Genomic DNA, 43140 nt, shown 5'->3' with positions numbered 1-43140 from the left:
TGACGATGGCTTGGGCGCGGGGCCAGTCGATGAGGCCTTGGTCGAGGAGCTCACCGGTGGGTTCGAACATGCCACCGAACGCGCGGCCGCAGGTGGCCATCTTGACCGCGGCCTGCTTGGTGATCCGCAGCCGCATCGACAGCTCCTGGCCCACGACGCACTCCCCCCGGGTGCGGCCGGGGACGTCACCGGGCCAGGTGGGGTTCACGGAGTCACGCTCGGCGAGGACGGCGGCGGCGCGGGCGGCCTGGGCCGCGGACCACGCTTCCACGCGCTTGTGCGCGGCGACGACCTCGACGAGGGAGAAGTCGTCCACGTCCTCGGGATCGATCGCCGCGAGCAGCGTGGCCAGCCGCTCGTTCGGGGCCAGCGGCTCGAGGTAGTCCCCGAGGGCGCCGGGCTGGGGGAGGAGCTCCGCGAGGAGGCTGCCGGGCCACCCCGCTGGCTCCTCGGCCGCCGCTGCCGGCGGCCGGGACTGCGCCTGACCGGGACCGGGCGTCGGGTCGGAGGGTGTGGGGGCGGCGGTCTGCTCCGGCCGGCTGACGGGCCGGAACACCAGACCGGCGAAGTCAGGGGAGAGGACCTCCGCGAAGGCGGTTTTCGCGATCAGGAGCGAGCGGTCGCCGTCGTCAGCGGCGTCTGTCCCGGCTGTCTTAATTGCCATCGCGGTCACCCCCTTCCTTGCACTATGATATCGAACACACGTTCGAACGACAAGGGATGTGGACGGCGACAACTGCGCCACCGACAGGCGGGCCGGCATGCTCGTTCCTACACTCGCTCCCATGGCCGAGGTGCGAATCGGCGTGTCCGGGTGGAGGTACGCACCCTGGCGCGGAGACTTCTACCCTCCCGGGCTGGCCCAGCGCCGGGAGCTCGAGTACATCGGCCAGACCTTCCCGACCGTCGAGCTCAACGGCTCCTTCTACTCCCTCCAGCGGCCGGAGTCCTACGCGCGCTGGCGCGAGAGCACGCCGCCCGGCTTCACCTTCGCGGTCAAGGGCGGCCGGTTCATCACGCACTTCAAGGCGCTGCGTGACGTCGAGGTGCCGCTGGCCAACTTCTTCGCCTCGGGCGTCCTCGCGCTCGAGGACCGGCTCGGCCCGTTCCTCTGGCAGCTGCCCGCCCGTCAGCAGCTCGACCTCGACAGGGTCGCCGGCTTCCTCGAGGCGCTCCCGAGGAGCACCACCCAGGCCGCTCTCCTCGGCGAGCGGCACGACGCGCGCCTGGACGGGCGCGCCTGGACGACGACGGACACGGACCGGCCCCTGCGCCACGCCCTGGAGGTACGGCACGCGAGCTTCGCGGACCCGGCCTTCCTGCGGCTGCTCGCGGAGCACGACGTCGGCCTCGTCGTCTCCGACGGCGGGGAGACCTGGCCCGTGTTCGAGGACGTCACGGCGAGCCTCGTCTACGTGCGCCTCCACGGCGCGACCGAGCTGTACGTGAGCGGCTACGACGAGCCGGCGCTCCGGTCGTGGGCCGCGAAGGTGAGGGCCTGGCACGAGGCGGGCCACGACGTCGTCGTCTACTTCGACAACGACGCGAAGGTGCGGGCGCCCTTCGACGCGCTCGCACTCACCGACATGCTCGCGGACATCGCTGAGCGCCCCGCCGCCACGGTCGGCACACTGGGTGGATGATCAGCGACCGTCTCGCCCGTGAGCTCGAAGCCGCCGGACTGCGCTGGGACCCCGCGCCCGGCGACCGGTTCCGCATCAAGGCGGAGGAGCTCTCCGAGGACGTCTTCATCCTCTCCCACATGGTCATCGAGGCCCGGACGTACGACACCGGCACCGTGCTCAACTTCAACGGGACCACCGAGTGGGCGCTGGACAACGTCGACCAGGACGACGCCCTCTGGCTGCCCCGCGAGGACCAGCTGCGCGAGTACCTCGGTGGCACGTTCCGCGGCTTGGAGCGGGTGGACGGCGAGTACGTCGTCACGACCGCCGGCCCGGACGGGGCGGCCACCACCCACCGCGCCGCCGACGTCGAGGACGCCTACGCCGCCGCGCTCCTCGAGCTCGTGGAGCGCGCGGTCTCGGCGTAGCGCACGGCCCGGAGCCCTGGCAGGGGGCTCCGGGCCGTGGATCGTGGGGTCAGTCCGTGAGGCTGACCGTGACACCCCCGGAGAACATCGAGTCGTGCAGCTCGATGGCGGCGGGCTGGGCGTCGGCGGGGATGTCGAAGACGACGATGCCCTCGACCGAGTTGCCGGGGTTGATGTCGTTGAGGAACGTCTCCGAGTCGTCGAGGTAGATGGCCGCAGACCCGTTGGCGGAGTGCTCGCGGCCCTGGTCGTCGACGAGCGTCTGGTTCCCACCGCTGAGCATCTGCGCCTGGTCCCCGATGTTGCTCACCGTCATGTGGACGAGCACGAACTGGCCCTGCGCCTGCTCGCTGAGGAACTCGTCGCCCACCTCGCTGACGCCCGTCTCGACCTCGGTGACGGTGAACTCGAACTTGCCGTCACGCACCGGGTCACCGATGCCCGCGGCGTCCTCGGCGGGTTCCGCCGCAGGCTCGTCCGGCTCCTCGGCGGGCGCGTCCTCGGCGGGCGCGGCGTCGTCGGCCGCCGGCTCGTCGGCCGCCGGCTCGTCGGCCGCCGGCTCGGCAGCCTCCTCCGCGGGCGCCTCCGACGCGGTTCCCGACGGCGGCGCCTCCTCCTCGCCGCCACCGAGCGCGGTCCCTGCCACGGCGAGGACGACGAGCACGAGGATCGCGGTGAGGATCTTGTGCCGGGCGAACCAGCTCTTCTGCTTCGGCGGCTCGGGCACCTGCGGCGCGCCGGGGGTGGCGTAGGCGCCGGGGCCGTGCGGGAAGGTCTGGCCGTCGGTGTGGTTCATCGTGTCCTCCTGGGTGGTGGGGCGTGTGACCACCAGCGAACTTGACCGGGCGCCGTCGCCACATCGGCCGACTGCCTACCGTTCCCCAGCCGATCGGCCAGGCCTGCGCAGGGCGACACTGGCCGGTCGGCGGTGCCGGTGCGGCGTGAGCGTTGAATACGGTGTGCCCATGGAGCAACGTGCGCAGGTCCCGGCGCGGCCTGCGCCGTGGTGGCGCACCGTCCTGTGGGGCACGCTGTGCGCGTTCCTGTCGCTGATGAGCTTCGTCTTCTCCGAGACCGGCCAGCGCGCGGAGGACGGCGCGGTTCTTCTCGTGCTGCTCGGGTTCTTCACCTCCCTCGGCCTCCCGCTGGTCCTCCTGTGGCGACGACGTGCGCCCTACGCCGTGACACTGACCGCCGCCGCCACCGCGGTGGTGCTGCCGGTGGGGAGCTGGACGGCGCTCGTCGCCCTCGGGTCGCTCATCTCCCGCAGGCGCGGGCGCGACGTGTGGTGGACGACGGCGGCCGTCGCCGTGGCCACGGCCGTGACCGTGGTCCGGGACGCCGCCGGGCGCACGTCGGCCTCCTCCCTGATCAAGACGTTCCTCGCGCCCGCGGGAGCCGAGCCCGGCACCGCGGTCGCGCTCGGGTGGTGGGTCGCGCCCCTCTTCCTCGCGCTCGGCATGGCCGGAGCGGTCGGCGCGGGGCTCGCCGTCCGCGCGAACCGGCAGGCCGCGGTGTCCGCCGGCCGGGTGAGCGCCGCCGAGCAGCGGACCGACCGTCTGGACGACCAGCTGGCCCGCCAGCGCGAGCGCGAGCGCATCGGCCGGGAGGTCCACGACGTCCTCGGCCACCGGCTCTCCCTGCTCAACCTCCACGCCGGTGCCCTGGAGGCCCACGCACCGCCCGACGGCCAGCTCCGCGAGAGCGCCCGCCTCGTCCGCGAGGGCGCGGCGAAGTCGATGGCCGACCTGCGCTCCCTGCTCGCCATGCTCAACGAGCCGCTGAGTGCCGAGCCCGCGGAGCCGGACCTCTCGCTCGTCGACCTCCCCGCGATGATCGGCGAGACCGTCGACGCCGGGCTCCCGGTGAGCTCCTCGGTGTACATCGACGGCGCCGAGCGGGCGGACCCGGCGCTCGCCCGCGCGGTCTACCGCATCGTCCAGGAGCTGCTCACCAACGCCCGCCGGCACGCGGAGGGCCGGCCCGTGCGCCTCGACGTCACCGGCAGCCCGAGCGCCGGCATGCACATCGACGCCCGCAACCCCTACGAGCCCAGCGGGCACGCCGGGGGCGGGCAGGGCCTGCGCGGCATCGCCGAACGCGTCGAGCTGCTCGGCGGTGACCTCGCCTACGGCCTGGACGACGACGGCCGCACCTTCCGCGTCACCGTCCGCCTGCCGTGGCGCGAGGCGGCCGTCTGACCTGCGCCGCCTACGATGACGGCATGCCCGAGGCCCACCGCATCCTGCTGGTCGACGACGACCCGCTCGTGCGGACGGGGCTCCGGCTCCTCCTGAGCAGCGACCCGGCCCTCGAGGTCGTCGGGGAGGCTGGTGACGGTGACGAGGTCGTCGAGGCCGTCCAGCGGCACGCGCCCGATGTCGTCCTCATGGACCTGCGCATGCCCCGCCTCGACGGGATCGCGGCGACACGCGCGGTGCGGGCGCTGCCGCGGGCACCGCACGTCATCTCCCTCACCACCTGGGACGTCGACGACGCCGTGCTGCGCAGCCTCGAGGCGGGTGCCGAGGGCTTCCTCCTCAAGTCCTCCTCGCCCGCGGAGATCATCGGGGCCGTCAAGGCCGTCGTCGCCGGCGACGCCGTGCTCTCCCCCCGCAGTACCCGCCAGGTCCTGGACCACTACACGCGCGGCGGCGACGGCCACGCCCGCCAGCAGGCACAGGCCGCGATGGCGGCGCTCACCGAGCGGGAGCGGGACGTCGCCGTCGCGGTCGGCCAGGGGCTGAGCAACGCCGAGGTCGCCGCGCAGCTCTTCGTCTCGGCCGCCACGGTCAAGGCGCACCTCGCCACCATCCAGACCAAGCTCGGGGTCCGGAACCGTGTCCAGGTCGCCGTCCACGCCGAGCGTGCCGGTCTCCTCCGAGCCGCCCGCGACCACTGAGGCGTTCGCCACGACGTCGTGACCAAAGCGTGACATTCGGTGACGTGCGGGGTTAGTGTCGCCGGTGTCCCGCGAACCCTCCGCGCGGGACTCTCGGCCGGCTCCCCCCTCCCGCCGCCGTCCGAGGACGACGACCCAGCGGCGGGGTGTGCCGTCGGTCGGGCGCCGACGAGCCAGGGGGGTGAGAAGGGCCAGTCGTGGCCGAGCCGTCGTCCCACCACACCGTGTCGCGAGCCGAGCGTCTCGTGCAGCGCCTGCGACCGCACGAGCGGGTCGCCGCGCCGCTCCAGCGCCGCTACCGGGCGGGCCTGGGAGGCGCGCTCGCCGTCGTCCTCGTCGCAGGGGCCAGTGCCGCCGCCGTCGTGGACGACGATGCCGCCTCCGCCCGCGCCGACCTCGCCGCCCTCGGGCTCGAGACCGGTCACGGCGTCGCCCCCGGCATCTCCGTCCCCGGTTCCGCGGACCTCGAGCTCGCGCCGATGGACGTCGACGTCGAGCTGAGCAAGGACGACATCCAGGACCTCCCCGACGTCGTCGCCGCCATCGAGGCGGAGGAGGAGGCCGCACGCCAGGCCGCCGCCGCCCGCGAGGAGGCCGCCGCGGTCGCGAGCCGGTCCGCCAGTCGCGTCGGGGCACCGGCCGCTGAGTCCGGTGGAGACTCCGGCGAGGAGCCCGACGACGCCCCCGCGGCCGCCGTCTCCGTCGGGCAGGGCGGCGAGCGCGGCGCGATCGGCGCCATGCTCAACGACTTCCGCGCCCAGAACGGTATGCACACCCTCGGCAGCGACGCCACCCTCGACCAGGTCGCCCAGGGCTGGGCCGAGTGGATGGCCAGCAACCAGACCCTCCAGCACAACCCGAGCTACCGCTCGCAGATCGGTGGCGGCTGGTCGGCGTCCGGGGAGAACATCGTCCGGAACACCGGCGGCGCGTCGATGTCCTCCAGCGCCATCACGAGCTGGATGGTCGACTGGTGGAAGAACTCCAGCGTCCACCGCGCCAACATGCTGAACGGCAAGTACACCCACGTGGGTGTCGGCTACGCCATGGGCTCGGGCGGCCCCTACGCCGTCCTGCTCTTCGGCGGCCGCTGAGCCCACGCCGTCTCACCGCGCGCGGCGACGAACCCCCCGCTTCTCACGCGCTGAGATTTCGCCCGACCCCCCGGTTACACGGCGGCGGTCCCCCTCCACGCTGATGGTCAAGCGTTCAACCGAACGCTCGACCGTCGCCCGAGAGGACCGCCTCGATGAGCATCTCCCATCGCCGCACGCTCGCCGCAGCCACCGCTGCCGCTGCGACCCTGGTCCTCGCCGCCTGTAGCGGCAGCCCCGGGGCGACGAGTGAAGCAGCCGCCGACGACGGCGCCCCCCGCCAGGGCGGGACCCTCACCTTCCTCGAGTACCAGTTCCCCACGTGCTTCTACGCGGGCGGCTCCGGCTACTACCCGGTCGCCACCGTCCTGAACCAGATCGCCGACAAGCTCACCTTCCAGGACCCCGAGACCCGGGAGATCCACCCGTGGCTCGCCGAGTCCTGGGACGTCTCGGAGGACGCCACCGAGTACGTCTTCCACCTGCGTGAGGACGTCACCTTCTCCGACGGCACCCCGCTGACCGCCGAGCACGTCGCGGCGAACTTCGACCACCTCGGCCTCGGCGACGAGGAGCTCGGGCTCGCGAGCCAGGAGTTCGTCTCGAACTACGCCGGCTCCGAGGTGCGCGACGACCACACGGTCGCCTTCACCTTCGACGCGCCCGTCCCCGGCTTCCTCCAGGCGACCTCCGTCGTCGGCGCCGCGATCGTCGGCCCCGCGACCTACGAGCTGCCCTACGAGGAGCAGTGCCAGCTCGAGAACGTCGTCGCGACCGGTCCGTTCACCGTCACCGAGGTCGTGCCCGAGCAGGAGTACACGCTCACCGCACGCGAGGACTACGACTGGGCGCCCCCGCACCAGGAGCACCAGGGCCGCGCCTACCTCGACGAGATCCACATCGTCGTCACCCCCGAGGACTCCGTGCGCATCGGCGCCCTCACCTCCGGGCAGGCCGACGCGGTGCGCTCTGTCCAGGCCTACGACGAGCCGACGGTCAAGGCGGCCGGCTACGAGCTGTACGCCCCGCAGACCAACGGCGTCAGCCCCCAGATCGCGCTGCGCCCCGACAACCCCGTCCTCACCGAGCTGCCCGTCCGGCAGGCGCTGCTCAAGGCGACGGACACCGGCGCGATCGTCGACACGCTCTTCACCGAGAACTACCCGGTGGCCACGTCACCGCTCAGCTCCGGGGCCACCGGCTACACCGACCTGTCCGACACGCTGACGGCGGACCCGGACGAGGCCAACCGCCTCCTCGACGAGGCCGGCTGGGAGCGCGGCCCCGACGGCATCCGCACCAAGGACGGGCAGCGCCTGGAGCTCACGACGATCGTCGGAGCCGTTTTCCCCCTCGGCCAGGAGACGGCCGAGCTTGTCGCCCAGCAGTGGGAGGCGATCGGCGCCAAGCTCCACATCGAGCTGCCCGACCCCGCCACCGCCGTCCAGCGCCAGCAGGACCCGGCGGACGTCGGCGTCCTCATCAGCCACGTCGGGCGCGTCGACCCCGACGTCCTCTACAGCGCCTTCCACAGCAGCCAGCGCGACTACCTCGTCTCCACCGACGAGACGCTCGACGGGCTCCTCGAGGAGATCACCTCGCTGCCCGGCACGGAGGAGCGCTACGCCAAGGCCGCCGAGGTCCAGGAGTACCTCCTCGACAACGCCCTCACCATCCCGCTGTACGACATGCCGCAGACCTACGCCGCCGGGCCGCACGTCCACGGCCTGGGCTGGGAGCCGGTCGGGCGCCTGCGCCTGTACGACACGTGGCTGGAGGAGCGGTGACCGCCCGCTACGTCGCGGGACGGGTGGGCCAGGCCCTCGTCGTCCTGTGGGCCGCCTACACGCTGTCCTTCCTCCTCCTCGGCGCGCTGCCCGGGGACGGGATCCTCATCAAGTTCGAGAACCCCGAGCTCGGCCTGTCCGCCGACCAGGTCGCCGCGATCCGCGAGTACTACCGCGTCGACGACCCGCTCCTCCTCCAGTACGTCCACGCCCTGGCGGGGACGCTGCAGGGGGACCTGGGCTACTCCGTCGAGACGGCCACCCCCGTCCTGGACCGCATCTCGGCCGCCCTGCCGGCCACGCTCCAGCTCGCGTCCCTGGCCTTCGTCGTGGCGGCCGCCGTCGCCGTCGTCCTCGCCCTCGCGGCGAGCTACGCCCGCAGCCCGTGGCTGCACAACACGATCACGGCAATCCCGTCGCTGTTCGTGTCCGTCCCGGCGTTCTGGCTCGGCATCGTCCTGCTCCAGGTCTTCTCCTTCCGTCTCGGCTGGGTGCCGGTCATCGGGGCCGAGGGCTGGCAGCAGCTCGTGCTGCCCGTCCTCACCCTCGCCGTCCCGGTGAGCGCGCCGCTCGCCCAGATCGTCCTGCGCACCCTCGACGACGTCGCCACCCGGCCCTTCGTCCACGTCGTCGAGGCGAAGGGCGCCTCGCGGTGGTGGACGCTGAGCCGGCACACCGCCCGCAACTCCCTGCTGCCGGTGCTGACGATCAGCGGGCTCCTCGTCGCCGAGCTCATCGCGGGCTCGGTCGTCACCGAGTCCGTCTTCGGCCGCGACGGGCTGGGCCGGCTCACCAACCTCGCGGTCGCGGCGCAGGACCTGCCGGTGATCCAGGTGATCGTCCTCGTCGCGGCGCTCGCCTTCGTCACCGTCAACCTCGCCGTCGACCTCCTCTACCCCGTCCTCGACCCGCGCCTGCGGAGGGTGAGGACGACGACGGCGCCCTCGTCCGCCGTCGTCGCCTCGCCCGCCGTCGCCAGCCCGCTGGAAGGAGCCCGGCCATGACCGCGACGACCACCCGAGACCCCGCGGCGCCCACGACCCCCGTCTCGCTCACCCCGGAGCTCGCACCCGTCGCGCGCCGCCGGCGCCGCGCGGTCCCGGTCGGCCTCGTGCTCGCCTGGGCCGTCATCGCCACCGTGCTCCTGTGGGCCGTGCTGCCCGGGGTCCTGGCACCCTTCGACGCGTACTCGAGCGTCGGCGCAGGGCTCCAGGCCCCGGGCGGCGAGCACCTCTTCGGCACGGACGCCAACGGCCGCGACCTGTTCTCCCGCGTGGTCCACGGCGCGTCCGAGTCGCTGTCCGGCGCCCTCGTCGCCGTGGCCGTCGGGCTGACCGCCGGCACCCTGCTCGGGGTCGTCGCCGGCACCGTCGGCGGGCTCGTCGAGGAGGTCCTCATGCGGGTCGTCGACGTCCTGCTCGCCATCCCCGGCCTCCTCCTCGCGCTCACCGTCGTCGTCCTCCTCGGCCCGGGCACCGTCAACGCGGCGCTCGCCGTCGGTGTCGGCGCGGTCGCCGGCTTCGCCCGGCTCGTCCGCGCGGAGGTCGTCCAGGTGCGTGCCACCGAGTACGTCGAGGCCGCCTACGGCAGCGGCGGGCGCGTCCTGTCGGTGCTGTGGCGCCACGTCCTGCGCAACTCCCTGCGGCCGGTCGTCGCGCTCGCGGCGATGCAGCTGGGCACCGCGATCCTCGCGCTGTCCACCCTCGGCTTCCTCGGCTACGGCGTCACCCCGCCGGACCCGGAGTGGGGGATGATCATCGCCCAGGGCCGTGACCTCCTCGCCGCCGCCTGGTGGGTCACCACCCTGCCCGGGCTCGTCATCGTCGCCGTCGTCCTCTCGGCGAACCGGGTCAGCCGCTCCCTGGGGAGCGAGCGATGAGCCTCCTCGACGTCCGCGACCTCTCCGTCACCTACCGCACCCGCCGCGGTGAGCAGCACACCGCCGTCGACGGCGTGAGCCTCACCGTCGCGCCGGGGGAGGTCGTGGCGGTGGTGGGGGAGACCGGCTCGGGCAAGACGACGACGGCGCACGCCGTTCTCGGGCTGCTCGCCCCGGGAGCGACGGTCACCTCGGGACAGATCCTCCTGCACGGCACGGACATCCGCGGCTGGTCGGACCGGCGGCTGCAGGACGTGCGGGGGCGGCGCATCGGTCTCGTGCCGCAGGATCCCGGCAGCTCCCTCGACCCGCTGCGGACCGTGGGCTGGCAGGTCGCCGAGACCCTGCGGGTGCACGGGGAGCGGGACGAGGCCGCGGTGCGGGCCCGGGTGGCCGAGCTGCTCGAGCGCGTGGGCCTGCACGGCCCGCGCGTGGCCGGCGCGTACCCGCACGAGCTCTCCGGCGGCATGCGTCAGCGGGTGCTCATCGCCGCGGCGCTCGCGCTCCGACCCCAGCTCCTCATCGCCGACGAGCCGACGAGCGCCCTGGACGTCACCGTCCAGCGGCGCATCCTCGACCTGCTCGACGAGCTGCGCGCGCAGGACGGCACCGGCGTCCTCCTCGTCACCCACGACCTCGCCGCGGCCGCCGAGCGCGCCGACCGGATCGTCGTCATGCAGGGCGGGCGGGTCGTCGACTCCGGGACGGCGAGCGAGGTGGTCGGCGCTCCGCGCAGCGACTACACCCGGCGCCTCGTGCGTGACGCGCCGGCGCTCAACCCGGCGCCGCTGCGCGCCGCCCCGCCGGTGCCCCCGCCCGGTGCCGTCCCCGCGGTCGAGCTGCGCTCCGTCCGCAAGGACTTCACCGGCCGCGGCGGGCAGCACGTGCGAGCCGTCGACGACCTCAGCCTCACCGTGCCGGCCGGGACGACGCACGCCGTCGTCGGGGAGTCCGGCTCGGGCAAGTCGACGACGGCGCGCATCCTGCTGGGCCTCGAGACGGCGACGGCGGGGACGGCGCTCGTCCACGGCACCGACGTCGCCTCGCTGCGCGGGGAGGCGCGCCGCCAGTGGCGCCGCCAGGTCCAGCTCGTCTACCAGAACCCCTTCGGCTCGCTCGACCCGCGGATGACCGTCCTCGACATCGTGGCCGAGCCGCTGCGCAACTTCCGGCTCGGCAACCGGCGCGAGCGGGCGGCGACGGCCGCGGCGCTCCTCGAGCGGGTCGCCCTGGGACCGGAGCTGCACGGACGGCGGCCGCGCGAGCTCAGCGGCGGGCAGCGCCAGCGCGTGGCGATCGCCCGGGCGCTCGTGCTCGACCCGGGCGTCGTCGTCCTCGACGAGCCCGTCTCCGCCCTCGACGTCAGCGTGCAGGCGCAGATCCTCGACCTGCTCGCCGAGCTGCAGCGCGAGCGCGGCCTCACCTACGTGTTCATCTCCCACGACCTCGGCGTCGTCCGCCAGGTCTCTGACACCGTCACCGTCATGCAGCGCGGCCGCGTGGTGGAGAGCGGCACCACCGCCGAGATCTTCCACGCCCCGCGCAGCGAGTACACCCGCGAGCTGCTCGACGCCGTCCCCGCGGCCCACGCCACCAGGAGAGAGTCATGACCCACGTCCTCGACCACACCCGCGCGCCGGAGGTGAGCGCCGACGTCCTGCGCGAGCTCGCCGGGATCCCCGCCGGCAGCGCCGTGGACGCGCTGCGCGACCTGCGGCCCGCCGCGCGGGAGAACGCGCAGCTCGCCTACCGGCTGCTCTTCGCCCCCGACGACGACGGCGGGGTGTCCGTCCTCGACCGGCTCGCCGTCGCCCTCCTCGTGGCGGGCCTGCACCGCGACGAGCGGGCGGTGTCCCACTACCGGCGCGCGCTGCTGGCCGCCGGAGGGTCGGACGCGCTCGCGGCCACGCTCGTGGCCGAGGCCGGGACCGCCGCCGTCACCGGCCCGGCCGGCACCTACCGAGAGCCCGGGCTCGCCGCGGAGTCCGTCCCCGTGGCCGGCTACCGCGTGATGGCGCGCGAGGTGCTGGGGGAGCGGCTGTCGGCCGCCGTCGAGCACGCCCGGCTGCTCGTCCTGCACCCGCGGGACGCCCGTCCGGACGCGCTCGAGCGCCTCGCCGCCGCCGGCTGGACCGCGAGCGGGACCGTCATCCTGTCCCAGCTCGTCGCGTTCCTCACCTACCAGCTGCGCGCCGCCGCCGGCCTGTCCGTCCTCCACGTCACCCCGGGAGCCCCGCGATGATCCACCACCACCCCGACCTCGACCGTCCCGAGGCCTTCACGCGCGAGCCCCTGGGCTGGGTGCCGTGGCTCGAGCCGCTCGCCAAGGAGGAGCTCACCGAGCGCCACTACGCGGGGCTCGTCGAGCCGGCGCGGGCGGACTTCGCCTACTTCCGGCTCCTCGCCCGGGACCCCGAGCTCCTGGGCGCACGCACGCGGCTGGACAACGACATCTTCTTCACCGAGGACGGCGGCCTGCCGCGGGCCGAGCGTGAGCTCGCGGCGGCGGCGGCCTCCCGCGTCAACGGCTGCGTGTTCTGCGCCTCCGTCCACGCCCGCGCCGCGGCCCGGCTCTCCGGACGTCCGAAGGACGTCGACCGGCTCCTCGACGAGGGGACGGGCGCCGAGCTCGGGGAGCGCTGGGAGGCGATCGTCGCCGCCGCCGAGGCGCTGACGGCGACGCCGGTCCGCTTCGGGCCCGCGCACGTCGAGCGGCTGCGGGCCGCGGGCCTGGGCGACGACGAGATCCTCGACGTCATCGGGGGAGCCGCCTTCTTCAACTGGGCGAACCGGCTCATGCTCTCCCTCGGGGAGCCCGAGGTCCCCGCGAGGAGGCGGTCATGAGCCGCCCGCAGCTCGGCTTCTTCACCCGGGTGCTCGACGACGCCCCGCCGGCCGAGCGCTACCGGCTGGCGCTGGAGCAGGTCCGCGCGGCCGAGGCCGCCGGCTTCGACGCCGTCGCCGTCGCCCAGCACCACCTGGACGGCCGCGAGGGCGGGCTGCCCTCGCCCCTCCTCCTCCTGGCCCACGCGGCCGCGCTCACCTCCCGGGTGCGGCTCACCACCGGCGTCGTCACCCTCGCCCTCGAGGACCCGGTGCGCGTGGCGGAGGACGCCACCGTCCTCGACCACCTGAGCGGGGGACGGGTGGAGCTGGGTCTCGCCTCGGGCGGCTCACCGGGTGCCTTCGCGGCCCTCGGCCTGGACTTCGCCGACCGGCACGCGGTGTTCGCGGCCAAGCTCGACCGGCTCGAGGCCGCCCTGCGGGGGGAGCCGGTCGCGGAGGGGCGGGCGCTGTACCCGCCGGCGGGAACGCTCGCCGAGCGCCTGTGGATCGGCACCTTCTCCGAGCCGTGGGCGGTGGAGGCGGGGCGGCGCGGCCACGGGCTCATGCTCTCGCGCACACAGCCCCGTCCGGCGGAGGAGCCCGGCCTGGCACTGGGCCCCCTCCAGCAGCGGCTCGTCGACGCCTACCTCGAGCACCTCCCGGCTGGGGTCGAGCCCCGGGTCAGCGTGGCCCGCACCGTCGTCGTCACCGACGACGAGCGGCGGGCCGCCGAGCTCGCCGAGACCGGCCTGCGGAGGGTCGCGCCCCTCGTCGAGCGGATGACGGGCCGGCCGGCCGTGGGCCTGTCCACCGCCGAGCTCGTCGCGGCGACCGACTCGCACGTCGGGACGCCCGGCACCGTCACGGCGGGGCTGCTCGCCGACCCGGCCGTCGCGCGGGCGACCCACCTGTCCTTCCAGGTCCACTCCGTCGACCCGCCCCACCGCGAGGTGCTCCGCTCGGTGGAGTTCCTCGCGCGGGAGGTGGCGCCGGCCCTGGGGTGGAGACGAGCCGCGACCCCGTCGCTCGTCAATGTAAGTTGACGGATCGGTGGGCGTCAACCTAGGGTGACGACGTGGCTACCGAGGAGGTCCCGATGAGTGCTCTCGCCCAGGCGGTCGACGACGACGGCGACATCTTCGCCGCCCTCGACGCCCTCGTCGCCCTCCGTCGGCAGGCTGACCGGCGCGAGGCGGTGCTCGTGCGCCGGGCGCGCGCGCAGGGGATGACGTGGGCGGAGATCGCGTTCCTGCTCGGCGTGAGCAAGCAGGCTGTCCACAAGAGGTACGGCGGCTCGCGACGCGAGGCGCGCCGCACCTCCTGACCCCCCTGCCCGGGCGCGGTCGGGAGGTTCAGTGGAGGACGACGACGTCGCCGGCCCGCGCCGAGCGGTAGGCGGCGTCGACCACGGCGATGGACTCCCGCGCCTGCCGCACCGTGTAGTCCGGCACCCGCCCCGCGACGAGCGAGTCGACGACGTGACGCAGGCACCGTTCGAGCGCGACCGTACCGGCGTCGGCGACGAGGGCCGAGGGGCCCCCGGGCCCGACGACGTCGATGCACGGCTTGTCGTCGTCGGCGACCGCGTGCCCGTGGGAGCCGAGGAGGCGCAGGGAGCTTGCGGTCGGCGTCGCGCCGGGGGTGTAGGGCACCCGCCCGAGGGTGACCGTCGCCGTCACGCCGCGGTCGAGGAGAAGGCTGACGACGGCGGTGTCCTCGACGTCGTGGGTGGCGTGGAGCTCGGAGAAGAGGGTGCCGGTCAGGGCGTGCACCTCGAGGACCGGCAGGCCGGTGAGGTAGCGGATCGCGTCGGTGCAGGAGCCGAGGAAGCTCAGCACCTCCCCGCCGCCGGACAGCGCCGGGTCCAGGGACGAGGTGCCCGTCGACGCCGCGGCACCGGAGGCGAGGAGCTCCATGTCGATGTGCCGGGGCAGGCCCACGTGCCCGGCGTCCACCCAGGCGCGCGTGCGCCGCAGCGCGGTGGCGTGGGTGCGGTTGACGACGGCGCAGACGCGCCCGGTGCGCTCCGCCGCCGCCAGGAGGGCGTCGGCGTCGTCGAGGGTGGTCGCCACGGGCTGGTCGACGAGGACGTCGACACCCCCGAGCAGGGCTGCCAGCGCCAGCCGGGCGTGCCGGACGGGCGCACCCGACACGAGGACGAGGTCGACCCGGGAGGGGTCGAGCACCTCCTCGACGTCCTCGGTGTACCGCACGCCGGCGTGACCGGCCGCGGCGCGAGAGTCCCCACGGACCAGCTCGGGCGCCGACGGCTCCTCGGCGACGGCGACGAGCTCCACGCGCTCGTCCTGCCCGAGGATGCGCAGGTGGTCCGCGGCATGGCGCGCCGAGGACAGGACACCGATCCGCAACGTCACAGGAGCTCCTCCACGGCAGCACGGGCGCCCACGGCCGGGTCGCCCTCGATCTCGGTGACATGGACCCGCCGGCCGGTGACGAGCGAGCGCTGGGCGGCGAGGGCACCGGCGAGCGCGGCCCGGGCCTGCGACGCAGTGACGGTCGGCTCGGCGGCACCGGCGACGACGTCGGACCAGTGCCGGAGCTCCTCGACCAGCGCTCCCTCGAGCGACAGGGGCGAGGCGGGTTCGGCGTCCGAGTGCAGCCCGGGCTCCGTGTCGGCCGAGTGCCGCAGGGTGCCCTCCGTCCCGACGAGCACGACCCGGCGCAGGGTGTCACCTTGGCGCCGCAGGGCGTGGCACAGCTCGAGGGTGGCGAGCCCGCCGTCAGCCGTCCGCAGCTGGACCTGGAAGGAGTCGGGCGACTCCATGTCCGGGGAGAAGGTCCGCATCCCGCGGGCGAAGACCTCGGTGGGGGCGGAGCCGAGCACCCAGGTCGCGACGTCGACGATGTGCACGCCGGTGTGCACGGGGTGACCGCCCGACATGGCGGGGTCCAGCTTCCAGCTGCGCCAGCCGCCGGCCCAGGCGTGGCCGGTGTACCAGCTGACGTGGAGCAGCCGGGGGGAGCCGATGAGCCCGCCGCGGACCGCGTCGGCCAGCCGCGAGACGACGGGCTCGAAACGTGCCGTCTGCCCGACGGTGAGGCTCGAGCCGGCGGTCGCCGCGACCATCGCGTCGAGCTCGGCGAGCGTGAGTGCGGCGGGAGCCGCGACGTGGACGTGCTTGCCCGCGTCGCCGGCGGCGATCGTCCACCGGGCGTGGTCGGGCGTGGCGGTGACGACGTCGACGGCGTGGACGGCGGGGTCCGTCACCGCGGCGTGGACGTCGGTCGTCGCGCGGGCGCCCACGATGCCGGCCAGCTCCTCCGCGCGGTCGGGGTCGGTCCCCGCGACCCACGCGACGCGCAGCCCGGGCACCTGACGCAGCGCGAGCAGGTGCTCGCGGGCGAAGGCCCCTGTGCCGACGACGGAGACGAGCGCCGTCATGCCGCGCCAGCCCTGAGTGCCATGTCCTGACCTTTCACCGGTGAACTGTCGCGCTCAGCCTAGGTCGTCGCGCACCGGACGGCCCGTCCGGCCCCGGATCCGGTGTCCGGCCCGAGCCGCGACCGACCGTACAGTTCGTGCCGACAGCACCGTTCCTGCCCGACCGACACAGCCGCCGCACGACCGCGCCGGCACGAGAGGACCAGCGTGAGTGACGTCGTCGTCGGGGTCGACCTCGGAGGCACGAAGACCGCGGCCGCGCTGGTGAGCGCCGGCGGTGCGGTCGGGCCCGTGCGGTCCGTGCCGACCCCCGCCCAGCAGGGTTCCGAGGCGGTGCTCGACGCCGTCGCCGGGCTCGTGCGTGAGGTTGTCGCCCACGGCGGCCCCCTCACCGCCCAGGACGGCACGACAACGGAGCTCTCCGGGCCCGTCGCCGTGAGCGGGCTCGGGGTCGGCACCGCCGGCGTCGTCGACACGACGACGGGCACGGTCCTCTCGGCCACCGACGCCATCCACGGGTGGACGGGGACCGACGTGCGCGGCGGGCTCGGTGCCCGCCTGGGCGACGTCGTCGGCGAGGGCACCGTCACGGTCGAGAACGACGTCGACGCGCACGCCGGCGGTGAGGTGTGGCTCGGCGCCGCGGCCGGCGCGGCCAGCGTCCTCATGGTCGCCGTCGGCACGGGGGTGGGGGCGAGCGTCGTCCTCGGCGGCCGCCCGCTGCGCGGAGCCCACCACGTGGCGGGGGAGCTGGGCCACCAGCCCAGCCCCGACGCCGCCGGGCTGCGCTGTGGGTGCGGACGCCCCGGGCACCTCGAGGCGCTCGGCTCCGGGCCGGCCCTCCACCGCCACTACCTGCGCCTGGGCGGTGACGCCGCCGTCGCCGACACTCGCGAGGTGTGCGCCCGCGCCGCGGCCGGGGACGCGGTCGCCGAGCGCGCCGTGCGGGAGTCCGCCCGCGCCGTGGGCCGCTCCGTGGCCGGTGTCGTCACCGTGCTCGACCCGGCCGTCGTCGTCGTCGGTGGCGGCATGAGCCAGGCCGGGCCGCTGTGGTGGGCGCCCATGGACGCCGCCCTGCGCGCCGAGCTCATCGAGCCGCTCGACGACATCCCCGTCCGCCCCTCCACGCTCGGCCCGGTGGCCGCCGTCCTCGGTGCCGCCCGCACCGCCCTCGCCACGCGCGACTGAACCCCGAAGGAACCCCGTACGTCCGCGATCCTCGAGGGCCTGCCCGCCGACCGCCCGACGACCATCACCAGCTGGTTCTACGAGGCGGTGACGGCCGGGTAGCAGGCGCCCCCTGTGGATCGCCCGCTCGCGCCGCGGCCACTCCTGCCACGATCGAGTGGTGGCAGGTGCTGACAGTGCGGCGGTGAGGGAGGACCATGGGCGCCATGACGGTCATGCCGCGCACGGGCGAGGAGTGGACGGTCGATGACCTCGACCGGATCCCCGAGGACGGCCTGCAGTACGAGCTGCTCGACGGGCTCCTCCTCGTGACCCCGGCCCCGGTGCGGGCGCACCAGCGCGCCGTCGGCAACCTGCACCTCCTGCTGCGGGCCACCTGCCGGCCCGGCTTCGAGGTGCTGCTCGCGCCCTTCGACTGGCGCCCGGACCGCCGCACCTCCCTGCAGCCCGACCTGCTCGTCGTCCGCGACGACGACCCCGGCACGAAGAACGTCAGCAAGCCGCTCGCGCTCGCCGTCGAGGTGCTCTCGCCGTCCACCCGACGCAAGGACCACGTCCTCAAGCGCTCGAAGTACGAGGACGCCGGCGTCGAGTCGTACTGGCTCGTCGACCCGCAGGAGCCGGCCGTCATCGCGCTCGACCTCGTGGACGGCCGGTACGTCACGGCCGCCGAGGTGACCGGTACGGGCACGGCCCACCTCCGGCGGCCCTTCTTCGTCGACGTCGTACCGAGCGCGCTCGTCGCGCCCCCGGCGTAGGTCAGACCCGCGCGTACCTCGCGCGACCGAAGGAGTACACCCCGTAGGCGGCGATGCCGAGCCCGACGACGGTGAGGAGTGCCTTGCCCAGCGGCAGCTCGAGCAGGGCGCGCAGGGCGCCGTCGAGCCCCTTCGCCTCCTCGGGGTCGTTCTGCACGGCCGCGACGACGAAGAGCGCCCCGACGATGCCCAGCGCGATGCCCTTGGCGACGTACCCGACCCTGCCGGCGACGGTGACCGCCCGCCCCGGGTTCTCCCGCAGGTCCTCGAGGAACTTCCGCCGCCAGCCCTTGACCACGTGGTAGCCGCCGACGACGACGACGCCCAGGCCCACGAGGCCGACGGCGACCTGCCCGAGCGGGTGCTCCATGACGCGTGCCGTGATGCTCGTGGTCTGCTCGTTCCCGCCGCCGCCCGAGCCCTGCCCCGTGGCGGCACGCGCCGCCAGGGCCGTGAGGACGAGGTACGTCACCGCCTTGCCGGCGGACTTGAGCCGGTCCTTCGCCTCACCCGTGGCCACGGCGGTGGCGACCTGCCACAGGGTGAGGAGCGCGAAACCCACGACGATCACCCACAGGAGGAAGCCGCCCGCGGTGCTCTCGCCGAGCTGTTGCAGGGCACCGGACTGGTCGGCCGACTCCCCGGAGGAGCCCACGCCCAGGGCGAGGCTCACCGCGGTCCAGCCGAGGACGAGGTGGAGCACCCCGCTGGCCGCGTACCCGAGCCGGGCCCCGGTGGTGAGCACGGGGTGGTCGTCGAGCTCTGCTGCGGTACCGCGCACGGTGTTCATGGCCTCAGCGTGGCAGCGGCGCGACCACCGTGCACGACGGCGTCGCCCGGCTCGCCCGGCAAGGGTCGGAGGTCCCCGCGCCGCGCGCCCTGGCCGGGATAACGTGGCCCGGTCCCCGGTCTAGGAGCACCGATGATCCGCCTCGCCGTCCTCAACGCCGCGACGAGCCCCCACCGGCTCGGCAACCACATCACCGACTGGGTCCTCGACCGGCTCGGTACCAACCGCGCCTTCGCCATCGACCGCATCGACCTGCGCGACGTCGGCCTGCCGCTCTTCGACGAGCCGGACCTGCCCCGCTACGGCCGCCACCGCCACGAGCACACGCGGCAGTGGGCGCGGCGCATCGACGCCGCCGACGCCTTCGTCGTCGTCAGCCCCGAGTACAACCGCGGCTACTCCGCGCTGCTCAAGAACGCCCTGGACTACCTCGTCCAGGAGTGGGCCTTCAAGCCGGTCGGGATCGTCAGCTACGGCTCGGGGATGTCCGGCGGGCTGCGCGGTGCGGAGGCGCTGCGCACCGTGCTCGGCGCCCTGCAGATGTACCCCGTGCGCGAGATGGTCGTCGTGCCCTTCGTCACCGAGGCCGCCGTCCGCGAGGGCACGCTGGAGGCCTCCGCGGGGATGGTCGAGGGGATGGAGCTGATGATGGACGCCCTCGTGCGGATGGACGCCGCGATGCACCTGCTCCGGGCCCCGGACGAGGAGCTGGGCGACCAGCAGGGGGAGCAGACCGGCCGTGACGGCGGCGAGACACGCTGGCAGCCGCGCGATTCCGGGACGGACGCCGGGTGGAGCGCGACGAGCGCGCTGGAGCGTCCCCCGGGCTTCGTCTGAGGGCCCCGCGGGCGGGTCACTTCCTCCCCACGCGCCCCACGAAGCGGACAGATCCGCAGAGACACGCCGAAATCTCGGCGCGTGAGGGCGACAACGGGCGCTCCGACGCCGTAATGTCTGCCCCGTCGCACCCATCAGGGTGTGCACGCCGACTGAGAGAGGGATTTCATGTCCGTCAACCGCACCGAGCTCGTCGCCGCCGTGGCCGAGCGCTCCTCGCTCACCAAGTCCCAGGCCGACGCCGCTCTGTCGGCGCTGCAGGACGTGCTCGTCGAGTCCGTCAGCAAGGGCGAGGCCGTCAAGATCACCGGCCTCCTCGCCGTCGAGCGTGTCGAGCGCGCCGCGCGCACCGGCCGCAACCCGCAGACCGGCGCCGAGATCCAGATCCCCGCCGGCTACGGCGTCAAGATCTCCGCCGGGAGCGCCCTCAAGAAGGCCGTCTCCAACAAGTGACGTCCTAGCGACATCACCGCAAGGCGGGCAGGACGAGTGATCGTCCTGCCCGCCTTGCTGTGTCCCGGCGGCCCGGGCGCGCCGACCTCCCCACCTGTCCTCCGGCCTCCCACCTCCGCCCCGCCCTCGACGAGGAGAACCGGGGAGCTCGGCCCCGAGAGCCAGACGTGCGCTCCCGTCCACGGGCCGGGAGTCCCTGCCGTGAGCAGTGGGGTCACCTAGGCTGGAGCGTGGTGCGCCCGCACCACGTCGCACGCAGAGGAAGAGGTGTCCGGTGGAGGTCGTCATCACGTCCGGTGCGGAGGAGAGCGCCCGGCTGGCCGCGGACGCCATCGAGCAGCTGCTCAGCCGCAAGCCCGACGCCGTCCTCGGCCTGGCCACGGGATCCACCCCGCTGCCCACGTACGACGAGCTCGTCCGCCGGCAGGAGGCCGGGCGGATCAGCTTCGCCCGGGCCCGCGGCTTCACCCTCGACGAGTACATCGGCCTGCCCGCCGACCACCCGCAGCGCTACCGCAACGTCATCGAGCGCGAGCTCGTCGGCCGCGTCGACTTCGCCCCCGACGCCGTCACGGGCCCCGACGGCCTGGCCGAGGACCTCCAGGCGGCCGCCGAGGCCTACGAGCGGGCGATCGCCGAGGCCGGTGGGGTGGACCTGCAGATCCTCGGGATCGGCACCAACGGGCACATCGCCTTCAACGAGCCCGGCTCCTCCCTGGCCTCCCGCACCCGGGTGCAGCCGCTCGCCCCCCAGACCCGCAGCGACAACGCGCGCTTCTTCGACGGCGACGTCGAGGCCGTGCCCCGCCTGTGCTTCACCCAGGGCCTGGGCACGATCATGGAGGCCCGCCACCTCGTGCTCATCGCCACGGGCGAGGGCAAGGCGCCGGCCGTCCAGCAGCTCGTCGAGGGCGCCGTCAGCGCGTCGTGGCCGGCGACGATCATGCAGCACCACCCCCACGCCACCGTCCTGCTCGACGAGGCCGCTGCCAGCCTGCTGGAGCGCGCGGACGACTACCGCGAGGCCTACGCCGCCAAGCCGCAGTGGCAGGGGATCTGAGCCACCAGGTGTGACCGCCACGGCACACCGGGCCACCGGGACCCGGGCCGGAGGACGACCTAGACTGGTCGGCATGAGTTCCACCGAGCCCCCCAGCAGCCCGAGCGAGCCGTCGACGTCGTCGGGAACGAGCGTCCTCGAGCGCGAGGAGCTCCGCGAGCACGAGGCCGGTGACAACGACCGCTACGCCCACTACGTGAAGAAGGACAAGATCATGTCCTCCGCGCTGTCGGGCCAGCCGGTCGTGGCGCTGTGCGGCAAGGTGTGGACCCCGGGCCGGGACCCCAAGAAGTACCCCGTGTGCCCCACGTGCAAGGAGATCTACGAGGGCATCCAGGGCGGCGGGTCCGGCTCCGGTGGCGGACGGTTCGGCGGCTTCGGCCGTGGCGGCCGCGGCGGAAGCGGAGAGTGAGCGCCGCACCTTCGCGCAGGCCGGTCACGACGACGACGCAGGGCACCCCTGCGGCCGTCTCGACCGCTGCCGCCGAGCACCTGCCCCCCGCCTACCCGGCGCGGGCGGCCTGGGGGACGGCGTCGCGCCTGCGCGCGTGGCAGGCCGAGGCGCTGGAGCGGTACCTCGCCGACGACCCGCGTGACTTCCTCGCCGTCGCCACCCCCGGCGCCGGCAAGACGACCTTCGCGCTCCGGGTGGCCACCGAGCTGCTCTCGCGCGGGGAGGTCACGGCGATCACGGTCGTCGCCCCCACCGAGCACCTCAAGGGCCAGTGGGCCGAGGCCGCGGCGCGCGTGGGCATCCAGATCGACCCGGCCTTCCGCAACGCCCAGGAGCGTCACGGCGCGAGCTTCGACGGCGTCGCGCTCACCTACGCGCAGGTCGCCGCGAACCCCGACCTGCACCGCCGGCGCACGACGAACGAGCGCACCCTCGTCATCCTCGACGAGGTGCACCACGGCGGGGACGCGCTGAGCTGGGGCGACGGCATCCGGCTCGCCTTCGAGCCCGCCCGCCGGCGCCTGGCCCTCACCGGGACCCCGTTCCGCTCCGACACCGCCGCCATCCCCTTCGTCACCTACGAGCGGGACGCCGACGGCGTGCGCCGCTCGCGGGCGGACTACTCCTACGGCTACGCCGACGCGCTGCGTGACGGCGTCGTGCGGCCGGTCATCTTCCTGTCCTACTCCGGGCAGATGCGCTGGCGCACCCGCGCCGGTGACGAGGTCAGCGCCGCCCTCGGTGAGCCGCTGACCAAGGACCTCGTCGCGCAGGCCTGGCGCACCGCGCTGGACCCGAAGGGCGACTGGGTCCCCGCCGTCCTCGCGGCCGCAGACCGCCGCCTCACCGAGGTGCGCCGCGGCGTCCCCGACGCCGGCGGCCTCGTCATCGCCACCGACCAGACCAAGGCCCGCGCCTACGCGCGCGTCCTCACCGAGATCACCGGTGAGAAGCCGACAGTCGTCCTGTCCGACGACGACGGCGCCTCCGCCCGCATCGACGAGTTCGCCGCCGGTGAGCAGCGGTGGATGATCGCCGTGCGGATGGTGTCCGAGGGCGTGGACGTGCCCCGCCTCGCCGTCGGCGTCTACGCGACCTCGGCGGCCACCCCGCTCTTCTTCGCCCAGGCGATCGGCCGCTTCGTGCGTGCGCGCCGGCGCGGGGAGACCGCCTCGGTTTTTCTCCCGAGCGTGCCGGTGCTCCTCGAGCTCGCCGCCCAGCTGGAGGTCGAGCGGGACCACGCCCTGGACCGGGTCCTCACCTCCGAGGAGAAGGGCGACTTCTTCACCCCGGAGGACGCCCTCGTCGCGGCCGCCAACCGCGAGGACAAGGCCAGCGACGACCTCATGCTGCCCGGCTTCGAGGCCCTGGACGCCCAGGCCTCCTTCGACCGGGTGCTCTTCGACGGCGGTGAGTTCGGCACGGGGGCGGAGGTCGGATCCATCGAGGAGGAGGAGTACCTCGGGCTGCCCGGGCTCCTCGAGCCCGAGCAGGTGCGCTCGCTCCTCAAGGCGCGCCAGGCCGACCAGGTCAAGTCCCAGAAGCGGCAGGCCGCAGCCCGCGCCCAGCGGGAGGAGAACTCCGGGGTCTCGGACCACAAGCGGCGCGCCGCCATGCGCAAGGAGCTGTCCGGCCTCGTGTCCGCGTGGTCGCGGCGCAGCAACATGCCCCACGCGATCGTCCACAGCGAGCTGCGCAAGGCGTGCGGCGGCCCCGAGGTGCCCCTCGCGAGCATCGAGGAGCTCGAGGCGCGCATCGCTCTGCTCCGCAACTGGTTCGTCGGCCGCAAGTAGTCAGCCGAGGTCCCACAGCAGCCGGAAGTGGACGGGGCCCTGCACGGGCAGGCCCACGTCGCTAGGTTGGACGCCATGCCCCGCGCGACGACCGCCTTCCTCACCGACCGCTACGAGCTGACGATGCTCGAGGCCTCCCTCCAGTCCGGTGCCGCGCACCGGCGCAGCGTCTTCGAGGTCTTCTCCCGGCGACTGTCCGGCGGGCGGCGCTACGGCGTCGTCGCCGGCACCGGCCGGGTGCTGGACGCCATCGCCGACTTCACCTTTTCCGGCGCCGAGATCGACTGGCTGCGCGAGCAGGGCGTGGTGAGCGGCGAGACCCTCGACTACCTCGCCGGCTACCGCTTCGGCGGGGACGTCCTCGGCTACGGGGAGGGGGAGTGCTTCTTCCCCGGCTCACCGGTCCTCACCATCCGCGGCACCTTCGCCGAGGCCCTTCTCCTCGAGACGGTGGTGCTCTCCGTCCTCAACCACGACTCCGCCGTCGCCGCGGCCGCCTCCCGCATGACGACCGCCGCCCACGGGCGCCCGTGCCTGGAGATGGGGGCCCGGCGCACCCACGAGGAAGCCGCCGTGGCCGCCGCGCGAGCCGCCGTCGTCGGCGGTTTCGTCGCGACGAGCGTCCTCGAGGCGGGACGCTCCTACGGGATCCCGACGATGGGGACCGCCGCCCACTCCTTCACCCTCGTCCACGACGACGAGGAGGCCGCCTTCGACGCCCAGGTGCGGGCGATGGGGCCGGGCACCACGCTCCTCGTCGACACCTACGACGTCGAGCGCGGGGTCGAGCTGGCCGTCGCGGCCGCCCGCCGTCACGGCGGCGAGCTCGGTGCGGTGCGTCTGGACTCCGGCGACCTCGTGGCCCAGGCCTTCACCGTGCGCCGCCAGCTCGACGCGCTCGGCGCGACGACGACGAGGATCACCGTGACCTCCGACCTCGACGAGTACGCCATCGCGGCCCTCGGCGCCGCCCCCGTCGACTCCTACGGGGTCGGCACGAAGCTCGTCACCGGCTCCGGGCTGCCGACGGCGGAGCTCGTCTACAAGCTCGTCGAGCGGGAGGGCGCGGACGGGCAGATGTTCGACGTCGCCAAGGCGTCCGCGGCCAAGGCGACCGTCGGCGGCTTCAAGGTCGCCGGGCGCGTCTTCGAGAACGGGGTGGCGCAGGAGGAGCTCGTCGTGGGCTGCGACGACGAGGCCTCCGGTGCCCGCGTGCTGGCCGAGCACGGCGCCCGGCCCCTCCAGCTGCCCCTCGTCACCGGGGGCATCATCGCCGACGAGCACCGCGGCCCGGACGCCGTGCGCGCCGCGGCGGAGCGCCACGTCGCCTCGCGCGCCGCGCTGCCCTACGAGGGCTGGCGGCTGAGCGAGGGGGAGCCGGCGATCCCCACCCGTCACGTCCTCGGCTGAGCGCAGCTTTCCCGTTCAAGATGCCGAGGTGAACAATCTCCGCAACGATTGGGGCCACTGCGGTGCCGGACAGGTACCGGAACGAAGGGAGCTCGTATGTCCTTGTGGCTGATCCTCATCATTGTGGGCGTCATCATGCTCATCATCGGCGTGGCCGTCGAGGCTGCACAGATCCTCATCTGGATCGGTGTCGCCATCCTCGTGATCTCGCTGATCCTCTCGCTGGTGGGACGCGGCAAGAACAGGGTGTAGCGCCCGGCCAGCGGTCCTCCAACCGCTCGTCACAGGTGTACCGAGGCCCGGCAGGAAGGTTCCTGCCGGGCCTCGCCGTGTCCGAGGTCATGGGCGCGACTGTCCCCGCTCGTGCCTAGGCTGGGTGCATGACGGTCACGACACCACACCCGGCTACCGTGCCGGTGGAGACGCAGCAGGAGGAGCGCCGCCCCGCGCGCCCCTGGCGCACCATCGTGTGGAACGACCCGGTCAACCTCATGAGCTACGTGACCTACGTGTTCCGCACCTACTTCGGCTACTCCCAGGAGCGTGCCCACCAGCTCATGCTCCAGGTCCACCACGACGGCCACGCCGTCGTCGCCGAGGGCGCCCGCGAGACGATGGAGGTCCACGTGACGGCGATGCACTCCTACGGCCTGTGGGCCACCCTCGCCCCCGAGGGAGAGGGCTGAGGTGCGCGCCTTCACCGCCGTCCCCGGCGGCTACGCCTGCGTGCTCGAGCGGGCCGAGCTGCGGATCATCGCGCGCGTCACCGCCGACACCTGCGAGCTCCTCGGCCTGCCCCTCGACCCCGACGACGACGCCGCTCCCGACGTCGACGGCTCCCCAGCGCCGTCGACGGACGAGGAGATCCTCGCCTCTCTCGACTGGGACCCCGCCGCGGGGCAGACCCCGCGCGACCCGGCCCTGGCCCGCCTGCTGCCCCCGGCGAGCACCGACGACGACGAGCTCGCCGCCGAGATGCGCCGCCTCACCGAGGGCTCGCTGCGCGCGACCAAGACCGAGCAGCTGCGGGTGGTGCACGATGCCCTCGTGGCGAGCACCGGCCTGGTCGTCGTGCGGGCGGGGCAGGAGCGGGCGTGGCTCTCCGCGCTCACCGACCTGCGTCTCGTCCTCGCGTCCCGGCTGGGCATCGAGACCGACGAGGACGCCGAGCGGGTCTACGAGCGCGCGGGCGCCGGGGAGCCGCAGACGCCCGCGGACGAGCTCGACGCCGCGCTCACCAGTCTCTACGCGGCGCTCACGTGGTGGCAGGAGTCACTCCTGGAGGCCATGTCGGGCGGGCCGTCGTGACACTACGCTCGGGCAGCGTGAACGACGCACCGATCGGTGTCTTCGACTCAGGTGTCGGAGGCCTCACGGTCGCGCGTGCGATCCTCGACCAGCTGCCCCACGAGTCGATGCTCTACATCGGGGACACGGCGCACACGCCCTACGGCCCCAAGCCCATCGCCGACGTCCGCGCCCTCGCGCTGGACGTCATGGACCGGCTCGTCGCCTCGGGGGTCAAGGCCCTGGTCATCGCCTGCAACTCCGCGTCCTCCGCCGTCCTGCGCGACGCGCGCGAGCGCTACTCGGTGGGCGGCGGCGTGCCCGTCGTCGAGGTCATCCAGCCGGCCGTGCGCCGCGCCGTCGCCGCCACCCGCAGCGGGAAGGTCGGCGTCATCGGGACCCGCGCGACCATCGAGTCCGGGGCCTACCGGGACGCCTTCGCCGCCGCGCCGCACCTGGAGCTCACGATGAACGCCGCCCCGCGCTTCGTCGAGTTCGTCGAGCGGGGCATCACCTCCGGACCGGAGGTCCTCGAGGCGGCCCGCGAGTACCTCGAGCCGGTGCGGGCGGCGGGCGTGGACACACTGGTCCTCGGCTGCACCCACTACCCGCTGCTCACCGGCGTCATCTCCTACGTCATGGGCGAGGAGGTCACGCTCGTCTCGAGCGCCGAGGAGACGGCCAAGGACACCTACCGCACCCTCGTCGCGCACGACCTCGAGCGGGACCCCGCCGCCCCGCCGCCGGAGCACCGCTTCCTCGCGACGGGCGAGGGCGCGAGCTTCTCCCGGCTGGCCCGCCGGTTCCTCGGGCCCGAGGTCGACCGCGTCGACAGCGACACCGAGCTGGAGGTCACCGCATGAGGCTGACGGTCGTGGGCTGCTCCGGGTCGATGTCCGGCCCCGACTCCGCCTCCTCCTGCTACCTCGTCCAGGCCGAGGGGCCGGACGAGGACGGCACCACGCGCACGTGGAGCATCCTGCTCGACCTCGGTTCCGGCGCCTTCGGGGCGCTGCTGCGGCACCTGGACCCGGCCCGGCTGGACGCCGTCGTCCTCAGCCACCTCCACGCCGACCACGTCGTCGACATGACCGGCCTGGAGGTCTACCGCCGCTACCACCCCGCCGGCGCCCTCGGGCCCGTGCGGGTGCTCGGCCCGGCCGACACGCCCCAGCGGATCGGTGCGCTGACGATGGAGGACGACCTCAGCGCCCTGGACGCCTCCTTCACCTTCGCCGCGCACACCCCCGGCCAGGCGGTGAGCGTGGGGCCGCTGCGGATCGAGTCCGTCCCCGTCGACCACCCCGTGCCGGCGTTCGGCGTGCGGGTGACCGGCCCGTCCGAGGACGGGAGCCGGGAGGTGGCGCTCGCCTACTCCGGGGACAGCGACACCTGCGACGGGCTCGTCGAGGTCGCCCGCGACGCCGACCTCTTCCTCTGCGAAGCCGCCTTCCAGGAGGGCCGCGACTCCGTCCGTGGCATCCACCTCACCGGCCGGCGGGCCGGTGAGACGGCGACGCTCGCGGCTGCCCGGCAGCTCGTCCTCACCCACCTGCAGCCGTGGACCGACGCCGAGGTCGTCCGCGCCGAGGCCGCCGAGACCTACGGCGGCCCCATCGAGCTCGCCGCCCCCGGCGCGGTCTGGACCCTGTAGCCCCACCCGACTGACGGCCGACTCGGTCCGCCCACTCCGGTGCTCCCGCTGACCTCCCCGGTTCTCCTCGTCCCAGGCTGTGCGGAGCGGGGAGCTGGGAGGACAACCGGGTAGGTCGGCGCGTGCGCCGAGAGCGGAACACGTCCGTTCCCCTTCCGTGGCGCCGGCCGGCGCTGTTGGCTACGGGGATGAGACGCGTCCTCGTCCTCGGCGGCACGGCCTGGCTCGGCCGCGAGGTGGCCAGGGCCGCCACGGCGGACGGCGCCGAGGTCGTGTGCCTCGCGCGGGGGACGTCCGGTGACGTGCCCGACGGCGCACGCCTCGTCCGTGCGGACCGCACCCGGCCCGGGGCGTACGACGACCTCGACGGCGAGTGGGACGCCGTCGTCGAGCTCGCCTACCAGCCCGCGCTCGTGGGCCCGGCCCTCGAGGCGCTCGCCGACCGGGCGGCCCACTGGACCCTCGTGTCGAGCATCTCCGTCTACGCCCGCCACGACGAGCCGGGTGCCGACGAGTCCGCCGAGCTCGTCGAGCCCACCGACCTCACCGACTACGCGCACGCCAAGGTCGCGGCCGAGCGCGCCAGCACCGAGCGCCTCGACGGCCGGCTGCACGTCGTGCGGCCCGGGCTCATCGCCGGGCCGGGCGACCCGAGCGACCGCTTCGGGTACTGGCCGGCCCGCCTCCTGCGCGGTGGCCGTGTCCTGGTCCCGGCCCCCGCCGGGCAGTTCGCCCAGGTGGTCGACGTCGCGGACCTCGCGGCGTGGGTCGTCCAGGCCGGACGGGCGGGGACGACCGGGACGGTCGACGCCGTCGGGGACAGTCACGCGCTCGCCGACGTCCTCGCGGTCGTGGGCGAGGCGGCCGGCTTCACGGGCGAGCTCGTGCCGGCGGACGACGCCTGGCTGCTCGCCCATGACGTGCGGTACTGGGCCGGTCCGCGCTCGCTGCCGCTCTGGCTGCCCGAGGACCACGCCGGGCACTCGCGGCGCAGCAACGCGGCCTACCTCGCGGCCGGCGGCCGGGTGCGTCCGCTCGGTGACACGGTCGACCGCGTGCTCCGCGGCGAGTCGGCGCGCGGGCCGGGTCGGGAACGACGGTCCGGGCTGACCGCGGCCGAGGAGGCGGAGCTCCTTCGTCAGCTGGCCGGTGACGGCTGAGCGGCTACCACGGGACCCGGACTCCTGCACCTGTGCACGTCGTGGACGCGAGTCACGGCCCGCCGCCGGGTGTCGTTAACCTGAGCCCCATGATGCAGACCTCCTCACCGGACGAAGCACGGAGCAACGCCCGCCTCGACATGCCCGACGACCTGCGCGCCGACGTGCGCACCCTCGGTGCGCTCCTCGGGCGGGTCCTGCGCGAGGACGGCGGCGAGGAGCTCTTCGCCGACGTCGAGCGCCTGCGCGAGCTGGCGATCGGCGCCGTCGAGGACACCGACGGCGACGGCCGCCTCGCCGAGGCGCAGGCCCTCATCGACTCCTTCACCGTCGAGCGCGCCGACCAGGTCGCCCGCGCCTTCACCTGCTACTTCCACCTCGTCAACCTCGCCGAGGAGTACCACCGGGTCCGCGCGCTGCGCGCCCGGGAGGACGCCACCCCGCGGGCCGACGCCCTCGCCGGTGCCTACGTCCAGCTCGCCGCGGAGACCTCCGAGGAGGAGGCCGCGCGCCGCCTGCGTGAGATCGAGTTCCACCCCGTCCTCACCGCCCACCCCACCGAGGCCCGCCGTCGCGCCGTCTCCGGCTCGATCCGCCGGATCTCCGAGCTCGTCGCCGAGGCCGACGACCCCCGGCTCGGCGCCAACGGCCGGCTGCGCATCGAGCGCCGGCTCCTCGCCGAGATCGACACGATGTGGCGCACCGCCCACCTGCGCGAGACGAAGCCCTCGCCGGTCGACGAGGTCTTCACGGCGATGTCCGTCTTCGAGGCGACCCTCTTCGAGGTGCTGCCGCAGGTGTACCGCCAGACCGACGACTGGCTGCTCGGCGAGGAGCGCGGCCTCGCCGCCCCGCGCGCGACGCCCTTCGTGCGCCTGGGCAGCTGGATCGGCGCGGACCGCGACGGCAACCCCAACGTCACCGCCAAGGTCACCCGGCAGGCCGCGGCCATCGCCGCCGAGCACGTCCTCACCGCGCTCGAGCGGGAGACCGCCCGCGTGGGCCTGGCGATGACCCTCGACGAGAAGACCACTCCGCCCTCCGCCGAGCTCACGGCCCTGTGGAGCACCCAGCGCCAGCTCTCGGAGGAGGTCACCGCGCAGGTGGCCGCCCGCTCCCCGCGCGAGCCGCACCGCCGCGTCATGCTCGTCGCCGCGGCCCGGCTGGCCGCCACGCGCGAGCGTGACGCCGACCTCGCCTACTCCGGCGCCGAGGAGCTCCTCGCGGACCTGCGCGTGGTCCAGGACTCCCTGCGCCAGGCCGGCGCCCTGCGCAAGGCCCACGGCGACCTGCAGAACCTCATCTGGCAGGTCGAGTCCTTCGGCTTCCACCTCACCGAGCTCGAGGTCCGCCAGCACTCCAAGGTGCACGCCCAGACCCTCGCGTGGATCGCGGACCCGGAGTCGATGCCCGAGCCGAGCGTCGACCCCGAGGAGGTCCTCGAGACCTTCCGCTCCATCGCCGCGATCCAGCGCCGCCACGGCGTGGACGCCTGCCGCCGCTACACGGTGTCCTTCACCCGCAGCAGCGAGGACCTCATCGCGGTCTACCGCCTGGCCGAGCACGCGCTCGGCTCCGCGGAGGCGGCGCCGCTCCTCGACGTCGTCCCGCTGTTCGAGACCTTCGACGACCTCCAGAACGCCCCGCGGATCCTCGAGGAGATGCTCGAGGTCCCGCAGGTGCAGGCCCGCCTGGAGAGGACGGGCCGGCGCATGGAGGTCATGCTCGGCTACTCCGACTCCGCCAAGGACGTCGGCCCGGTCTCCGCGACCCTGGCGATCTACACCGCGCAGGAGGAGATCGCGGCCTGGGCGCAGCGCCACGACATCCGCCTCACCCTCTTCCACGGCAAGGGCGGCGCCCTGGGCCGCGGTGGCGGCCCCGCCAACCGCGCGATCCTCGCCCAGCCGCCGCACTCGGTGGACGGCCGCTTCAAGCTCACCGAGCAGGGTGAGGTCATCACCGCCCGCTACGGGGACCGCGCGATCGCCGCCCGGCACATCGACCAGGTCGCCGCCGCCACGCTCCTCGCCTCCGCCCCGTCGACCGAGAAGCGCAACGCCGAGGCCGCCGAGCGCTTCGCCGGCCTCGCCAGCACCCTGGACGAGCGCTCGCGCGAGCGCTTCTTCGACCTCATCCACGCCGAGGGCTTCGCCCCGTGGTTCGCGCAGGTCACCCCGCAGGAGGAGGTCGGCCTGCTGCCGCTCGGCTCCCGCCCGGCCCGCCGCGGCCTGTCGGTGGAGTCCCTCGAGGACCTGCGCGCCATCCCGTGGGTCTTCGCCTGGACCCAGGCGCGCATCAACCTCACCGGCTGGTTCGGCCTCGGCTCCGCGCTCGCCGCGGTGGGTGACATCGAGCAGCTGCGCACGGCCTACCGCGAGTGGCCGCTGTTCAACACGCTCATCGACAACGTCGAGATGTCGCTGGCCAAGACCGACCGGCGCATCGCCCGCCAGTACCTGGCCCTCGGGGACCGCGAGGACCTCGCCGGCCTCGTGCTCGAGGAGCTCGACCTCACCACCGAGTGGGTCCTGCGCATCACCGGCCACGAGTACCCGCTCGAGGGCCGCCGCGTGCTGGGCCGCGCGGTGCAGCTGCGCAACCCCTACGTCGACGCGCTGTCGCTCATCCAGCTGCGTGCCCTGCGCGCGCTGCGCACGGAGAACGGCGAGGCCCGCACCGAGGAGGAGCTCGCCGAGATCAAGCGCCTCCTGCTCCTGTCGGTCAACGGCATCGCCGCCGGCCTCCAGAACACCGGCTGACCCCCACCCCCCCCACTCCGCATATGCGCGAAAACTGCGGCCTCTGAGCTCGGCGGGCCGCAGTTTTCGCGCATATGCGGTTAGGGGGCGGGTGGGGTGGCGGCGTTGAGGAGGGCTTTGGTCACGGGGGCCTTCGGGTCTTGCCACACCTGGTCCACCTTGCCCTCCTCGACCACCCTTCCGTCCTGCATGACGACGACGGCGTGACACACCTGCCGCACCACCGCGAGGTCGTGGGACACGAGCACGAGCGCGGTCCCGGTGCGCTCCTGGAGCTCCACGAGGAGCTCGAGGATCGCCGCCTGGACGGTGACGTCGAGGGCGGAGACGGGCTCGTCGAGGACGAGCACCTCCGGGTCGGCCGCCAGGGCACGGGCGATCGCCAGGCGCTGGCGCTGGCCGCCGGACAGGGCCCGCGGCCGCCGTCCCAGCGTGCCGGCGGGCAGCCGCACGAGCTCGAGCAGCTCGGCGGGCGTCCGGTCGCTGCCCGACGCCCGGATCGCCGCGCGCAGCACCCGGCCCGCGCTCCAGCGCGGGTCGAAGGAGCCGAGCGGGTCCTGGGGGACGAGCCGCACGAGGTGGCGCCGCGGACGTCGCCGGCGCTCGGGCAGCTCGCTCCACGGCTCCCCGGCCAGCTCCACCCGCCCGGCGTCGGGCTGCTCGGCGGCGACGAGCATCCGCGCGAGCGTCGACTTCCCGCTCCCCGACTCCCCGACCACGCCCACGGCCTCGCCGCGGCGCACGACGAGCGAGACGTCGTCGAGGGCGGCGACCGACCCGCCGCCGGGCAGCCGGTAGCGGCGGTGCAGGCCGGTCGCCCGCAGCCCCTCCCGCCCCGCCTCGGCCAAAGGTGGCCTGGCACCGCGCGGGACGGCGTCGAGCAGGGCACGGGTGACCTCGTGGGCGGGGGTGGTGAGGACGACGCCGGCCGGTCCGGACTCGACCACGCGTCCGCCGTCGAGCACGACGACGTCGTCGGCCAGCCGCGCGACGGCACCGAGGTCGTGGCTCACGAGGAGGATCGCGGTCCCGGCGTCGCGCAGGCGCCCGAGCATCTCGAGGACGCCCTGCGCGACGGTCGCGTCCAGGGCCGTGGTGGGCTCGTCGGCGACCAGGAGCGCCGGCTCGGAGACGATGGCCGAGGCGATGAGGGCGCGCTGGCGCATCCCGCCCGACAGCTCCCCCGAGCGCTGCGCCGCGCGGACCGCCGGCTCGTCCAGCCCGGCGGCGGCCAGCGCCGCGAGCACCCGCTCGTGCCGCTCGGCGCGCCCCACCCCGCGCACCGCAAGCGACTCGCCCACCTCGGCGCCCACGGTCCGCAGCGGGTCGAGGGACTGCAGGGCGTCCTGGAGCACGAGGCCGACGTCCTGCCCGCGCAGTGCCCGCCACTGCCGCTCGTCGGCGCCGCGCACGTCCCGCCCGGCCACGGTGAGGCGCTCGGCGCTCACCCGCGCGGGCGCGCCGCCCTCCCCGGCCAGGCCGACGAGGCTGCGGGCGAGCACCGACTTCCCGGCACCGGACTCCCCGACCACGGCGAGGCAGCGTCCGGCCTCCAGCCGCAGGTCCACCCCGCGCAGCACCTCGCCCACCCCGGGGAAGGCGACGGTGAGGCCGGCGACCTCGAGGACGGTGCTCATGAGGGGGCCACCGCGCTCAATTTCCGCCCGAGCATCGTCAGTGCCGCCGCGGTCACCGTGATCGCCAGCCCGGGCGCCACGGTGAGCCACCACGAGCTCGTGATGTGGAGGCGCCCGGCGTTGAGCATCGCGCCCCACTCCGGGGAGGGCGGCAGGGCGCCGAGGCCGAGGTAGCTCAGCGCGGAGACCCAGACGATCGCCTGGCCGATGCCTAGGGTCGCCACCGCCACGAGCGGCCACACCGTGTTGGGCAGGACGTGGCGGACGAAGGCCGCGGGCGCCGAGACGCCCTCGAGCCGGGCCGCGCCGACGTAGGCGCTCTGCGCCACCGCCTGCGCCCGGGCGCGCAGGATCCGCGCGTAGCCGGGCGCCGTCGCCAGCCCCACCGAGATGACCGAGGGCCCCACACCCGCGCCCAGCACCGCGACGAGCAGCAGCGCGAGCACGAGGCTCGGCAGGGAGAAGAGCACCTCGATGACCCGGCTGAGCAGGCCGTCGAGCCACCGCGGTCCGAGCGCGGCGCCGAAGCCGAGCACCACCCCGAGGGAGAGCCCGATCGCCGTCGCCAGCGCCCCCACCCCGAGGGACTGGCCGGCGCCGTGGACGACGCGCGTGTACACGTCGCGTCCGGACGCATCTGTCCCGAGCGGCGCGCCGGCGCCCGGCGGCTGGTAGGCGTCGGCGGGGGCGACGGCAGTCGGGTCGCCGGGCGCGAGCAGCTGCGGCCACAGCGCGGCGAGCAACACGAGGACGACGACGGCGGCACTCACCACCCCGCCCGGGCCGAGCACCTGCCACGCCCGCGCCGTCCACGCGGGCGCCGTGCGCCCCACCGTGGCGGTCACGAGACCACCTGACCCTGCGGGGCGCTGCGCACGGCCTCGACGCGGCCGCGCAGCCGCGGGTCGACGACCCGCTCGAGGACGTCGGCCACCGACATGACGACGACGTAGCCGAGGGCGATGACGAGGACGACGCCGATGACGACGGGAACGTCCCGCGAGTGGGTCGCGTCGATGAGGAGGCGGCCCAGCCCGGGCCGGCCGAAGAGCGTCTCGACGACGACGGCGCCGGACAGCAGCGAGCCGAAGGCCCAGCCGGACAGCGCGATCGCCGGCAGCGCCGCGTGCCGCAGCGAGTGGCGCCACAGCACGCGGCCCTCGGAGGCGCCGCGGGCGCGGGAGGTCGTCGCGAAGGGGGCGGTGTGCGCCTCCTCCAGGCCGTCGCGCATCACCTGGCCAAGGAAGCCGGCCACGGGCACCGCGAGGGTGACGGCGGGCAGGAGGAGGGAGCGTAGCGAGCTGTCGCTGCTCGTGGCGGGCAGCCAGCCCAGCCCGCCGGCGAAGACGGCGATGAGCACGGCGCCCAGCCAGAAGTGCGGCATGACCGAGGCGACGACCTCCGCCCCGCGCAGCAGCCCCACCGCCCGGCGGGCGACCCGCCCACGGGCGAGGACCGCCGCCGTCGCCACCGCCAGCGCGATGACCCAGGCCAGCAGCAGTCCCAGCGCCGCGAGGACGAGCGTGCCGGTGAGCTGGTCGCCGACGAGCTCGGAGACCGGCCGCCGTCGGGCGTAGGAGTCCCCGAGCTGGAAGGTGACCGTGCGCGCGAGCTGGAGGAGGTACTGGACGAGGAGCGGCTCGTCCAGGGAGTACTCCTCGCGGACCCGGGCGACCGCCTCCGGGCTCGCCTGGGAGCCGGGACCGCCGAGGATCGCCTCGGAGGGGTCCCCGCCCGCCGAGCGCAGCGCGAAGAAGACGACGGTCGCGACCACCCACGCCACGAGCGCCGCCGCGGCGAGGCGCCCGAGGAGCCAGCGCAGCACGGTCATCGGGCGGCCCTCAGGAGGTGAGCCGGGCGTTGACGAAGGTCGGGGTGGACACGGTCCCGAGCGTCGTCACGCCCTCCACCCCGCGGGTGAGGAAGTGGTTCTGCTGGTCGTACAGCGGCAGGATGTAGTAGCCCTCGAGCACGCGGCGCTGGGCCTCCTCGTACAGGTCGGCGCGCTGCTCCGGGTCGGTGATCCGGGCGGCCTCGTCGAGGAGGGCGTCGATCTCCGGGTCGGTGACCTGGGAGAGGTTGGCGAAGTAGCCGCTGGGCGCGGGGACCGTGCCGTCGGAGTGGTAGAGCGTGCGCAGCACGTCCGGCCCCACCTTCGTGTACGGGGCGCTGACGGCCTCGTAGGTGTTCTCCCCGCCGCCCTCCGGCGCGGCGAGGGCGCCGTACCAGGCGGACAGGTCGAGCGGGGTGAGGACGACCTCGAAGCCCACGCGCCTGGTGTTGGCCTGGACCTGCTCGAAGAGTGCCTGCTCGGCGGCGACGGACTGGTTCGTGCTCACCGGGAAGCGGACGGTGAGACGCTCGCCGTCGCGCACGCGGTAGCCCTCGTCGTCGACCTCGGTCCAGCCGGCCTCGTCGAGGAGCCGCTCGGCCTCCTCGAGGTCGGTGACGAAGAGCGAGGGGTCGCTGTAGCCCATGGGCTCCACGCTCGACAGCGGGGAGTGGGAGCGGGTGGCGACGCCCTGGTAGAGCGCCTCGATGCCCGGGTCGACGTCCGCGGAGTGGACGAAGGCCTGGCGCACCCCCGCGTCGTCGAAGGGCGGCTGGGAGGAGTTGAGCTCGATGCGGTTGACCGAGCCGGGGCGCGGGGCGTCGATGTGGGTGATGTCCTCACCGGCCTCGGCGGAGACGATCGCCTCGGGCTCGGGGTTGTCGATGACGTGCACCTCCCCGGACTGCAGGGCGGCCCAGCGGGTGGCGGGGTCGGGGATGAAGCGCCACTCGATGCGCTCGAGGTGGGCGGCGCCGTCGTGGTCCGCCTCGGGACCGTGGCTCGCGTAGTCCTCGTTGCGCTCGAGGAGGACGTGCTGCTGGGGCACCCACTCGGTGACGACGAAGGGCCCGGTGCCGATCGGGGCGGCGCAGTTCTCGTCCTGGCCGCGGGCGATGCCGGCGGGGGACTGCATCGCCGTCCACTGCATCGACAGCGACTCGAGCAGCGCGGAGTCCGGCTCGGAGAGGTGGAGGCGCACGTGGGTGGCGTCCACCGGCTCGACCTCCTCGATCTTCCGCACCCCGAGGTAGCCGGTGGAGGAGGCGGTGTCCGGGTCCTGGAGGTGCTCGATATTCACCTTGACGGCCTCGGCGTCCAGCGGCGTGCCGTCGGTGAAGGTGAGGCCCTCGGCGAGGGTGAGGTCCCAGGTCAGTCCGTCCTCGCTGACCTCCCAGTCGGTGGCGAGCCAGGGCTGGATCTCCCCGGAGGCGTCGCGGCCGACGAGCGGCTCGAGGTACTGGGTGCTGATGAGCGCCTGCGGGTAGTTGCCGCCCACGTGCGGGTCCAGGCAGGTGGGCTCGGCGTCGCCGGTGGCGTAGACGAGCGTGCCGCCCTCGACGGGCTCGCCGCCGCCCGTCGCGGCGTCGTCGCTGTCGCCCCCGCCGCACGCGGCGAGGAGCAGGGACGCCGCGAGCGCGACGGCAGCGAGAGTGGTGGCCTTGGCCATGGGAGCACCGTTCACTCGGAGGTTCTTGGTCTGCGTCCAACAATAGACCTGCGCGGACGACGGCGGACCGTAGGATCTCGGTATGCACGAGGGACGCCGGGCGGGCCGGCCGCGGTCCGCAAGCCGCGAGATGCTCGAGGAAGCGGCCGTCGAGCTGTTCCTCGAGCAGGGCTACGCCGACACCTCCGTGGCGGACATCACCCGCCGCGCGGGCGTGAGTCGGGCCACCTTCTTCAACTACATCCCCGCCAAGAGCGACCTGCTGTGGACCGCCGTCGACGACGCGCTCGGCGCCCTCACCGTCCGGCTGGCGGACGACGACGGCGCCGCGGCCGACCCCGTCACCGAGGCGCGGGACGCGCTGCTCCGCGTGGCCGCCGCGCTCGAGCCGGGCGCCGCGGCACTGGCGTTCGCCAACGCCGAGCCGATGGGCGTGGCCGAGGAGCTCGAGGAGTCGGCGGCGCGGCGCCAGGTCCGGGCCGGTCGCATCCTCGCCGCGTACCTCCGGCGGCGCGGTGTGGAGGAGCTGGCGGCCGAGGTCGTCGGGGCGGCGCAGGCGGGGGCTCTCCTGGCGGCGTTGCGCGTGTGGTCCCGGGCGCCCGTTCCGCGGGCGCCGCTGGAGGAGGTGCTCGCCCGCGCCCTGGAGGTGCTAGCGGCGCCGGGCGCGAGGTAGCCCGGCCGGCGCCGCGACATGAGCGAGGTGTGCGCCGTCCCCGAGCAGGCGTAGGACTCCTGCGAGGATGAGGCATGCGTTCGATCCGCCAGAGCAAGAAGCTGCAAGGTGTCCGCTACGACGTGCGCGGGCCGATCCTCGTCGAGGCTCAGCGCCTCGAGGCCGAGGGGCACCGGATCCTCAAGCTCAACATCGGCAACACCGCACCGTTCGGCTTCGAGGCGCCCGAGCAGATCCTCGCCGACATGGTGCACCACCTGCCGCAGTCGACCGGGTACTCCGACAGCCAGGGCATCTGGTCGGCGCGCACCGCCGTCATGAACTACTACCAGTCGCACGGTCTGCGCGACGTCGGCGTGGAGGACATCTTCATCGGCAACGGCGTGTCCGAGCTGATCTCGATGGTGCTGCAGGCCTTCGTCGACGACGGCAACGAGATCCTCGTGCCGGCGCCCGACTACCCGCTGTGGACGGGCGCCGTGACGCTCGCGGGCGGGACCCCCGTGCACTACCGGTGCGACGAGGATGACGACTGGAACCCCGACCTCGCCGACATCGAGGCGAAGATCACCGAGAACACGCACGCCATCGTCATCATCAACCCCAACAACCCCACGGGGGCGGTCTACAGCGCGGAGACGGTCAGGGGGCTCGTCGACATCGCGCGGCGGCACGACCTCGTCGTCATGGCCGACGAGATCTACGAGAAGATCCTCTTCGAGGACGCCCGGCACCACCATGCGGCGACCTACGCCGGCGACGACGTCCTGTGCCTGACGTTCTCGGGGCTCTCCAAGGCGTACCGCGTCTGCGGCTACCGCGCGGGCTGGGTGATGATCTCCGGACCGAAGGAGATCGCCACCGACTTCCTCGAGGGCCTCACGCTCGTCGCCAACATGCGCATGTGCTCCAACGTGCCGGCGCAGCACGCGATCCAGACGGCGCTCGGCGGGTACCAGTCGATCGAGGAGCTCATCGGCCCGGGTGGCCGCTTCTACGAGCAGTCGATGCTCGCCGACCGGCTGCTCAACGAGATTCCCGGGGTCAGCAACGTCAAGCCCCGCGGTGCCCTCTACTGCTTCCCGCGGCTCGACCCGGCGGTCTACCCGATCGACGACGACCAGGAGTTCGTCATCGAGCTGCTGCGGGCCAAGAAGATTCTCGTCACCCACGGCACCGGGTTCAACTGGCCCACGCCCGACCACTTCCGCCTCGTCACGCTGCCCGAGGCAAGCGTCCTGGAGGAGGCCATCGGCCGGATCGCCGACTTCCTCGCCGCCCGCCGCTGACCACGTACGCCCCGGCCAGGGGTGGTGCGGCCAGCGGGTGGGCCACGCGCGCGGGCCGTCCGGTCACAGGTGCGGGCCTCACCGCGGCAGGCGCCGGGGAGCCGTGAGCGCCCCGACCTCCCGGCGCACCCACCACACCCGCTCGCGGCGCAGCTCCTCCCACGTCGAGTACCGGTAGCGGAAGACGCGCGCCCGCACCCAGGCCGGGCGCTCGCCGTCGAAGGGGTCGTGGGCGAGCAGCCGCAGGGTGGCGGGGTCCGCCTCGAGGAGCCGGTCGAGGAAGGGCAGGAACCACGACAGCTGCGCCGAGGAGCCCAGCGCGAGGAACCACATGCCCCAGTCCAGCCGCAGGTGGTGGGGCGCGAACTGCCGAGGCAGCCGGCCCACCGGCCCCGGCTTCCCGCGGAAGACGTACTCCTCCCAGTCGCCCTCGCCGGGGTCCGCCGCGCGCGTGCCCTCGACGACGACCTCGTCCCGTCGCCGGGTGATCGACCCGAAGGCCCCGTAGGCGCCCATGAGGTGGAAGGCGTTGAACGAGGCGTTCATCCGCTGCCGCCGCGAGAACAGGTTGCGGGCCGGCCACCAGCTGAGGACGAGGAGCACCGCGCCTACGCCGATGACGACGACGGCGAACCACAGCGGCGTCGGCCCGTACGCCCGGTCCGGGGCGAGGGCCGGGACCAGGCCCGAGACGACGTCGTCGCTCACCGCCGAGAAGGCGATGACGATGGTGACCCAGTTGAGCCACGCGAAGTTCCCCGACAGCACGAGCCACAGCTGGGTGACGACGACGACGGCGGCCGCCCACGTCGCGACCGGCTGCGGTGCGAGGAGGAGGACGGGGACGACGAGCTGGGTGACGTGGTTGGCGACGACCTCGACCTTGTGCAGCGGGCCGGGCAGGTGGTGGAAGAACCAGCTGAGCGGGCCGGGCATCGGCTGGGTCTCGTGGTGGTAGTGCAGGGCGGTGAGGTCGCGCCAGGCGGTGTCGCCGCGCAGCTTGATGAGGCCGGCCCCGAACTCGACGCGGAAGAGGAGCCAGCGGAAGGCGACGAGCGTGATCCACGGGGTGCCGACGTCGTCGGAGCCGAGGAAGGCGGCGAGGAATCCGGCCTCGAGCAGCAGCGACTCCCAGCCGAAGCCGTAGAAGACCTGCCCGACGTTGACGACCGACAGGTACAGCCCGTAGAGGACGAGGAACACGAGCATCGGCACCCACGGCGGGCCCTGCTGTGGCAGGCCGACGACGACGGCGAGGGCCAGCAGCAGCCCGGTCCAGGCGACGACGCGCAGCAGCCGGTCGGAGTAGCGCCAGTGGAAGAGGCTCGGGGTCGCACGCGCCGGGACGCGGGCGGTGAAGCGGGGGACGGGCAGCAGGCCGCGCTCGCCGAGCAGGGCCGGGAACTGGCGCAGTACCGCGACGAAGGCGACGACGTACAACAGCGCGACGCCCCGCTGCAGCACGACGCGCGCCAGCCCGTAGTCCTCCGCGACGAACCAGTCCACCGGTGCCTCCCCGCCCATGGAACACCGGCTCGCGGGCACCCGCACGCCTGGGCGTTGGACGCCGCCCATGGAAGCGGTGTGCATACTGTCCACCACGACCACTGCCGGAGGGAGGAGCCCCATGGCCACGCCACTGAGAGACCCGGCGCCGACCCTGGACACGGTTGCCGAACGGGCCGGGGTCTCCCGCGCCACCGCCAGCCGCGTGCTGAGCGGCGACCCGAGGGTCAGTGACCGGGCCCGCGAGGCGGTCCGCACGGCCGCCGCGGAGCTCTCCTACGTCCCGCGCCAGGCGGCCCGGTCGCTGGCCACGAGCCGCAGCGACGCGCTCGCCTTCGTCGTCGCCGAGTCCGGGGAGAAGTTCTTCGCCGATCCGTTCTTCGCCGGGGTGCTGCGCGGGGCGCAGGTCGCGGCGGCGGAGCGACGGCGCCAGCTGCTCTTCGTCGTCGTGAGCAGCGACGACGATCGCGCCCGGCTGGAGGAGTACGCGGCCGGCGGCCACGTCGACGGCGCGATGTTCCTCTCCGTCCACGGCGACGACCCGCTGCCCGGGCGCGTCCACCGGCTCGGGGTGCCCGTCGTGCTGGCGGGCCGCCCGCCGAGCCGCCGCGCCTCCTTCCCCTTCGTCAGCCCGGACAACTTCACCGGCGGCCGGCTCGCCGCGCAGGCGCTGCTCGCCCGCGGCTGCCGCAAGCCGGCGACCATCACCGGTCCGCGTGACATGACCGCGACCAGCGACCGGTTCGCCGGATTCCAGGCGGAGCTCACCGAGCAGGGCGTCGAGCTGCCGGGCTCGCGGGTGGTCGAAGGGGACTTCACGATCGGTGGCGGCTACCGCACCATGCGCGAGCTGCTCGCCACGGGGGAGGAGCTCGACGGGCTCTTCGCAGCGAACGACCTCACCGCCGTCGGTGCGCTGCGGGCGCTGCGTGAGCGCGGCCTGCGCGTGCCCGACGACGTCGCGGTCGTCGGCTTCGACGACGTCCCGATCGCCGTCGACTCCGACCCGCCGCTCACCACCGTCCGCCAGCCCCTCGAGGCGATGGGGCGGCAGATGGCCCGGATGCTCATCGACCTCGCCGACGGCGGGCAGGCCACCTCGGTGACCCTCGACGTCGCCCTCGTCCCCCGCGACTCCGCCTAGCCGCCGCCCCTCCCGGCGCCACCCCCTCGCGCCGAGCGCTGAGTTGTTCCGGCGTGCCCTGGCCCCCGCCGCCGCCCACCCCTCGCGGCGAGCGCTGAGTTGTTCCGGCGTGCCCTCGCCCCCGCCGCCGCCAGCCCCCTCGCGCCGAGCGCTGAGTTGTTCCCCGCGCGCCCCGGCCGTCGGCCGACCTGACTGCTTTGCGTCGCCCTTTCTACTCCTCCGAGGGGGACGGAAAGGGCGCCGCAAGGTCGAGAAGGGCGACCCACGTGGAAGGCGGTTCTGCCCGGTGGGTTGACACGGTGGGCAAGTGCGCGGCACAGTACGTGGAACGTCGTGGAACCGCTTCCATGGCGCCCATCCGTTCCCGCGCCGCCCAGGAAGAGCTGGGGGCACGGACGGGGCGATCAGGAAGGCCTGATCCGCCCGCCGACACCAGCCGGCCACTTCGGCCGGGAGGAGGAGCAATGCACACCAGGAAGTCTGTGGCCGTCATCGCGGCCATGACAGCGGGCGCACTGACGCTGTCCGCCTGCGGGGACAGCGCAAGCAACGACTCGGCCGCGGCCGACGCCAGCAGCGACGGCAAGACGACGCTCACCGTCTCGCTCTTCGGCACCTTCGGCTTCGAGGAGTCGGGCCTCTTCGAGCAGTACATGGAGGAGAACCCCGACATCGTCATCGAGTACGACTCCACCCAGGGCGAGGACAAGTACTGGCCCGCGCTGCAGACCAAGCTCAACTCCGGCAGCGGCACCGCTGACATCCAGGGCATCGAGGTTGCCCGCATCTCCGAGGTCACGGCCAACCAGGCCGACCTGTGGACCGACCTCAGCGAGACCGTGGCCGGCGAGCGCGTCGGTGACTACGTCCAGTGGAAGGCCGACGCCGCCACGACGGCGGACGGCCGCGTGCTCGGCCTGGGCACCGACATCGGCCCGATGGCCCTGTGCTACCGCACCGACCTCTTCGAGGAGGCCGGCCTGCCGAGCGCCCCGGACGAGCTCGCGGGCCGCCTCGGCTCGTGGGAGGACTTCCTCGCCCTCGGTGAGGAGTTCAAGGCCGGCGCCCCGGAGGGCACCGCCTTCCACGACTCGGCCGGTGGCCTGTACAACGCGATCATCTCCACCGAGGAGGAGATCTACCACGACGCGAGCGGTGAGCTCGTCGTCGACAGCAACCCCGCCGTCCGTGAGGCCTTCGACATGGCGGCGCAGGCCGGCCAGGACGGGCTGACCGCCAAGCTCGAGCAGTTCGTCGACCCGAGCTGGGACGCCGGCTTCGGCAGCGGCACCTTCGCCTCGATCGCCTGCCCCTCGTGGATGATCGGCTACATCAAGGGCAAGGCCGGCGACGCCGGTAGCGGCCAGTGGAACATCACCACCCTCCCCGGTGGTCAGGGTGGCAACTGGGGCGGTGCCTACCTCGGCATCCCGGAGGCCAGCGAGAACAAGGAGGAGGCCGCCGAGCTCCTCGCGTGGCTGACCGACGCGGAGCAGCAGGCCGCCGTCTTCGAGAACGTCGGCAACTTCCCCTCCAACACCGGCGCGATCGAGCTCGTCGGTGACACGACCGACGAGTACTTCAACGGCGCCCCCACCGGTGAGGTGTTCACGACCTCGGCCGAGAATGCGCCGACGCAGATCCTCGGCCCGCACGACGGCGTGGCGAAGAACGCGCTCGTCCAGGCCCTGCTGTCCGTCGAGGTCAACGGCGTCGACCCGGCCGCGGCCTGGGAGAACGGCGTCTCCCAGATCCTCAACCAGGTCGGCTGACGACACCCGGTGGGGCGGGCGCACACCGCCCGCCCCACCGGTCCGTCCCTGCCCTGACCAGACGAGAGG

41 protein-coding genes and 1 pseudogene are annotated in these 43140 nt (G+C 74.1%); 32 read left to right on the top strand and 10 right to left on the bottom strand.

The window, feature by feature from the left end; translation table 11 throughout:
* Nucleotides 1–664 (bottom strand): annotated as a pseudogene (locus ACWPXV_RS16600) (hypothetical protein); the annotation flags it as partial.
* 121 nt (nt 665–785) lie between these two features.
* Between ACWPXV_RS16600 and ACWPXV_RS16595 the strand changes: the two are divergent.
* Nucleotides 786–1643 carry a DUF72 domain-containing protein gene (locus ACWPXV_RS16595; RefSeq protein WP_454086259.1) on the top strand — a complete coding sequence of 286 codons (858 nt, stop codon included), beginning with the start codon at nt 786–788 and terminating at the stop codon, nt 1641–1643.
* Entirely contained in the window at nt 1640–2053 is a 414-nt protein-coding gene (locus ACWPXV_RS16590; RefSeq protein ID WP_454086258.1) for a pilus assembly protein CpaE, read from the top strand. Before ACWPXV_RS16595 ends, ACWPXV_RS16590 begins: the two co-directional genes overlap by 4 nt.
* 49 nt (nt 2054–2102) lie before the next feature.
* Here ACWPXV_RS16590 and ACWPXV_RS16585 read toward each other — a convergent pair whose 3' ends face one another.
* Nucleotides 2103–2882, bottom strand: a complete 780-nt coding sequence (locus tag ACWPXV_RS16585; protein WP_454086257.1) for a DUF4352 domain-containing protein — start codon at nt 2880–2882, stop codon at nt 2103–2105.
* Nucleotides 2883–3018: 136 nt separating this feature from the next.
* Between ACWPXV_RS16585 and ACWPXV_RS16580 the strand changes: the two genes are divergently transcribed.
* From ACWPXV_RS16580 to ACWPXV_RS16530, 11 genes are all read left to right on the top strand, one after another.
* Nucleotides 3019–4254 carry a sensor histidine kinase gene (locus ACWPXV_RS16580; protein ID WP_454086256.1) on the top strand — a complete coding sequence of 412 codons (1236 nt, stop codon included), beginning with the start codon at nt 3019–3021 and terminating at the stop codon, nt 4252–4254.
* Between the two features lie 23 nt (nt 4255–4277).
* Nucleotides 4278–4955 carry a response regulator gene (locus tag ACWPXV_RS16575; RefSeq protein ID WP_454086255.1) on the top strand — a complete coding sequence of 226 codons (678 nt, stop codon included), beginning with the start codon at nt 4278–4280 and terminating at the stop codon, nt 4953–4955.
* Nucleotides 4956–5152: 197 nt separating this feature from the next.
* Nucleotides 5153–6049: a CAP domain-containing protein gene (locus tag ACWPXV_RS16570; RefSeq protein WP_454086254.1), complete on the top strand. Its 897-nt coding sequence runs from the start codon at nt 5153–5155 to the stop codon at nt 6047–6049.
* 155 nt (nt 6050–6204) lie between these two features.
* The gene (locus ACWPXV_RS16565; RefSeq protein ID WP_454086253.1) at nt 6205–7836 is read left to right on the top strand and encodes a TIGR04028 family ABC transporter substrate-binding protein; all 1632 of its coding nucleotides are present in this window, start codon (nt 6205–6207) and stop codon (nt 7834–7836) included.
* Entirely contained in the window at nt 7833–8840 is a 1008-nt protein-coding gene (locus ACWPXV_RS16560; protein ID WP_454086252.1) for an ABC transporter permease, read from the top strand. The genes ACWPXV_RS16565 and ACWPXV_RS16560 overlap by 4 nt, the downstream gene beginning before the upstream one ends.
* Nucleotides 8837–9715, top strand: coding sequence for an ABC transporter permease (locus ACWPXV_RS16555; RefSeq protein ID WP_454086251.1), 879 nt, complete (start codon nt 8837–8839; stop codon nt 9713–9715). Before ACWPXV_RS16560 ends, ACWPXV_RS16555 begins: the two co-directional genes overlap by 4 nt.
* A complete protein-coding gene (locus ACWPXV_RS16550) occupies nt 9712–11325 on the top strand; it encodes a dipeptide ABC transporter ATP-binding protein (protein ID WP_454086250.1) in 1614 nt (537 codons plus the stop codon). Before ACWPXV_RS16555 ends, ACWPXV_RS16550 begins: the two co-directional genes overlap by 4 nt.
* Nucleotides 11322–11957 carry a CMD domain protein gene (locus tag ACWPXV_RS16545; protein WP_454086249.1) on the top strand — a complete coding sequence of 212 codons (636 nt, stop codon included), beginning with the start codon at nt 11322–11324 and terminating at the stop codon, nt 11955–11957. The genes ACWPXV_RS16550 and ACWPXV_RS16545 overlap by 4 nt, the downstream gene beginning before the upstream one ends.
* Nucleotides 11954–12559: an alkylhydroperoxidase domain protein gene (locus tag ACWPXV_RS16540; protein WP_454086248.1), complete on the top strand. Its 606-nt coding sequence runs from the start codon at nt 11954–11956 to the stop codon at nt 12557–12559. Before ACWPXV_RS16545 ends, ACWPXV_RS16540 begins: the two co-directional genes overlap by 4 nt.
* Nucleotides 12556–13584 carry a putative FMN-dependent luciferase-like monooxygenase gene (locus ACWPXV_RS16535; RefSeq protein ID WP_454086247.1) on the top strand — a complete coding sequence of 343 codons (1029 nt, stop codon included), beginning with the start codon at nt 12556–12558 and terminating at the stop codon, nt 13582–13584. Before ACWPXV_RS16540 ends, ACWPXV_RS16535 begins: the two co-directional genes overlap by 4 nt.
* A gap of 53 nt (nt 13585–13637) precedes the next feature.
* Complete coding sequence (locus ACWPXV_RS16530) at nt 13638–13865, top strand: hypothetical protein (RefSeq protein ID WP_454086246.1); 228 nt, start codon at nt 13638–13640, stop codon at nt 13863–13865.
* A 28-nt stretch (nt 13866–13893) separates the two neighbouring features.
* Here the strand turns inward: ACWPXV_RS16530 and ACWPXV_RS16525 are convergent, their stop codons facing one another.
* Nucleotides 13894–14916, bottom strand: a complete 1023-nt coding sequence (locus tag ACWPXV_RS16525) for a Gfo/Idh/MocA family protein (protein ID WP_454086245.1) — start codon at nt 14914–14916, stop codon at nt 13894–13896.
* Entirely contained in the window at nt 14913–15944 is a 1032-nt protein-coding gene (locus tag ACWPXV_RS16520) for a Gfo/Idh/MocA family protein (RefSeq protein WP_454086244.1), read from the bottom strand. The genes ACWPXV_RS16525 and ACWPXV_RS16520 overlap by 4 nt, the downstream gene beginning before the upstream one ends.
* 207 nt (nt 15945–16151) lie before the next feature.
* Between ACWPXV_RS16520 and ACWPXV_RS16515 the strand changes: the two genes are divergently transcribed.
* Both ACWPXV_RS16515 and ACWPXV_RS16510 read left to right on the top strand, forming a co-directional pair.
* Nucleotides 16152–17132, top strand: coding sequence for an ROK family protein (locus ACWPXV_RS16515; protein ID WP_454086243.1), 981 nt, complete (start codon nt 16152–16154; stop codon nt 17130–17132).
* Between the two features lie 197 nt (nt 17133–17329).
* Entirely contained in the window at nt 17330–17890 is a 561-nt protein-coding gene (locus ACWPXV_RS16510; protein WP_454086242.1) for a Uma2 family endonuclease, read from the top strand.
* A 1-nt stretch (nt 17891) separates the two neighbouring features.
* Here the strand turns inward: ACWPXV_RS16510 and ACWPXV_RS16505 are convergent, their stop codons facing one another.
* Nucleotides 17892–18680: a DUF1206 domain-containing protein gene (locus tag ACWPXV_RS16505; protein WP_454086241.1), complete on the bottom strand. Its 789-nt coding sequence runs from the start codon at nt 18678–18680 to the stop codon at nt 17892–17894.
* A 132-nt stretch (nt 18681–18812) separates the two neighbouring features.
* On the opposite strand from ACWPXV_RS16505, the gene ACWPXV_RS16500 reads away from it, so the two are divergent.
* The 13 genes from ACWPXV_RS16500 (at nt 18813) to ACWPXV_RS16440 (ending at nt 31550) form a co-directional block, all read left to right on the top strand.
* Complete coding sequence (locus ACWPXV_RS16500) at nt 18813–19517, top strand: NADPH-dependent FMN reductase (protein ID WP_454086240.1); 705 nt, start codon at nt 18813–18815, stop codon at nt 19515–19517.
* A gap of 168 nt (nt 19518–19685) precedes the next feature.
* Nucleotides 19686–19970: an HU family DNA-binding protein gene (locus ACWPXV_RS16495; RefSeq protein WP_110851969.1), complete on the top strand. Its 285-nt coding sequence runs from the start codon at nt 19686–19688 to the stop codon at nt 19968–19970.
* A gap of 274 nt (nt 19971–20244) precedes the next feature.
* Entirely contained in the window at nt 20245–21030 is a 786-nt protein-coding gene (gene nagB / locus ACWPXV_RS16490) for a glucosamine-6-phosphate deaminase (protein ID WP_454086239.1), read from the top strand.
* Nucleotides 21031–21103: 73 nt separating this feature from the next.
* A complete protein-coding gene (locus tag ACWPXV_RS16485) occupies nt 21104–21442 on the top strand; it encodes a DUF3039 domain-containing protein (protein ID WP_454086238.1) in 339 nt (112 codons plus the stop codon).
* Nucleotides 21439–23277 (top strand): DEAD/DEAH box helicase, encoded by a 1839-nt coding sequence (locus ACWPXV_RS16480; protein ID WP_454086237.1) that lies wholly within the window; start codon nt 21439–21441, stop codon nt 23275–23277. The genes ACWPXV_RS16485 and ACWPXV_RS16480 overlap by 4 nt, the downstream gene beginning before the upstream one ends.
* Before the next feature lie 75 nt (nt 23278–23352).
* The gene (locus ACWPXV_RS16475; protein ID WP_454086236.1) at nt 23353–24687 is read left to right on the top strand and encodes a nicotinate phosphoribosyltransferase; all 1335 of its coding nucleotides are present in this window, start codon (nt 23353–23355) and stop codon (nt 24685–24687) included.
* Between the two features lie 96 nt (nt 24688–24783).
* Nucleotides 24784–24939 (top strand): hypothetical protein, encoded by a 156-nt coding sequence (locus ACWPXV_RS16470; RefSeq protein WP_181424561.1) that lies wholly within the window; start codon nt 24784–24786, stop codon nt 24937–24939.
* A 128-nt stretch (nt 24940–25067) separates the two neighbouring features.
* On the top strand, nt 25068–25373 hold the full coding sequence (clpS, locus tag ACWPXV_RS16465) for an ATP-dependent Clp protease adapter ClpS (RefSeq protein ID WP_454086235.1): 306 nt from the start codon (nt 25068–25070) through the stop codon (nt 25371–25373).
* 1 nt (nt 25374) lies between these two features.
* Nucleotides 25375–25995, top strand: a complete 621-nt coding sequence (locus tag ACWPXV_RS16460; RefSeq protein WP_454086234.1) for a DUF2017 domain-containing protein — start codon at nt 25375–25377, stop codon at nt 25993–25995.
* 17 nt (nt 25996–26012) lie between these two features.
* Nucleotides 26013–26837, top strand: a complete 825-nt coding sequence (gene murI / locus ACWPXV_RS16455) for a glutamate racemase (protein WP_454086233.1) — start codon at nt 26013–26015, stop codon at nt 26835–26837.
* The gene (locus ACWPXV_RS16450; RefSeq protein WP_454086232.1) at nt 26834–27628 is read left to right on the top strand and encodes an MBL fold metallo-hydrolase; all 795 of its coding nucleotides are present in this window, start codon (nt 26834–26836) and stop codon (nt 27626–27628) included. The genes murI and ACWPXV_RS16450 overlap by 4 nt, the downstream gene beginning before the upstream one ends.
* Nucleotides 27629–27816: 188 nt before the next feature.
* A complete protein-coding gene (locus ACWPXV_RS16445; protein ID WP_454086231.1) occupies nt 27817–28788 on the top strand; it encodes an NAD-dependent epimerase/dehydratase family protein in 972 nt (323 codons plus the stop codon).
* Nucleotides 28789–28877: 89 nt separating this feature from the next.
* A complete protein-coding gene (locus tag ACWPXV_RS16440; protein ID WP_454086230.1) occupies nt 28878–31550 on the top strand; it encodes a phosphoenolpyruvate carboxylase in 2673 nt (890 codons plus the stop codon).
* Between the two features lie 80 nt (nt 31551–31630).
* Here the strand turns inward: ACWPXV_RS16440 and ACWPXV_RS16435 are convergent, their stop codons facing one another.
* The 4 genes from ACWPXV_RS16435 to ACWPXV_RS16420 are packed head-to-tail and all read right to left on the bottom strand — an operon-like array spanning nt 31631 to nt 36687.
* Nucleotides 31631–33187, bottom strand: coding sequence for an ATP-binding cassette domain-containing protein (locus tag ACWPXV_RS16435; protein WP_454086229.1), 1557 nt, complete (start codon nt 33185–33187; stop codon nt 31631–31633).
* Nucleotides 33184–34032, bottom strand: a complete 849-nt coding sequence (locus ACWPXV_RS16430; protein ID WP_454086228.1) for an ABC transporter permease — start codon at nt 34030–34032, stop codon at nt 33184–33186. Before ACWPXV_RS16430 ends, ACWPXV_RS16435 begins: the two co-directional genes overlap by 4 nt.
* Nucleotides 34029–35018, bottom strand: coding sequence for an ABC transporter permease (locus ACWPXV_RS16425; RefSeq protein ID WP_454086227.1), 990 nt, complete (start codon nt 35016–35018; stop codon nt 34029–34031). Before ACWPXV_RS16425 ends, ACWPXV_RS16430 begins: the two co-directional genes overlap by 4 nt.
* A gap of 10 nt (nt 35019–35028) precedes the next feature.
* A complete protein-coding gene (locus ACWPXV_RS16420) occupies nt 35029–36687 on the bottom strand; it encodes an ABC transporter substrate-binding protein (RefSeq protein ID WP_454086226.1) in 1659 nt (552 codons plus the stop codon).
* 82 nt (nt 36688–36769) lie between these two features.
* Between ACWPXV_RS16420 and ACWPXV_RS16415 the strand changes: the two genes are divergently transcribed.
* On the top strand, nt 36770–37360 hold the full coding sequence (locus ACWPXV_RS16415) for a TetR/AcrR family transcriptional regulator (protein ID WP_454086225.1): 591 nt from the start codon (nt 36770–36772) through the stop codon (nt 37358–37360).
* A gap of 74 nt (nt 37361–37434) precedes the next feature.
* Entirely contained in the window at nt 37435–38649 is a 1215-nt protein-coding gene (locus ACWPXV_RS16410; protein ID WP_454086224.1) for a pyridoxal phosphate-dependent aminotransferase, read from the top strand.
* Nucleotides 38650–38727: 78 nt separating this feature from the next.
* Here the strand turns inward: ACWPXV_RS16410 and ACWPXV_RS16405 are convergent, their stop codons facing one another.
* Nucleotides 38728–40155, bottom strand: coding sequence for a lipase maturation factor family protein (locus ACWPXV_RS16405; protein ID WP_454086223.1), 1428 nt, complete (start codon nt 40153–40155; stop codon nt 38728–38730).
* A gap of 121 nt (nt 40156–40276) precedes the next feature.
* Here ACWPXV_RS16405 and ACWPXV_RS16400 point away from each other — a divergent pair, with 121 nt between their 5' ends.
* Both ACWPXV_RS16400 and ACWPXV_RS16395 read left to right on the top strand, forming a co-directional pair.
* On the top strand, nt 40277–41299 hold the full coding sequence (locus ACWPXV_RS16400) for a LacI family DNA-binding transcriptional regulator (RefSeq protein ID WP_454086222.1): 1023 nt from the start codon (nt 40277–40279) through the stop codon (nt 41297–41299).
* Between the two features lie 464 nt (nt 41300–41763).
* A complete protein-coding gene (locus ACWPXV_RS16395) occupies nt 41764–43071 on the top strand; it encodes an ABC transporter substrate-binding protein (RefSeq protein ID WP_454086221.1) in 1308 nt (435 codons plus the stop codon).
* Nucleotides 43072–43140: the final 69 nt, after the last annotated feature.

Source organism: Georgenia sp. Marseille-Q6866, assembly GCF_965111665.1.
Note: the sequence above shows the minus strand (reverse complement) of the source record. Positions and strands in the feature narration are given on the sequence as shown.

What these genes read in the sequence shown, in the direction of transcription:
- ACWPXV_RS16545 (WP_454086249.1), top strand. Translation starts at nt 11,322, where the DNA reads ATGACCCACGTCCTCGACCACACCCGCGCGCCGGAGGTGAGCGCCGAC.
- ACWPXV_RS16415 (WP_454086225.1), top strand. Translation starts at nt 36,770, where the DNA reads ATGCACGAGGGACGCCGGGCGGGCCGGCCGCGGTCCGCAAGCCGCGAG.
- ACWPXV_RS16500 (WP_454086240.1), top strand. Translation starts at nt 18,813, where the DNA reads ATGATCCGCCTCGCCGTCCTCAACGCCGCGACGAGCCCCCACCGGCTC.
- clpS (WP_454086235.1), top strand. Translation starts at nt 25,068, where the DNA reads ATGACGGTCACGACACCACACCCGGCTACCGTGCCGGTGGAGACGCAG.
- ACWPXV_RS16445 (WP_454086231.1), top strand. Translation starts at nt 27,817, where the DNA reads ATGAGACGCGTCCTCGTCCTCGGCGGCACGGCCTGGCTCGGCCGCGAG.
- ACWPXV_RS16435 (WP_454086229.1), bottom strand. Translation starts at nt 33,187, where the DNA reads ATGAGCACCGTCCTCGAGGTCGCCGGCCTCACCGTCGCCTTCCCCGGG.
- ACWPXV_RS16590 (WP_454086258.1), top strand. Translation starts at nt 1,640, where the DNA reads ATGATCAGCGACCGTCTCGCCCGTGAGCTCGAAGCCGCCGGACTGCGC.
- ACWPXV_RS16505 (WP_454086241.1), bottom strand. Translation starts at nt 18,680, where the DNA reads ATGAACACCGTGCGCGGTACCGCAGCAGAGCTCGACGACCACCCCGTG.
- ACWPXV_RS16535 (WP_454086247.1), top strand. Translation starts at nt 12,556, where the DNA reads ATGAGCCGCCCGCAGCTCGGCTTCTTCACCCGGGTGCTCGACGACGCC.
- ACWPXV_RS16575 (WP_454086255.1), top strand. Translation starts at nt 4,278, where the DNA reads ATGCCCGAGGCCCACCGCATCCTGCTGGTCGACGACGACCCGCTCGTG.
- ACWPXV_RS16550 (WP_454086250.1), top strand. Translation starts at nt 9,712, where the DNA reads ATGAGCCTCCTCGACGTCCGCGACCTCTCCGTCACCTACCGCACCCGC.
- ACWPXV_RS16530 (WP_454086246.1), top strand. Translation starts at nt 13,638, where the DNA reads ATGAGTGCTCTCGCCCAGGCGGTCGACGACGACGGCGACATCTTCGCC.
- ACWPXV_RS16410 (WP_454086224.1), top strand. Translation starts at nt 37,435, where the DNA reads ATGCGTTCGATCCGCCAGAGCAAGAAGCTGCAAGGTGTCCGCTACGAC.
- ACWPXV_RS16450 (WP_454086232.1), top strand. Translation starts at nt 26,834, where the DNA reads ATGAGGCTGACGGTCGTGGGCTGCTCCGGGTCGATGTCCGGCCCCGAC.
- ACWPXV_RS16565 (WP_454086253.1), top strand. Translation starts at nt 6,205, where the DNA reads ATGAGCATCTCCCATCGCCGCACGCTCGCCGCAGCCACCGCTGCCGCT.
- ACWPXV_RS16555 (WP_454086251.1), top strand. Translation starts at nt 8,837, where the DNA reads ATGACCGCGACGACCACCCGAGACCCCGCGGCGCCCACGACCCCCGTC.
- ACWPXV_RS16495 (WP_110851969.1), top strand. Translation starts at nt 19,686, where the DNA reads ATGTCCGTCAACCGCACCGAGCTCGTCGCCGCCGTGGCCGAGCGCTCC.
- ACWPXV_RS16400 (WP_454086222.1), top strand. Translation starts at nt 40,277, where the DNA reads ATGGCCACGCCACTGAGAGACCCGGCGCCGACCCTGGACACGGTTGCC.
- ACWPXV_RS16440 (WP_454086230.1), top strand. Translation starts at nt 28,878, where the DNA reads ATGATGCAGACCTCCTCACCGGACGAAGCACGGAGCAACGCCCGCCTC.
- ACWPXV_RS16470 (WP_181424561.1), top strand. Translation starts at nt 24,784, where the DNA reads ATGTCCTTGTGGCTGATCCTCATCATTGTGGGCGTCATCATGCTCATC.
- ACWPXV_RS16425 (WP_454086227.1), bottom strand. Translation starts at nt 35,018, where the DNA reads ATGACCGTGCTGCGCTGGCTCCTCGGGCGCCTCGCCGCGGCGGCGCTC.
- ACWPXV_RS16580 (WP_454086256.1), top strand. Translation starts at nt 3,019, where the DNA reads ATGGAGCAACGTGCGCAGGTCCCGGCGCGGCCTGCGCCGTGGTGGCGC.
- ACWPXV_RS16520 (WP_454086244.1), bottom strand. Translation starts at nt 15,944, where the DNA reads ATGACGGCGCTCGTCTCCGTCGTCGGCACAGGGGCCTTCGCCCGCGAG.
- ACWPXV_RS16485 (WP_454086238.1), top strand. Translation starts at nt 21,104, where the DNA reads ATGAGTTCCACCGAGCCCCCCAGCAGCCCGAGCGAGCCGTCGACGTCG.
- ACWPXV_RS16595 (WP_454086259.1), top strand. Translation starts at nt 786, where the DNA reads ATGGCCGAGGTGCGAATCGGCGTGTCCGGGTGGAGGTACGCACCCTGG.
- ACWPXV_RS16420 (WP_454086226.1), bottom strand. Translation starts at nt 36,687, where the DNA reads ATGGCCAAGGCCACCACTCTCGCTGCCGTCGCGCTCGCGGCGTCCCTG.
- ACWPXV_RS16510 (WP_454086242.1), top strand. Translation starts at nt 17,330, where the DNA reads ATGGGCGCCATGACGGTCATGCCGCGCACGGGCGAGGAGTGGACGGTC.
- ACWPXV_RS16395 (WP_454086221.1), top strand. Translation starts at nt 41,764, where the DNA reads ATGCACACCAGGAAGTCTGTGGCCGTCATCGCGGCCATGACAGCGGGC.
- ACWPXV_RS16540 (WP_454086248.1), top strand. Translation starts at nt 11,954, where the DNA reads ATGATCCACCACCACCCCGACCTCGACCGTCCCGAGGCCTTCACGCGC.
- ACWPXV_RS16475 (WP_454086236.1), top strand. Translation starts at nt 23,353, where the DNA reads ATGCCCCGCGCGACGACCGCCTTCCTCACCGACCGCTACGAGCTGACG.